Source organism: Streptomyces sp. NPDC025784 (assembly GCF_055558435.1).
Map to the genome: position 1 here is coordinate 56,995 of NZ_JBVHMN010000010.1, position 57,102 is coordinate 114,096.

A 57,102-nucleotide genomic window follows, 5' to 3' on the forward strand; every position below is an offset into this window, starting at 1 on the left:
GCCAGCTCGCGCGGCGCTGGGGCGCGACACGGCTGAGCACCGGAAAGGTCGTCTGGTTCGAGCAGCCGATCCCGCGGGACCAGCAGCCGGCCTCGCAGGACTAGCGGCGGCCGGGCGGGACCAGCGGTCGGCGAGGCGGGACCGGCCGCCCCGGACGCGCGCGGAACCGGTCTCACAGGTCACCGGTCGCCGGTGTGTGGTGCACGTAACCACCGATGATCAGCTCGTGTGACACCCGCGTAACGGGCATTTCGTACGGTCGACGGGACGAATCCGGTGACGAGAGGGATCGCCCGTGACCACGACCGCGACGCAGGTGCGCACGGTCTGCTCGTACTGCGGTGTCGGCTGCGGGATGGTGCTCGACATCGGCAGGGGACCCGACGGTCGGCGTACGGTCCTCAAGGCGTCCGGCGACAAGGCGCACCCCGCGAACTTCGGCCGTCTGTGCACCAAGGGCGCCACGACGGCGGAGATGCTCGCCGCCCCGGGCCGGCTGGACACCGCTCTCGTCCGGGAGCGGCGCGAGGAGGAGCCGGCGCCGACGGGCGTGCACACGGCGATCAAGGAGACGGCCCGTCGGCTGCGGTCGGTCGTCGACGAGCACGGCCCGGACGCGGTCGCCTTCTACGTCTCCGGGCAGATGGGGCTGGAGGCGCAGTACCTGGCGAACAAGCTGGCCAAGGGCTTCGTGCGGACCAATCAGATCGAGTCGAATTCGCGGCTGTGCATGGCCGGCGCGGGCGCCGGTTACAAGCTGTCGCTCGGTGCGGACGGCCCGCCCGGCTCGTACCAGGACTTCGACCACGCGGACGTCTTCCTCGTCATCGGCTCCAACATGGCCGACTGCCATCCCATCCTGTTCCTGCGGATGATGGAGCGGGTCAAGAAGTCGGGCGCCAAGGTGATCGTGGTGGACCCGCGGCGCACCGCCACCGCGGCCAAGGCGGACCTCTTCCTGCAGCTCAGGCCCGGAACCGACCTGGCGCTCCTGAACGGCCTGTTGCATCTCCTGCACGAGAACGGCCACACCGACGCGGAGTTCGTCGACGCCCACACCGAGGGCTGGGAGGCGATGCCGCGCTTCCTCGCCGACTACCCGCCGGCCGCGGTCAGCGAGATCACGGGCATCGCCGAGGAGGACCTGCGCACGGCGGCCCGGCTGATCGGCGAGGCCGGGGAGTGGATGAGCTGCTGGACGATGGGCCTGAACCAGTCCACTCACGGCACCTGGAACACCAATGCCCTGATCAACCTCCACCTGGCCACCGGGGCGATCTGCCGTCCCGGCAGCGGCCCGTTCTCGCTGACCGGGCAGCCCAACGCCATGGGCGGCCGGGAGATGGGCTACATGGGGCCCGGTCTGCCGGGCCAGCGCTCGGTCCTGGTGGACGAGGAGCGGGCGTTCACCGAGGAGTTGTGGGGGCTGCCGCCCGGCTCGATCCGCGAGGACGGGGCCGGCCGGGGCACGGTGGACATGTTCCGGCGGATGGCGGACGGCCACATCAAGGCCTGCTGGATCATCTGCACGAACCCGGTCGCGTCGGTCGCCAACCGCAAGACCGTCATCGAAGGGCTGGAGGCGGCCGAGTTCGTCGTCACCCAGGACGTCTTCGCCGACACCGAGACCAACGCGTACGCGGACGTGATCCTGCCCGGTGCGCTCTGGACCGAGTCCGAGGGCGTGCTGGTCAACAGCGAGCGCAACCTCACGCTCGCCCGGCCCGCGGTGGAGCCGCCCGGCGAGGCGATGGCGGACTGGCGCATCATCGCGGCCGTCGCGCGCGAGATGGGCTACGAGGAGGGATTCTCGTACGGCAGCGCGGAGGAGGTCTTCGAGGAGATCAGGCGCGCCTGGAACCCGAGGACCGGCTACGACCTGCGTGGCGTGTCCTACGAGAGGCTGCGCTCGACCCCCGTGCAGTGGCCGGCGGCAGCTGCCGACGGGCCGGACCGCAACCCGATCAGGTACCTGGGAGCCGACGGGCGGCCGTCCTTCCCGACCGCGAGCGGCCGGGGTGTCTTCCACGCCCGCCCGCACGTGGCGCCGGCCGAGATGCCCGACGACGACTACCCGTTCGTGCTGAACACGGGGCGCGTGCAGCACCAGTGGCACACCCTCACGAAGACGGGCAGGGTCGCCAAGCTCAACAAGCTGAACCCGGGGCCGTTCGTGGAGCTGCACCCGGACGACGCCCTGGCTCTGGACGTGCACGACGGGGACGCGGTGGAGGTCGCCTCGCGGCGCGGCCGGGCCGTGCTGCCCGCGGTGGTGACGGACCGGGTCCGGCCGGGGAACTGCTTCGCCCCGTTCCACTGGAACGACCTGTTCGGTGAGTACCTCAGCGTCAACGCCGTGACCAATGACGCCGTGGACCCGCTGTCCTTCCAGCCGGAGTTCAAGGTGTGCGCGGTGTCGCTGGCGAAGGTGACCGCGCCGGCTGCCGCACCGGCGGACGGGCCCGGACCGGGTGCGGAGGTGGCACACGTGCCCGGCGCCGCGGCTCCCGGGGCCGGTGCCGCGACAGCGCCCGAACCCGTCGGCCCGGCTCCGGTGGCGGCCCCGGTCGCACCGGGCACGGCAGCCGCGGGCCCCGCGGCTGCCGTCCTCGGTCTGGCGCCCGTCCCGCCGCCGCCCGTGCTGAGCGAGACCGAGCGCCGCTATCTCGTCGGCTTCCTCGCCGGTGTCGAAGCGGGCACCTCGGGTGTGCCGGTACTCCCGCCGACGGCGCCGTTCAGTGCCGAACACGCGCTGTGGGTCAACGGCGTACTGGCCGGGATGTACTCCAGGGCGGCCGTGCCCTCGCCGGTCCTCGCCGCGTCCGTGCCCGCGGGACGCGAGGTCGTCGTGCTGTGGGCGTCGCAGACCGGCAACGCGGAGGAGTTCGCGGCGGCCGCCACCGAACGGCTCTCCTCGGCCGGGCACAGCGCCCGCCTCGTCCCCATGGACGACGTCGACCTCTCCGCGCTCCCGCCCGCCGCCGGTCTGCTGCTGATCACCAGCACGTTCGGCGACGGTGACGCTCCGGACAACGGCTCCTCGTTCTGGGACCTGCTGGCCTCGTCCGACACGCCGGGCCTGGCGGGCCGACCGTACGCGGTCCTCGCCCTGGGCGACTCCTCCTACGACGACTTCTGCGGGTACGGCCGACGGCTGGACCAGCGGCTGGACGAACTCGGCGCGGTGCGTCTGGCACCGCGAACGGACTGCGAGCCGGACTACGAACCCTCCGCGACGGCCTGGCTGGACCAGGTCCTCACCGCCCTGACCGACGAGGCCGCCCCGGCCCCGGCCGCCGCCCCGGTGGCGCCCCCGAGCACCCGGAGACCCGCGCCGGCCACCGCACGTCTCGTCGGCAACCGGCTGCTCAGCGGCCCGGGGTCGGGCAAGGAGGTACGGCGCTTCACCTTCGACACCCGCGACAGTGCCGTACCGCTGACGTACGAGACGGGTGACGCGCTCGGCGTACGCCCCGTCAACGACCCGGAGCTGGTGGCGGAGTGGCTCGCCGTCACCGGTGTCGCCGCGAACGCCGAGGTGAGCGTGCCGGGCTTCGGCGGGACGACGTTCCGTCAAGCCCTGCACGAGCACTTCGACATCACCCGCGTCACCACCGACATGCTGCGTTTCCTCGGCGAACGCGTCCACGATCCGCGCGAGCTGAAGAAGCTGCTGCGCCCCGACAACAAGGACGAGCTCGCCAAGTGGTGCTGGGGCCGGCAGGCCGTCGACGTCGTCGCCGACCTGGCCGTACGGGCCAGTGCCCAGGAATGGGCCGACACGCTCAAGCGGCTGCAACCGCGGCTGTACTCCATCTCGTCCAGCCCGCTCACCGATCCCGCCCTGGTCTCGCTGACGGTCTCCGTGGTCCGCTGGGAGAACCTGCGTGGCCGCACCCGTCAGGGCGTGTGCTCGCCCTTCCTCGCCGACGCCGCGCCGGACAGCCCCGTGCCGGTCTTCGTCCAGCGGTCCCCGCACTTCCGGCCGCCCGCAGACCCCGCCACGCCGATGGTGATGGTGGGCCCCGGGACCGGGGTCGCACCGTTCATGGGCTTCCTCGACGAGCGTCGCGCGCTCGGACACCGGGCCCAGAACTGGCTGTTCTTCGGTGAACAGCACCGCGCCGGCGACCACTACTACGCGGACGAGCTCACCGCCCACCTGGACGCCGGCACCCTCGCCCGGCTGGACACCGCGTTCTCGCGCGACCAGCGCACCAAGGTGTACGTACAGGACCGCATGCGCGAGCACGGTCCCCAGCTGTGGTCCTGGCTCCAGGACGGCGCCCACTTCTACGTCTGCGGCGACGCCTCCCGGATGGCCAAGGACGTCGACCGGGCGCTGCGCGAGATCGCCGTCGTGCACGGCGGCCTCGACGAGGACGGCGCCGCCGCCTTCGTCAAACAACTCTCCGCCGACAAGCGCTATGTCCGCGACGTGTACTGACACATCGGTGACGTGCGTGTGCGGGGCGCGGCCGGCCGGATTCGTCGGTCCCACGATGTGGGACCGGCTCGACTCACCGCCGAAGACGCATAGGCTCTGAGTGGCCTCCGCGGCGGCCGGAATTCCAGGGACGGGAACAGAGGGCAACTTCCATGGTGACAGCGCGCCGGTTCCCCCTCGGCTCCGCGACCACGCTCACGGAACTGGAGGACGATCCCCACCCCCGGCTGGCCCTGCTGCGCGCCCGCGAACCGGTGTCGTGGGTCCCCGTGCTGGGAGGCTGGCTCGTGACCCGGCGTGATCTCGCACTGCGCGTGATGCGTGACGCGGCGACCTTCACGGTGGACGACCCCCGCTTCTCCACCGCCCAGGTGGTCGGTCCGAGCATGCTCTCCCTGGAGGGCGCCGAGCACAAGCGGCACCGTGCCCCCTTCACCGACCCGTTCCGCACGCACGACGTGCACGACCGGTTCGCCGGGTTCGTGGAACAGGAAGCCGCCCGGCTCGTGGAGGGCATCCGGCCGCGTGGCGGCGCCGAACTGCGCCGGGCGGTGGCCGGGCCTCTGGCCGTCGCCGTCGTCGCCGAGTCGCTGGGCCTGGTCGACGCGGACGCCGAGGCGGTGCTGTCCTGGTACGACGCCATCGTGGGCGCGGTCTCCGACATCACCGCCGGGCAGCCGGCGAACCCCGACGGGGCGGCGGCGTTCGACCGGTTGCGGGGAAGCGTCGAGGCGACGGTCGCGGCAGGAACCGATGCGTCAGTGCTGGTCGCGGCGGCCGAGAGTGAACGTCTGAAACTGCCGGAGGTGGTCGCCAACGCCGCCGTGCTGATGTTCGGCGGCATCGAGACCACCGAGGGCATGATCGCCAACGCGGTTCTGCACCTGTTGGCGCACCCCGATCAACTCGCCCTCGTGCATGCCGATCCGGGCCTGGTCGACGCGGCGATCGAGGAATCGCTCCGCCTGGAACCCGCCGCTGCCGTCGTGGACCGCTACACCACCGCCGACGTGACGATCGGCGGGGCCGACGTGCGGCGTGGTGATCTCGTGGTCGTGTCGCTCGCCGGCGCGAACCGCGACCCCGAGGTCTTCGAGGACCCCGACAGCTTCGACCTTCGGCGGAGCAACTCCCGCCTCCAGCTGGCCTTCGCGCACGGTCCGCACTTCTGTCTGGGTGCCCACCTCGCCCGACTGGAGACCCGCGTCTGCCTCCTCGCACTTCTCGACCGCCTCCCCGGCCTGCGGCTCGACCCGGCCTCGCCCACCGCGCCCAGGGGCCTGGTCTTCCGGAAGCCCCCGGCGCTGCGCGTGCGCTGGGACGTGCCCGCGCAGCGCTGACTCGACGCCGGGTCACTCCTGCCTCGCCACCGGGCCGGCGCAGGCCCGCCGTGTGCGGCATCGCCGAGCGGTGACCGGCCGGCGCGGTTCCTTCAGTCGTGGAACGTAAATGCGTCGACAACGCCCCACCGGGCCCGGCACAGTGGCCGCCCGTGACGAGCAGTGAGCCATGGACCCGTGCGACCGCCGACCGCTACGACGCCGAGGAGGCCGAGCTGTCCTCGGCCGCCGTACTCGGACCGACTCTCGCCTTCCTCGCCGAACTCGCCGGAGACGGCCGGGCACTGGAGTTCGCCATCGGAACCGGACGCGTGGGCGTCCCGCTCCGGGAACGCGGCGTGCCCGTGGCGGGCATCGAACTGTCCGAGCACATGGCGGCGGTCCTGCGGCGCAAGATCGACGAGCGCACTCTTCCGGTCGCCATCGGGGACATGGCCACAACCGTCGTCCCCGGCGAGTTCACCCTGGTCTATCTGGTCTACAACACCATCACGAACCTGCTCACGCAGGACGAGCAGGTCGAGTGCTTCCGCAACGCCGCGCGTCACCTGTCGCCCGGCGGCCGGTTCGTCATCGAACTGGGCGTACCGCCGCTGCGGTTCCTGCCGCCCGGGCAGGTCGCCGTGCCGTTCGACGTCTCCGAGCGGCACCTCGGCTTCGACACGTTCGACCTGGTCGAGCAGATCCTCGTCTCGCACCACTTCACCCGCGACGGCGACGACGGCCGCTACCGCAGGGACAACTCCCGGCACAGGTACGCGTGGCCGGCCGAGCTCGACCTGATGGCACGGATCGCGGGACTCGAGCTGGAACGACGCGTCGCGGACTGGGACGGGAGCCGGTTCGACCAGGACTCCGCGAAGCACATCTCCGTGTGGCGCAAGCCGGTTCATCCCCAGTGAGGATGTGACCGCTCCCTGAAGCCGCCGGTCCAACCCGGGCGTACGCGGTGCCGAAACTCGACGCACTCGCGGAGAAGGCGGAGAGCAGGCACAAGAGCGGCGGCCGTCAGCCGCCTGAGCCACGACGGACCCGGGCGGCCTTGCGGGCCTCGGCGATCCGGCGGGCCTCGGCGGACCGGCGGGACTCGCCGCCGCCGTCCCGCCCCGGGCGCGTGCCCAGGCCCCGGAACGGGGCACCGCCGCGCTTCGGGCGCTCGACCGGTGCGCTGCCGCCGACGGGGACACCGGAGGGAGCCTGGGCGCCGGTGATGCGGCTCAGCTCGGCCTCGCCGGAGCGGACCTGCGTGATCCGAGCCCTGATGCCCGCGTCGGACAGGAGACGGGCCATGTCACGGCGTTGGCCCGGCAGGACCAGCGTGACGACACTGCCGGACTCTCCCGCGCGGGCGGTGCGGCCGCCACGGTGCAGGTAGTCCTTGTGGTCGCTGGGCGGATCGACGTTGACGACGAGATCGAGGTCGTCGACGTGGATGCCCCGGGCCGCGACATTGGTGGCCACCAACGTCGTGACATCACCTGTCTTGAACCGGTCCAGGGTGTGGGTGCGCTGGGGCTGCGACTTGCCGCCGTGCAGCGCCGCGGCCTTCACGCCGCTGCTCAGCAGGTGTCTGGTGAACTGGTCGACCGCGTGCTTGGTGTCCAGGAACATGATCACGCGTCCGTCGCGGGCGGCGATCTCGGTGGCGGTGGCGTACTTGTCGGCGCCGTGCACCTGCAGTACGTGATGCTCCATCGTGGTGACCGCTCCCGCCGACGGGTCGACCGAATGAACCACCGGGTCTTGGAGGTAACGGCGGACCAGAAGATCGACGTCGCGGTCCAGTGTGGCCGAGAACAGCATGCGCTGGCCGTCGGGACGTACCTGGTCGAGCAGTTCGGTGACCTGCGGCATGAAGCCCATGTCCGCCATCTGGTCGGCCTCGTCCAGGACGGTGATCTTCACTCGGTCCAGACGGCAGTCCTTGCGTTCGACCAGGTCCGTGAGGCGGCCGGGCGTCGCGACGACCACCTCGGCCCCGTCACGCAGTGCGCCGGCCTGGCGGCCGATCGACATGCCGCCGACCACCGTGGCCAGCCGCACCTTCAGCGGCCGGGCGTACGGGGCGAGCGCGTCGGTGACCTGCTGGGCCAGCTCGCGTGTGGGGACGAGGATCAGGGACAGCGGCTTCCGCGGCTCCGCACGCTGCCCGGCCGTGCGCGCGAGGAGCGCCAGGCCGAAGGCGAGCGTCTTGCCCGATCCGGTACGCCCGCGGCCCAGGACGTCGCGGCCCGCGAGGGAGTCCGGCAAGGTGGCGGCCTGGATCGGGAACGGCTCGTTCAGGCCGCGAGCGGTGAGCGTCTCCAGCAACGCCACGGGCATGTCCAGTTCACCGAAGGTCGCAGCGGCGGGGAGCGCCGGAGTGACGGTGACCGGCAGCGCCAACTCCCCCTCCGGTGGGGCGGAACGGCGCTCGGTGTCGCCCGGACCGGTGTCGGCGCGGCCCTGACCCCGTGACTGAAGACGGTCGTTCGTGCGGACTGAACGGCTCATGGAGAACCTTCCTCAACAGGCACGCATCGAGGAATTCCCGACAAGAATGAGCCGGACAAATTGCAAGAACGAGCCGAATGTGAATATCGAATAATTCCAGCGGAATGCGAAAAGCAGTGAGCTGGGGCCCCGCCACAAGGCGGGGCCCCAGTCATCTCGTCCGCTCGGACGTCAGGCGGGAGTGATGTTCTCCGCCTGCGGGCCCTTCTGGCCCTGCGTGATGTCGAAGTTCACCCGCTGGCCTTCCTGGAGCTCACGGAAGCCCTGGGCGGCGATGTTCGAGTAGTGGGCGAACACGTCCGGACCGCCACCGTCCTGCTCGATGAAGCCGAAACCCTTTTCCGAGTTGAACCACTTGACGGTGCCAGTAGCCATGTCACATCTCCTTGGGGGCAGTACCCGGGGACCCACGGCGTGAGAACCCCTTCGTTGTCACAATGCGCCCCGTCCGGACAAACACCGGAGATACAAGAAATGCCCGACGCTATACAGGCACCAAGACACTTGAAGTTTCGGGAACCACAACTGCAACTGTGGTCAAGTTTAGCACGGTTCACACATCCGCCCCATTTTCGCCCATGCCGCACGACAGCGGCCCGGCGGGAGCACAGCAGCGGGTCGACCGACGTGAAGCCGACCGAATGAAGAAGGTTAATTTTCGAATTATACAAAGTGTGATCGAGGAAAACTCGCCTCTTCAGCGACGAGCGCCTGGCCTCCACGATCGACGAGGGCGAGCCGGCTCGCCGGGAGCGGCAGGCCGTCCGGCCCACGGTCGTCGCACCGCGCCGTCTCAACCCAGGAACGACAGGCGGACGTTCCGGTTCGGATTGTCCTTGTTCGTGTCCACCAGACACACCGACTGCCAGGTCCCCAGCTCCAGCCTGCCGCCCAGGACCGGCAGCGTCGCGTGGGGCGGGACGATCGCCGGGAGGACGTGGTCACGGCCGTGGCCGGGGCTGCCGTGACGGTGCTGCCAGCGGTCGTCCGCGGGAAGCAGGGAGTGCAGGGCGGCGAGGAGGTCGTCGTCGCTGCCGGCACCGGTCTCGATGATCGCGATCCCGGCGGTGGCGTGCGGCACGAAGAGGTTCAGGAGGCCGTCACGGCCTGCCGCGACCTCACGCAGGAACGCCTCGCAGGCGTGAGTGAGATCGACGACCATCTCGGACGAACCGGTGGCGACGTTCAGGACCCGGGTGCTGAAGGCATCGGACATGACTCAATCCTCGCCCATGCTCCGGATTCCGTGCCCGAGCCGGATGTCGCGCCATGGCCGATCGCTGGTCGCTCGCTGGTCGCTCGCTTCCCGTGGCCCCATCGGGAAGATCCACGGCCCCGGCCGAGTTGGTGGAAACGTGAACGATTCCGGGATGAGTGTGCGTGAGGTCGCCGTGGTGGTGATCGGCGCCGGGCAGGCGGGCCTGTCCAGCGCCTTTCATCTGCGGCGCACCGGCTTCGAGCCCGGGCGGGACTTCGTGGTCCTCGACCACGCCCCCCGTCCGGGCGGCGCCTGGCAGTTCCGTTGGCCGTCGCTGACGTACGGCAAGGTGCACGGGATGCACTCGCTGCCCGGCATAGAACTGACGGACGCGGACCCCGCACGCCGGTCCTCCGAGGTCATCGCGGAGTACTTCGACACCTACGAGCGGACCTTCGACCTGCGGGTGCGGCGGCCGGTCGACGTCAAGGCCGTCCGGGAGGGCTCCGACGGACGGCTGCTCGTCGAGACCGACGACGGGGTGTGGTCGACCCGGGCGCTGATCAACGCGACGGGCACCTGGGACCGGCCGTTCTGGCCGCGCTACCAGGGCCAGGAGACCTTCCGTGGGCGCCAGCTGCACACCGCGCAGTACCCCGGCCCGGAGGCTTTCGCCGGCCAGCGCGTGATCGTGGTGGGCGGCGGCGCGTCCGGCACGCAGCACCTGATGGAGATCGCCCCGTACGCGGCCGCCACCACCTGGGTGACCCGACGGCCGCCGGTGTTCCGCGAAGGCCCCTTCACGGAGGAGTACGGCCGGGCCGCCGTCGCCCTGGTGGAGGAGCGGGTCCGCCGGGGGCTGCCGCCGCGGAGCGTCGTCTCGGTGACGGGACTTCCGCTGAACGAGGCGATCCGGCAGGCGCTGGCCGACGGCGTGCTGGACCGGCAGCCGATGTTCGACCGGATCACCCCCGACGGTGTCGCCTGGGACGACGGCCGTCGCGTCGACGCCGACGTCATCCTGTGGGCGACGGGCTTCCGGGCCGCCATCGACCATCTGGCGCCGCTGCGGCTGCGCGAGCCGGGCGGCGGCATCCGCGTCGAGGGGACCCGCGTCGTCGCCGACCCACGGATCCATCTCGTCGGATACGGGCCCTCGGCGAGCACCATCGGTGCCAACCGTGCCGGACGCGCAGCGGTACGGGACATCAGGCGGCTGCTGGCGGACGAGCCGGTCGCCGCCTGACGCCCCGCCGGGCGGCTCACTCGCTGGACGTGGCGGCGTCCGCGTCGGAGGAGTCGCCCATGGCGTCGCCCGCGGAGGCACCCTCGGAGACATCCGAGGAGTCGCCCGCGGAGGCACCCTCGGAGACATCCGACGGGTCGCCCGCAGAGGCACCCTCGGGGGCACCCGAGGAGGCGCTCGTGGAGGCCCCGGGGGACGCGCCCGCGGAGGCCGACGGCGATGCGGGGGCTCCGGAGGACGCCGAGGGCGCGGCGGGGGACGCGGGGACCGCGCTCCTGCGATAGGCGTTGAACTCCGCGACGTTCTTCAGGTGTTCCTCGTAGTCCGCCGTGAAGCGCGTGTCGCCCGGCTTGACCGTCACGAAGTACAGCCAGTCGCCCGCGGGCGGACTGACGGTGGCGTGCATCGCCTCCTCGCCCGGGTTGGCGATCGGCGTGGGCGGCAGGCCCATGCGCTGGTAGGAGTTGTAGGGGTTGTCGACCGCGGTGTCGTTCTGCGTGGTGTTCAGGGTGGAACGGTTCAGCCCGTAGTTGATCGTCGAGTCCATCTGCAGCGGCATGCCGCGCTCCAGGCGGTTGAAGACGACCCTGGCCACCTTGCCCATGTCCGCCTTGGTCGCCGCCTCGGCCTGAACGATGCTCGCGATGGTGATGGCCTGATAGAGGTTCATGGCGTTGCGCTGCGCCCCGGCGGCGATCGGCGCCTTGTTGAACTTCTTGTTCGCCGTGTCGACCATGTACTTCAGCAGCGACTCCGGGGTCGCCTTGTCGCCGATCGGGTACGTCGCCGGGAACAGGTACCCCTCGGGGTTGCCCTCGGCGTCGTTCGGCAGCTTGAGCTTGGCCTTCCCGATGGCCTTCTTCGTGGTGCCGGAGGGCACCTTGAGGGCCTTGTCGACGGCCTCGTAGACCTGGCCGGCACGCCAGCCCTCCGGGATGACGAGGGTCCTCGGCTTCTCGTGACTGCCTGCACCCAGGGTCAGCAGCGGCACCGCCACGGCGGTGGCCGCCACGACGGTTCCCGTCGCGATGAGGGCGGCCCGGCCCCGGCGCGTCAGTCGGATCGTGCTCCGTGGCGGAGTGTTCGTCTCCATGCGGGCACGTTAACCCGCAGATCACCACAAACCCGGCATATCGTCATTTTGTCGGCTCTCGTCAGGTTGTCGGCTCCAGTTGGGCGTCCCTTCGGACAAGGGCGGCGTACCGGCCGTCCAGGCCGAGGAGTTCCTCGTGCGTGCCGCGCTCCACCGTGCGCCCGGCGTCGAGGACCACGATCTGGTCGGCGCCCCGGACGGTCGACAACCGGTGCGCGATGGTGAGCGTGGTGCGGTTCGCCGACAGGGCGTCGATGGCCTCCTGGACGGCGTGCTCGGTGCGGGTGTCCAGGGCGCTCGTCGCCTCGTCGAGGATGAGCACGGGCGGGTCGCGCAGGATCGTGCGGGCGATGGCCAGACGCTGCTTCTCCCCACCGGAGAACCGGTGGCCGCGCTCGCCGACGATCGTGTCGTACCCCTCGGGGAGGGACGCGATGTGCTCGTGTATCTGGGCCGCACGCGCCGCCGCGTACAACTCCTCGTCGGTCGCGTCCGGCTTGGCGAAGCGAAGGTTCTCGGCGACCGAGGCGTGGAAGAGGTACGTCTCCTGGGAGACGACACCGACCGCGCGCGCGAGCGTGTCGAAGTCCAGGTCGCACACGTCGACGCCGTCGAGGGTCACGCGTCCGCCCGACACGTCGTACAGCCGGGGCACCAGGTGGCTGAGCGTGGACTTGCCCGAGCCGGTCGGACCGACGACGGCGAGGCTCCCGCCGGCGGGGACGGTGATGTCGATGCCGTCGAGGATCGGTCCGCTCTTGCCGTCGTAGCGGAACACGACGTCCTCGAAGCGGATCTCGCCCTTGACCTGGTCGAGGTGGACCGGACGCTCGGGTTCGGTGATGTCGATCGGCAGGTCGAGGTACTCGAAGATCCGCTGGAAGAGGGCGAGCGAGGTCTGGATCTGCACGCCGGTGGAGAGCAGGCTCACCGTCGGCCGGAACAGGCCCTGCTGGAGCGAGACGAAGGCGACGAGCGTGCCGATCGATATGGACGGGCCGCCCATCTGGAGGGCGATGCCCGCCGTCCAGTAGATGACGGCCGGCATGGCGGCCATCACGATGCCGATGACGGACATGCGCCAGCGCCCCGCCATGTTCGACCGCACTTCGAGATCGACCAGGCGCTCCGACTCGTCCGCGAAGGAACGGGTGAGCGAGTCCGCGCGGCCCATGGTGCGGCCCAGCAGGATGCCGCTGACCGAGAGCGACTCGGTGACGGTGGCGGCCATCACGGCCATCTGCTTCTGGCGCTGCGTGGTGATCTTCTTGCGTTCGTTGCCGACGCGTCGGCTGATCCAGACGAACACCGGCAGCAGGAGCAGCGAGACGACGGTCAGGCGCCAGTCCAGGGCGACCATCGCGACGATGGTGGCGACAACACTCGTCAGGTTGGAGACGAGCGACGTGGCGGTGGAGGTGACGGTCGCCTGCATGCCGCCGATGTCGTTGGCGATGCGCGACTGGACCTCGCCCGTGCGGGTCCGCGTGAAGAAGGCGAGCGACATGCGCTGGAGCCGGCCGTACACGGCGGTGCGCAGGTCGTGCATGACGCGCTGGCCGACCGTCGTGGAGATGAGGGTCTGCAGCACGCCGAAGACGCTGGTCAGGACCGCGCTGAGGATCATGCCGAGCGCGAGCAGGCTGAGCAGGCCGGTGCGGCCCTCGGGGATCGCGACGTCGAGGATCTCCTTCAGCAGGAACGGCGTCGCGACGGAGACGAGTGACGCCGCCCCGACGAGCAGGCCGACGATCAGGAGCCGGCCTCGGTAGGGCCGGAAGAGTCTCAGGATGCGGCGCACCTGCCGTGGCTGTTCCGTGTCGGCAGGTGCGGGGGTCCAGGTGGGTTGGTCGGGATGCATGGGCTCCTACGGGAGGTGAGAGGTCGATGACGAACGGAGCGTAGCTCATTGTTACCTATACTCACAATGAACGGCATCCTGATATTGTTCCCTCATGACCACCCCCGATGCCGACGGCCTGCTCGCCGAGCAGTTGCTGCGGCTGACGCGCCGCGTGCACCGCATCCAGAAGCGCCATCTGGAGCAGCGGGAGCTGGGCATCACTCCGGCCCAGTCCAGGCTGCTACGCACCCTCGCCCACTACAGCGGGCCACCCCGCATGGCCGATCTGGCCGAGCGCCTGGAGGTGGTGCCGCGCGCGGTCACCACCCTGGTCGACGGCCTGGAGGCGAGCGGCAAGGTGCGCCGCGTACCCGACCCCACCAACCGCCGCGTGATCCGCATCGAGGTGACCGACGAGGGACGCAAGGCGCTGCGGGAGCTGCGCGCCGCGCGCCGTTCGGCCGCGGAGGAGATCCTGGCCCCGTTGACGGACGAACAGCGCGACGTGCTCGGCGGCCTGCTGAACACCCTGGTGGACGGCGTGCCGCACACGGAGCACCGCTGCTGAACCAGCTCGTGAGGAGTGGTGCGCGATGCCCCTGCTGGAGCCCCGGAACGACACACTGCGCCCCGTCGCGCGCCCCGAGACACCCGCGCCGGACCGGGTCCCGGAGGACCGCGCCGGGGGCACGCCCGAGCCGCTCCGGGGCGAACTGACCGCGCTGCTCGGCGCCGAGAAGGTGCTCACCGGGATCTCCGACCTCGTGCGTTACGCCTCCGATGCCAGCCCCTACCGCTTCGTGCCCCGGGTCGTCGTGATCGCCGAGGACATCGACGACGTATCCACCGTGCTGTCGTACGCGCACGGCAAGAACCGCGAGGTGGTGTTCCGCGCGGCCGGGACGTCGCTCAACGGGCAGGCGCAGGGCGAGGACATCCTCGTCGACGTCCGCAGGCACTGGACGGGAGTGGAGGTCCTCGACGGCGGCGCCCGGGCCCGCATCGCGCCCGGCACGACCGTCGCCCGCGCCAATGCCGCGCTCGCCCGTCACGGACGCGTGCTGGGCCCCGACCCGGCGAGCGCGATCGCCTGCACCGTCGGCGGGGTCGTCGCGAACAACGCATCCGGCATGACGGCCGGCACCACCCGCAACGCGTACCGCACCCTCGCCTCGCTCACCTTCGTGCTGCCGAGCGGCACGGTCGTCGACACGGCCGACCCGCAGGCCGACGACCTGCTGGCGCACGCCGAACCCGCGCTGTGCGCCGGTCTGCTGGAGCTCAAGGAGGAGATCGCGTCCGACCCCGCGCTGGTCGCCCGCATCCGCGCCAAGTACACGATCAAGAACACCAACGGCTACCGCCTCGACGCGTTCCTCGACGGTGAGACCCCCGTCGAGATCCTGCGGGGCCTGATGGTCGGCTCCGAAGGCACCCTGGGTTTCATCTCCGAGACCGTCTTCGACACGCTGCCCCTGGACCGGCGGGTCACCGCCGGGCTGTTCTTCTTCCCCTCGCTCCCGGAGGCCGCGGCCGCCGTGCCGCTGTTCACCCGAGCCGGCGCGTCGGCCGTCGAACTGATGGACGGCAACACCCTGCGCGCCTCCGTGAGCGTCGCGGGCGTGCCCGCGGACTGGGCCGAACTGCCCGGCCCGACCACGGCCCTTCTCGTGGAGTTCCGCACCCCGGACGAGGCCCGGCAGGAGGCCTGCGAAGAGGCCGCCCGCGAGGTCCTGGCAGGGCTCTCCCTGGTCTCCCCCGTGGCGTCGGCGACGAACGTCCTCACCCGCGTCCCGGGGGCCATCGCGGGCCACTGGAAGGCCCGCAAGGCGTTCGTCACGGCCGTCGGGGGCGCCCGTCCGTCCGGATCCACCCTGATCACCGAGGACTTCGCGGTCCCCCCGGAGCGGCTGGCCGAGGCCTGCGAGGCGCTGCTCGAACTGCAGACCCGGCACGGCTTCGACGCGGCGGTGGCCGGTCACGCCGCGCACGGCAACCTGCACTTCCTCCTCGCCTTCGACGCGTCCCACCCGGCGGACGTCCGGCGCTACGAGGCCTTCATGGACGACTTCTGCCGGCTGACGGTCGAACGTTTCGACGGCTCCCTCAAGGCCGAGCACGCCACCGGTCGGAACATCGCGCCGTTCCTGGAGCTCGAATGGGGGCCTCGGGCCACGGAGTTGATGTGGCGCATCAAGCGGCTCGTCGATCCTGACGGGGTGCTGGCCCCGCGCATCATGCTCGACCGTGATCCACGCGCCCATCTGCGCGGCCTGAAGACCATCCCCCGGATCGAGCCGGTCGCCGACCCGTGCATCGAGTGCGGCTTCTGCGAACCGACCTGTCCCAGCCAGGATCTGACGACCACACCGCGCCAACGGATCGTGCTGCGCCGCGAGATGATGCGCCAGCCCGAGGGTTCCCGTGTCGAGGACGGTCTTCTGGAGGCCTACGGCCACGACGCCGTGGACACCTGCGCGGGCGACTCGACGTGCAGACTCGCCTGCCCTGTCGGCATCGACACGGGCGCGATGATGCGTGACTTCCGGCACGCGCGGCACTCCCCGCGCGAGGAGCGGGCGGCGGCCCTGGCCGCACGCCACTTCCGGTCGGTCGAGACGGCGGCACGCCTGGCCGTGGCCGTCGCGGACCGGATCGACGACAAGTGGGTGACCGGGGCGACACGCGCCGCGCGCAGGGCCGTACGACCGGATCTCGTGCCCGAGTGGCTGCCGGGAATGCCGGGAGCGGCCCCCGCGAACCTGCCGCGCACCGCGCGCGTGGGGGCCGCCGCCGTCTACTACCCGGCGTGCGTCAACCGCATCTTCGCCGGACCGGGAGACCTCTCCCTGGCCGAGGCCGTCGTCGCCGTCTCGGCACGCGCCGGAAAGCCGGTGTGGATTCCGGACGATGTCGCCGGGACCTGCTGCGCGACCATCTGGCACTCCAAGGGGTACGACTCGGGCAACAGGGTCATGGCCAACGGCATCGTCGAGGCCGCCTGGGGCTGGACCGCGGGCGGCGCGCTGCCGCTCGTCGTGGACGCCTCCTCCTGCACGCTCGGCATCGCCCACGAGGTCGTGCCGTATCTGACTCCCGAGAACCGCGCCCTGCACGCCGAACTCACCGTCGTCGACTCGGTGGTCTGGGCGGCGCGGGATCTCCTCCCCCACCTCACCGTGCGTCGCACCGTCGGCTCGGCCGTGCTCCATCCCACCTGCTCCATGAGGCACTTGGGGGACGAGGAGCAGCTGCGGACCGTCGCGGAGGCCTGCGCCGACGAGGTGGTCGTCCCCGCCGACGCCGGCTGCTGCGCCTTCGCGGGCGACCGCGGCATGCTCTACAAGGAGCTCACCGAATCGGCCACCCGCAAGGAGGCCGAGTTCGTGCGCTCGCGTCCCTTCGACGCGCATCTGTCGGCGAACCGCATGTGCGAGGTGGGGATGGACCACGCGACGGGCCGCGGCTACTGCTCCGTAATGCTGGAGCTGGAGCGCGCGACCCGGCCGACGGCAGAGGACGCCTGACCGCCACCGCGCCTCCACCGGACACGGGGCGCGTGTGTCGACGCCCCCGGGGCCCGCTGATCAACGGGCCCCGGGGAACGGCGGATTCGCGGGGGCCACGGTTCGGCGGGCCCTGCAGACCGGCGGAGCCCACGTGTCGGCGGGCCCCAGGTATGGGCGGGCCCGACGGAACGGCGATGCCGGAGCAGCCGCCGAGGATCAGCAGCGTCTGCGGTCCTGCGTGAGCACGCCCTGCACCGTGACCAGGTCGCGGTCGTAGCACCCCGCCGAGCCCACCAGCCGGTAGCGCTCGTGTGTCGTGCCGACCGCATGACGCTGATCGCGCGGCACGTTCGCCGTGTACGTCGCGTCGCCGGTGTAGGTGTCGTCGAGCCGGGACCACGCGGTGCGCTCTCCCGCCCGCGTCTCACCGACGGCCGCCCGGTCGCCGAGCGTCAGGACCGTCCGCAGCCGTTCGTCCGCGCCGAGCGTCGTCGTACCGTCCATCGTGTACGTGCGCCGGGTGTGCGTGGCCCGCGCCGGCCCACGCCCGTCCACGGTGACCGTCTCGTCGTCGGTCCACGTCGCTTCCAGCGCGTCGGTGTTCTCGCCGTCCGTCCAGCGGTGCACGGAGGTGTTCGCGAGCGAGCGGGTGACGGTGGTGCGTACCCGGCCGTGCGAGGTGTCCAGGTACCCGGAGACGGTCAGCCGGTGGTTTCCCCGGGTGTCGAGCCGGTGCTCCGCCCCGGGCGTGTACGTCGAGGAGGCGGCCAGGCCGTCGTCCGAGGTCTCGGTCAGCGCCCCGCTCACCCGCTCTCGTCCGGCGTCCTGCCACACGAGGACGTTGACCGGCGTGCTCCAGCCGGTCTGTCCCTCGGGGACGCCGACGACGGAGACGTCGACCCGGTGTGCCCGCCCGTCGTTCAGGAGCCCCGCGAAGGGGGTCAGGTCGTACTCGACGGGTTTGACGTCGAAGGCGCGCGGGCCCGGAATCACGTACCAGAGGAAGGGGTTGGACCATCCGCCGGTCCACACGGTCGGGAACGGCTCGGCGATGCCCGCGAGCCGGCCGTCGACCCTGATCTGCACCTCGCGGTAGGGGCCGTCGTCCGCACGGCAGGAGTACGGCGCGGGGTCCGGCACGGTGAGGTACCAGTACTCCTCGCAGCCGCCGCCGGACCCGGTCGCATAGACCTCGGCGACGACGCGCTCGCTATTGCGCGGTGTGGTCAGCGTGCCGTCCCGGAGCGTGAGCACGCGGTCGGGTGCGGCTGCCGGCCTGCCCCCGTAGAACGTCAGGGTGACCTTGACGTCGATGACGCCCGTGTACGTGTCGTCGACGACGTTCCCGATGAGCATCTCGATGTCCTGGCTGCGCCGAAGGGTGTCGCTGTAGCGCGTGACGTCCTTCTCGACGGACCACGCGATGCCGTCGGGCGACGGTTCGGGCGTCGACGTGCGAAGGATCTCCACGCCGCCGACATGCACGTAGCCGAGCCGGTCGAACTGCCGCCCCTTGACCTTGCCGTCGAGTCTCAGCACGACCTTGCTCCAGCGGTCTCCGCACCCGGCCGGCGGCGCATACGTGCCGTGATACGGCGTGAAGTCGCGGAACTGCGCCTCGGCCAGCGTCACTTCACAGGACCGCCCGGCGGGCCTGCCGACCGGCGGGGCCGCCGTCAGGGGGTCGTGCCAGTCCGTCCCGAACTCGGCCGGCGGTTGCGGGGACGGGGCGGCCGACACCGGGTCCGCCCCGAACAGCGTGCTCGCCACGAGGATCACTCCCGCGAGCATGGACATGACCATCCGTCTTCTCATGTGCGGTGTTCTACGGGGCAGTCGGGCCACCCGCAATGGGGCCCGCCCACCGCGCGCACCGCCGAACGCGCCCCTCTCCTCGCGGGGCTGCCCGCCCCACCAGGACGACTAGGCCTTCAAGTCGGCCTCGTCCCCCATCACCACGACAGGATGCCTATGCGGATCGAGCGTGCGCAGCAAGTACTCCATGGCCGGCCGGGACACGCTCACGCATGCCGACGTACCGCTGCCGTGGTCCATGTGCAGCCAGATGCCGCCCCCCTTGGACTGACCCTCGGGTCGGGTCGGGTCGTTCGGTGCGGTGCCCTTGACGCGGTTGTAGTCGATGGCGATGACGTAGTCGAAGTCGTGCCAGTGGGACTTCGCCCAGTAGCGCGGCGCGGCGAACGACGGAGACCGGGTGTACGGCAGTCGGGCGCCGGGGTCGGCGAGCACGCCCCCCGCGTCGCTGAGCGTGAACACACCGACGGGGCTGCGGTTGTCGCCCTCGTGGTGGTCGACGGTCCAGCCCTTCTTGCCGTTGTGCGCGGGCCAACTGCGGGTCTTCTCCCACGTCGAGCCCGACTTCGTGTACAGCGTGACCGTGGAGTCCGCGGAGTCCACGCCTTCGCCGTGGACCGCGACGACCTGGCGTGCGTCCGACGGGATGCGCGCCCTCATCGCGTCACCGATGCCGGGGATGCGCTTCAGGTCCGCGCTGTGGCTCGGGGCGTCCGACCTGGCGGGCCCGCCGTCGCCCTCGGACCGGCGACCGGAGTCCGAGCCGCCGCACGCCGACAGGGAGGCGGCGAGCACCCCACAGGCCACCGCGACGACTCCCGCACTCCTGACTCCGACCGATCGCATGCCGACCATGGTGACACCCCGACGAGACGCGGAACGCAGCCGGTCACGGTAACGCCCCTCACCTCACCTTTCGTCCCTCTTGAGACGATTTCGCACGAACTCCTCCGGCGCGACGCTCGACGCCGCCGGGCCTGCCGCGCGTCACGCGCCACGGGCCGAATCCGTGCCGCGGGGCGATAAATCGTTTGCTTCCGACCACGCTGCGACGCGAACCTTTCACGGTTTGTTGCCGGCCTTCAGGGCCGGCCGGATGCCGAGAACGCGGCTCCCTCCACCCCTGACACGAGCCACTGGGACGTCATGCAGATTCAAGACCTTCCGTATCCCGACCCGGGTGTGCCGGACGCACGCTCAGGTCCCCGATTCCTGTGGTGGCTCGGCCGGAATCAGCTCGGCGGGCAGTTCAAGGCCCTCGCCTGGGGTCTCCTGCACTTCGTGGCCGTCTCCGGGCTGCCGTTCTGCGTCGGCCTCGCCGTCCAGGCCGTCGTGGACCCCTCCGGAGCCCGGCTCGCCCTGGCGGGCGGACTGATCGCGCTGTGCGGCGTGGGTATCGCGCTGGGCGACGCCATGCTGCACCGCGCCGCCGTCACCAACTGGATCACCGCGGCCGCGCGCGTCCAGCAGCTCCTCGCCCGCAGGACCGCCGAGCTCGGCTCCGCGCTGACCCGGCGCGTCGCTGCCGGCGAGGTCGTCGCCGTCTCCACCGGCGACGTCGAGAAGATCGGCTGGTTCGTGGAGGCGGTGTCGCGCTTCACGGCAGCCGCCCTCACCGTGGTGCTGGTCTGTGTCGGCCTGGTCGTCTACCAGCCCGCGCTCGGCGTCATCGTCGCGGTGGGCATGCCCGTCCTCGCGCTCGCCGTGCTTCCGCTGCTGCCCCGCGCGACACGGCGTGCCGACTTCCAGCGGGAGAAGGCCGGACGCGCCACCGAACTGGCCTCGGACACCGTCGCCGGTCTGCGGGTGCTGCGTGGCATCGGCGGTGAGGAACTGTTCCTCGACCGCTACCGCAGCGCCTCCCAGGAGGTCCGCCGGGCCGCCGTGCGCAGCGCCCGCATGTGGTCGCTGATCTCGGCGATCCAGGTGCTCCTGCCGGGTCTGCTGATGATCGCGGTCGTCTGGCGCGGCGTCGGGCCGGCCCGCGACGGCAGCATCACCGTGGGCGAACTGGTCACCGTGTACAGCGCGGTCATGCTGCTGACCTACCCGCTCAGGCACTTCGAAGAGATCGCGATGGCCTACTCCTTCTCCAGGCCGTCCGCCCGGCGCGCCGCCCGTGTGCTGTCCCTCCAGCGCACCGTGGACAGCGGCGGGACGCTGACGGAACGGACGCCGGGCGGGGATCTGTACGATCCCGCGACCGGGCTGCTCGCGCCCGCGGGACGCCTCACCGCCGTGGTGTGCGGAGACCCGGACGCCGCCGGTCTGCTCGCCGAGCGGCTGGGCGGACACCCGTCCGAGGAAGGCACCTCGGTGCTCCTCGGCGGCGTACCGCTGGACGAACTCCCGCTCGACACCGCTCGCACCGCCGTCCTCGTCCAGGACAAGGATCCGGTGCTGCTGTCCGGCTCGCTGAGCGAACTGCTCGACGTGCCGTCCTCCGGCGAGGTGAGCGCGGCCCAGGCGCTGGCGGCCGCGCAGTGCGGCGACGTCCTGGAGGCGCTCACCCAGGGCTCCCTGGACGCCCAGGACCCGATGGACGCCCACATCACCGAGCGCGGACGGTCCTTGTCGGGCGGCCAGCGCCAGCGGCTCGCGCTGGCCCGGTCCCTGATCACGGACCCCGAGGTGCTCGTCCTGGACGAGCCGACGTCGGCCGTCGACTCGCACACGGAGGCCCGGATCGGCGACGGCGTGCGCTCCCTGCGTGCCGGGCGGACGACCGTGGTCTTCACCTCCTCACCGCTGCTGCTCGACCACGCGGACCGGGTCCTGCTGGTCCACGAGGGCGACGTGGTCGCCGTCGGCGTCCACCGGGAGCTGGTGCACAGCGAACCGCGGTACCGGGCCGTGGTGACCCGGGAGACCGAGGACGAGGCCGCCACCGCGCCGAACGGCGGGCACCCGAAGGGCGAGGCCGCTCCCGGCCGCGCCCGCGAAGACGAGGAAGCCGTCCTGAACGGCGTCCTGGAAGACGACGCGACCCCCCTGGGCGGCGTCCTGGAAGAAATCGAGGAGACCGCATGATCGGCGTGGCGCCCCCGGCGTACGACCCGGCCGCCCCGACGACGGCGAGCACCCTGCCCGTCGGCGCCCCCGAGACCGTACGCGCCTACGTGATCGAGCTCTTCCGGAGGCACCGCACCGCCTTCCTCCTCCTGATCGCCGTCAACACGGTCGCCGTCGTGGCCTCGATGGCCGGGCCCTATCTGCTCGGCTCGGTCGTCGAGCGGGTCTCGGACCGAACACGGGATCTCCACCTGGAGCTCACCGCCGGACTGTTCGTCGCCGCGCTCCTCGTCCAGGCCGTCTTCGTGCGCGAGGTGCGGCTGCGCGGTGCCGTCCTCGGCGAACGCATGCTCGCCGACCTGCGTGAGGACTTCCTCGTGCGGTCGGTGGGCCTGCCGCCCGGTGTCCTGGAGCGGGCCGGCACGGGCGACCTGCTCTCGCGCATCACCACGGACATCGACCGGCTGGCCAACGCCATGCGCGAGGCCGTGCCCCAGCTCGCCATCGGTGTGGTGTGGGCAGCGCTGCTGCTCGGCGGCCTCGCCGTCACCGCGCCGGCGCTGGCCCCCGCCGTGCTCGTCGCCGTGCCCCTGCTGGTGGTCGGCTGCCGCTGGTACTTCAAGCGCGCACCGTCCGCATACCGCTCGGAGGCCGCCGGTTACGCGGCCGTCGCCGCCGTCCTCGCCGAGACGGTCGACGCCGGTCGCACCGTGGAGGCACACCGCCTGGGCACGCGCCGCATCGAACTGTCCGACCGCCGGGTCGAGGAGTGGACCGCGTGGGAGCGGTACACGCTCTGGCTGCGGTCGGTCCTCTTCCCCGTCGTGAGCCTCACTCACGTGACGGTGCTCTGCTCGGTCCTCATGATCGGCGGGACGTTCGTCCTGCACGGGTGGATCAGCGTGGGGCAGCTGACGACGGGCGCGCTCATCGCCCAGATGCTCGTCGACCCGGTGGGCCTGATCCTCCGCTGGTACGACGAGCTCCAGGTCGCCCAGGTGTCCCTGGCCCGCCTCGTCGGCGTCCGGGACATCGAGCCGGACGCGGGCGACCCGTCGGTGGCCCCGGACGGACGGGACGTCCACGCGGACCAGGTCCGCTTCGGCTACCGCGCCGGCGTGGACGTGCTGCGCAAGGTGTCCCTGGAGGTCGCCCCCGGCACCCGGCTGGCCCTCGTCGGCCCGTCCGGCGCGGGCAAGTCCACGCTGGGCAGGCTGCTCGCCGGCATCTACGCGCCCCGGGACGGCCGGATCACGCTCGGCGGCGCCGAACTGTCCCGGATGCCCGCGGAGGAGGTCCGCTCCCACGTGGCCCTGGTCAACCAGGAGCACCACGTCTTCGTCGGATCCCTGCGCGACAACCTGCTGCTCGCCCGGACCGGCGCGGTCGACGCCGAGCTGTGGGCGGCTCTCGGCGCCGTCGACGCGGACGGCTGGGCACGGGCGCTCGACGACGGCCTGGACACCGAGGTCGGCTCGGGCGGACTCGCGCTCACCCCGGCCCAGGCCCAGCAGATCGCGCTGGCCCGCCTGATCCTGGCCGACCCGCACACGCTGGTCCTGGACGAGGCGACCTCGCTCCTCGACCCGCGTGCGGCCCGCCACCTCGAACGTTCGCTCGCACGCGTCCTCGACGGCCGCACGGTGGTGGCCATCGCGCACCGCCTGCACACCGCGCACGACGCCGACGTCATCGCCGTCGTCGAGAGCGGCCGCATCAGCGAACTCGGCAGCCAAGACCAGCTCGTCGCGGCCGACGGCGCCTACGCGGCGCTGTGGCGGTCCTGGCACGGATGACCCCGGCCCCTGCCGTCGCACCGGTGTCACGGCCCGTCGGCAAGGGTGCGGCCGCCTCCGAAGCGCCGTTTCGCACGTGCTCCGGTTCCATGGCCGGAGCACGTGCCGTTGCGCGGTGCCGAAGGGGGGTGGAAGGCTGGATGTGGGCACCGGCTCGGGGTACTCCCCCGGAACCACCCGGTTCGCGTGGGGCGGCGCCTGTGTCCAGCGGCCCGAGCGCCGACCGTCGAGTGCGGCGGCACCGAGCCCCGCCCGCACCCTCTGGAGGTACCCGTGGACAGCGCCGACGGATGGGGGGACGACGTCTACCAGCCCGACGGATCCGAGGTACAGGACGACGCGGGACTGCTCGACGCCGAGGACACTCTGCTCGCCGACGGCGTCGGCGACCCCCTGGACCGTGGCTGGTCCCCTCCGGAACGGCCGTGGGCCGTTGAGCACGCCGGGGTGACCGCCGCGGAGGGCCACGAGGGCGAGAGCCTGGAGCAGCGGCTCGCCGAGGAGCTGCCGGACATCGTGGAACCCGCCGGAGACGGTATCGGCGACTGCCAGGGAACGGACGGTGAGCTCCTCGACAACGAGGTGGGCGATCTGCGCTCCGGCCGTCTCGTCGCCCCCGACGAGGGCGCGCACGAGGACGAGGAGAGCGGGCTCATCGCCACGGACGTGGGCATCGACGGTGCCGCGGCCTCGGCCGAGGAGGCGGCGATGCACATCGTCGACGAGGACTTCCTGTCCGGCTGACCATCCCCTCAAGGAGCATCCATGCAGCAGGACAAGCAGCCCGACTACCACCCGGTCGTCTTCCGCGACCGGTCCGCCGGCTACGCGTTCCTCACCCGCTCCACGGCGACGAGCGACCGGACCATCGAATGGGACGACGGCGAGACCTACCCGGTCGTGGACGTGGAGATCTCCTCGGAGAGCCATCCCTTCTACACCGGCAAGGCCCGGACCGTGGACTCGGAGGGACGCGTCGCACAGTTCGAGCGGCGCTACGGCGCGCAGGACGCCGGGGGCGACGGCGCCGCCTGATCGCAGCGTCGCAGGCGAGGTCCGGTAACCGGCCCCGCCCGGCGACGACCGCCTCAGATGACGTTGAGCGCCGCGGCGCAGCCCACTCCGCCGAGCAGCATGAACACCGGCATCAGCACCTTGAGCTCCACCCAGCTGCCGGCCCTGAAGCGCATCGCCTTGGGCGGACCGATCGGGTACCAGCGCTTGCGGCCGACCGGGATCGGCCACAGGATCGGGCAGCCGGACACCGTCAGGGCGTCCCCGATGTCGTGGACCAGGGCCCCGAGGACGATCGGGAGTCCGAGCCACAGGTACTCCTGGCCCGGCGCGGTGAACAGCCAGTCCGATCCGTTGCCCGGCTTGTCCAGGACTCCGGCGAGGATCCAGGCGCTCGTCGCGGCCAGCAGCCAGACCAGGACGTCGCTGCTGGAGCCGCGGGCGGCTCGCCACAGCAGCCCTTCGATGGCGAGCACCATGTGCACGAACAGGATGGCCAGGACCGCCCAGCGGCCTCCCGTGATGGCCAGGACCGATGTGCCCGCGCCGATCAGCACCGCCCACAGCCAGGTGTGCGTCAACGTGCGGTGACCGCCCGACCGCCGGGGATCGCCCTGCTTCTTCGTCCCCTTGTAGGCGGCGTACGAGAGCTTGTCGACGATCTCGCACAGACCCCGCGACAGGGGGCCGAAGGCCCGTGAGATCGTGGCCGCCTTGTGGTCCAGGTCGGGGGCGAGCGCGGCACCGGCGCAGATCAGGGCGCCGACCAGGAGGACCGGCCAGGGCATGGCATGTCCCGCGGCGGCGGCAGCCGCTCCGACCCCGAGCCAGGCAGCGGCTCCCGACAGTGAGTGTGCTGGTCCCATCATGGCCGCTCCCCGCCCCATTCCTCTTGTGCCGCTGTCCAGTTGCCCGTGCGCACTGATGCTCCGTCGGCGCCACAGCGTAGCGTTCGTGATCTTCTGACCAGCATCCGATTCCCCCATCGGGCGGGTCGACAGGCAAGATGGGGGCGTGACCCTTATCGATCAGCTCCCGCAGACCGCAGATCCCGACGCCCTCTACGAAGCCTTCGAGTCGTGGGCCGGGGAACGCGGTCTCACCCTCTATCCCCACCAGGAGGAGGCGCTGATCGAGGTGGTCTCGGGTGCGAACGTGATCGTTTCGACGCCCACGGGCTCCGGGAAGAGCATGATCGCCGCCGGCGCCCACTTCGCGGCGCTCGCCCGTGACGAGGTCACCTTCTACACGGCGCCGATCAAGGCCCTCGTCTCGGAGAAGTTCTTCGAGCTGTGCAAGATCTTCGGCACCGAGAACGTCGGCATGCTCACCGGCGATGCCTCGGTGAACGCCGACGCCCCGGTGATCTGCTGCACGGCCGAGGTGCTGGCCTCCATCGCGCTGCGGGACGGCAAGCACGCCGACGTGGGCCAGGTCGTGATGGACGAGTTCCACTTCTACGCGGAGGCCGACCGCGGCTGGGCGTGGCAGATCCCGATCCTGGAGCTGCCCCAGGCGCAGTTCATCCTCATGTCGGCGACGCTCGGTGACGTCTCGATGTTCGAGAAGGACCTCACCCGGCGCACCGGACGGCCCACTGCGGTCGTCCGCTCGGCGACCCGTCCCGTCCCGCTGTCCTACGAGTACATGCTCACTCCGCTCACGGAGACGCTCACCGAGCTGCTCGCCACCAAGCAGGCGCCGGTCTACATCGTGCACTTCACGCAGGCCCAGGCCGTCGAGCGGGCGCAGGCGCTGATGAGCATCAACATGTGCACGCGTGAGGAGAAGGACCAGATCGCGGAGCTGATCGGCAACTTCCGCTTCACCACCAAGTTCGGCCGCAACCTCTCCCGCTACGTGCGTCACGGGATCGGTGTGCATCACGCGGGCATGCTGCCCAAGTACCGGCGCCTGGTGGAGAAACTGGCCCAGGCCGGCCTGCTGAAGGTCATCTGCGGCACGGACACCCTCGGTGTCGGGGTCAACGTCCCCATCCGTACCGTGCTGTTCACGGCACTCACCAAGTACGACGGCAACCGCGTCCGCACGCTGCGCGCCCGAGAGTTCCACCAGATCGCGGGCCGCGCCGGTCGTGCGGGCTTCGACACGGCGGGTTTCGTGGTGGCTCAGGCGCCCGAGCACGTCATCGAGAACGAGAAGGCCCTCGCCAAGGCCGGCGACGACCCGAAGAAGCGCCGCAAGGTGGTGCGGAAGAAGGCACCCGAGGGCTTCGTCGGCTGGACGGAGAACACCTTCGAGAAGCTCATCGCCTCTGAACCCGAGCCCCTGACCTCGCGCTTCCGCGTGACGCACACCATGCTGCTGTCGGTGATCGCCCGGCCGGGCAACGCCTTCGAGGCGATGCGGCATCTGCTGGAGGACAACCACGAGCCGCGCAAGCAGCAGCTGCGGCACATCCGGCGGGCGATCGCCATCTACCGCTCGCTCCTCGACGGCGGCATCGTCGAGAAGCTCGACGAGCCCGACGCGACCGGCCGCATCGTGCGGCTCACCGTCGATCTCCAGCAGGACTTCGCGCTCAACCAGCCGCTGTCGACCTTCGCGCTCGCCGCGTTCGACCTGCTGGACCCCGAATCCCCCTCGTACGCCCTGGACATGGTGTCCGTCGTCGAGTCGACGCTGGACGATCCACGGCAGATCCTCGCGGCGCAGCAGAACAAGGCGCGCGGTGAGGCCGTCGCCGCGATGAAGGCGGACGGCGTCGAGTACGAGGAGCGCATGGAGCGGCTCCAGGACGTGTCGTACCCCAAGCCGATGGAGGAGATCCTCTTCCACGCGTACAACACGTACCGCAAGAGCCACCCGTGGGTCGGCGACCATCCGCTGTCCCCGAAGTCCGTGATCCGCGACATGTACGAACGGGCGCTGACCTTCACGGAGTTCGTCTCCTTCTACGAGCTCGCCCGCACCGAGGGCATCGTCCTGCGCTACCTGGCCAGTGCCTACAAGGCCCTCGAGCACACCGTCCCGGACGACCTGAAGTCCGAGGACCTGGAGGATCTGATCGCCTGGCTGGGCGAGATGGTGCGCCAGGTCGACTCCAGCCTCCTCGACGAGTGGGAGCAGCTCGCCAACCCGGAGGAGATGACGGCCGAGGAGGCCCAGGAGAAGGCCGACCAGGTCAAGCCGGTCACGTCGAACGCCCGCGCCTTCCGGGTCCTCGTCCGCAACGCCATGTTCCGCCGTGTCGAGCTCGCCGCTCTCGACAACGTCGACGAACTGGGCGAGATGGACGGCGACTCCGGCTGGGACGCCGATGCCTGGGGCGAGGCCATGGACAAGTACTGGGACGAGTACGAGGACCTCGGCACCGGACCGGACGCCCGTGGGCCCAAGCTCCTCCTCATCGAGGAGGAGCCGGAGAACGGCCTGTGGCGGGTGCGTCAGACCTTCGCCGACCCGAATGGTGATCACGACTGGGGCATCAGTGCGGAGGTGGACCTGACGGCCTCCGACGCGGAGGGACGTGCCGTCGTCCGCGTCACCGATGTCGGCCAGCTGTGAGCTCAGGAGAATCCCACACATGACGAACCCGGCCGAGAGGCTCGTCGACCTGCTCGACCTGGAGCAGATCGAGGTCAACATCTTCCGGGGCCGCAGCCCGCAGGAGTCCCTGCAGCGGGTCTTCGGTGGCCAGGTGGCCGGCCAGGCGCTGGTCGCCGCCGGCCGTACCACCGAGCGCGACCGGCCCGTGCACTCGCTGCACGCGTACTTCCTGCGGCCGGGCCGGCCGGGCGTGCCCATCGTGTACCAGGTCGAACGGGTCCGGGACGGAAGGTCGTTCACCACCCGTCGTGTCACCGCCGTGCAGCAGGGACGCACGATCTTCAATCTGACCGCCTCCTTTCACAAGCCTGAGGAAGGGAGCTTCGAACACCAGCTGCCGCCGGCCCGCGAGGTTCCGGACCCGGAGTCGCTTCCGACGGTGACGCAAGAGATCGAGGAGCATCTGGGCGCGCTCCCCGAGGCGTTGGAGCGCATGGCACGGCGCCAGCCGTTCGACATCCGTTACGCGGACCGGCTTCGCTGGACCCCGGAGGAGATCAAGGACGCCGAGCCGCGCAGCGCGGTGTGGATGCGGGCGGTCGGGCCGCTGGGCGACGATCCGCTCGTGCACACCTGTGCCCTCACGTACGCCAGCGACATGACGCTGCTCGACGCCGTCCGCATCCCGGTGGAGCCGCTGTGGGGCAGGCGGGGCTTCGACATGGCCTCGTTGGACCACGCCATGTGGTTCCACCGCCCGTTCCGCGCGGACGAGTGGTTCCTGTACGACCAGGAATCCCCGATCGCGACGGGCGGGCGTGGTCTGGCGCGCGGACGCATCTACGACCTTCAGGGACGTCTGCTCGTCTCAGTGGTGCAGGAGGGGCTCTTCCGGGCGCTGTGAGGGTGCGCCCTGTGTCCGACCGTCCGTGAAGGGCGCCTCCGGCATCGGGGAGAAGCGCCCCTTCAGGGGTTTCTGCGACGCAGCCACCCGAGCAGTCCTCGTGGCCGCTCGGGCCCCTCGCTGCCGGCTCGGTCGTACGTCCCCTTGAGTTCGCTCCCGGAGAGGTCTTCCGTGCCTTCGCTCCCGGGCTGATCTTCCGTCCCCTCTGCCGCCTCGATCGGTAGCGGGTGCGGCGCGGGGCACAGCGCCCTGGCCTCGACCATCGCCTGGCACAGGTCGGCCTTGAGCCAGCCGATCTCGTCGGGCGCGTCGGCCTTCGTGATGCGAGCGGCGACGAGCGCTGCGGGAGAGCCCGGTGCCCCCTGGGAGGGATGCTCGGGCCTGAGACTGTTCAGATGGGCCCGCTCGTACGGGTCGACGACGACCTCCGCCACATGCGTGGGGTCGAGCAGCGATGCCACGACCGCGGCCCGCGCCCAGGGATCCTCGGTCTGTCGCAGCAGGAAGCCCATGTGACGTCCTCGCCAGTTGCGGGGCCGGAGGTCGACTCCTTCGTCGAGCTGGTCACGGAGCCTCTCGGGCGTACGGCCGCGGAGCAGCGGCGCGTTCTGCTCGTCGGTCGCGAACCGGCGCAGTTCCTCGGCGAGATACAGCCAGACCACGGCCCGATAGCGGTTCAGGTAGAACCTGACCGGGACGATCAGGCCCAGGCGGGCCAGGCGGGTGAACCGGGCGGTGGTCACGCCCATGAGGGCGGCACCTTCCGTCGTACCGACTGCCTTGACCCGCTCGCGCAGCGCTTCGGGAAAGCCGTCCGCGGTGCGCAGGCGGTCGATCTCGCCGCGAGTGACACGACGTCCCCCTCCGCCCTCGTCCGGGACGGAGCGGATGCAGCCGAGGTGCAGGGCGAGATCGAACTCGCCACGCCTGAGCTCCAGCTCTCGTGCGGCACGGCTGAACGACGAGGTGGTGGACTGCGCGATGGTGCGGCCGGACATGACGGTCTCCCCCGTGGAGTCGATTGCTCGCGCCGGTGTGCGCTCGCTTCGGGAAAAACCGTATCCGGCTCGGCGGACATCGCGCGGAGCCTGTGGACAACCTCGACCGCAACCACATTTGCGCAGGTCAGAGATCTACGATGGGCGATCCTTCGCGTTGCCGCGCGTCCACTCCGAGGTGCTCGCCGACGCGGTTCACGAGCAGCGTCATCTCGTAGGCGACCTGGCCGATGTCAGCCTCCGCGGCGCTGAGGACGCACAGACAGCTGCCGTCCCCGGCGGCGGTGACGAAGAGCACCGCGTCGTCGAACTCCACCATCGTCTGGCGCACGTGTCCGGCGCCGAAGTGACGGCCTGAGCCCTTGGCCAGACTGTGCAGGCCCGAGGAGACGGCCGCGAGATGCTCGGCGTCCTCGCGCCTCAGCCCCGTGCTCGCCCCCGTCACCAGTCCGTCGTTGGACAGCACCAAGGCATGCCGTACGTGTTCGACGCGCTGCGTGAGGTCGTCCAGCAGCCAGCCGAGTCCCGTGTTCTGCGCCATGATCCGGTCTTCCCCCTGAAGTCCTTCCCCCTGGCCGGAGGATCTGACCAGCCAGCCTTCCCCACACCCGTCGTCCGAGCAAGGAGGATGGACGGCATGGCAGAGAAGATGACCGACGAGCAATGGCGCGCGTTCGTTTCACAGGGCACGCGCACCGGAAAACTCTCCACCGTCCGGGCCGACGGAGGCCCGCACGTCGCGCCGATCTGGTTCGTGCTGGACGGTGACGAGCTGGTCTTCAACACCGGGAAGGAGACCGTCAAGGGAAGGAACCTCGCACGGGACGGCCGGATCGCCCTGTGCGTGGACGACGATCGGCCGCCTTTCGACTTCGTCGTGCTGGAAGGACGGGCAACGCTCTCTGAGGAGTCCGACGAACTGCTCCACTGGGCGACCAGGATCGCCGCCCGTTACATGGGCGAGGAGCGCGCCGAGGAGTTCGGCAAACGCAACGGTGTTCCGGGTGAACTCCTCGTCCGGGTGCGGATCGAGAAGGTCGTGGCCTACGCATCGGTGGCCGCCTGAGCCACTCGGTGCGTGCGCGAACGGCCGCCCCTTGCCGAGCGGCCGTTCGCCGTGTCAGCCGACCGAGTCGAGCAGCCGGGCGGTGTGCACCCGCCCGGCGTACTCGACGAGACGAATCAGCACCTCCTTCCCGGAGTCGCGGTCGCGCGCGTCGCAGAGCACCACTGGCGTGCCGCGGTCGAGGTCGAGGGCGCGGGAGACGTCCTGCGCACCGTAGGCGCGGGCACCCGCGAAGCAGTTGACGGCCACGACGAACGGGATGTGCCGGTGCTCGAAGTAGTCCACGGCGGGGAAGCAGTCTTCGAGCCGCCGGGTGTCGGCGAGGACGACGGCGCCGAGCGCCCCCTGTGACAGTTCGTCCCACAGGAACCAGAACCGGTCCTGCCCCGGGGTTCCGAAGAGGTAGAGCGAGAGGCCGGACCTGATGGTGATCCGCCCGAAGTCCATGGCGACGGTGGTGGTGACCTTCTGGTCCACGCCGTCCGTGTCGTCCACCGACTGACCTGCCTCACTCAGCAGTTCCTCGGTCCGCAGCGGCCTGATCTCACTGACCGCGCCCACCAGGGTCGTCTTGCCGACGCCGAATCCGCCGGCGACCAGAATCTTCAGGGCCAGAGCGGCGGCCGTCTCGCCACTCGGGGCGTCGGGGTTCTCGGAGACCATCGATCACTTCTCTCGGGAGTGCCGACAAGGGTCGACGTCGGTACGGCGGTGCGGAGTGCTCGTGGGGACTGGTTCGGGCGGGCGCGGAATCAGCGAATTCAGCATCATGACAACTGCGTTCCTGCTTCGAGGGACAGGACCGCAAGCTGACCGTTGTGACCGGCTCACGTCTGTTCGGTGTCGGATCGGAAGCGCAAAAAGCGCGTAGGGAATGCCGATGCTGTTCATCTAGAGCGCCCTCAGACCGTCGATCACCTCGCGGAGAATGCGCTCGTCGGGCAGTTGGGCGGGCGGCACCGGGCGGCTGACCGTGACACAGCCGAGCTCCAGGAGGTCGCCGAGGAGCACCCGGACCACTCCGACCGGGAGGTCGGCATCCGCGGCGAGTTCGGCGACCGACTGCGTCTCGACGCGGCACAGCTCGATCAGCACCCGGTGTTCCGGACCGAGTGAGGTGTCGTCGTCCGCGCCAGGTGCGCCGGTGTCGAGGGTGACCAGGGCTATCAGGTCGAACCGGACGCCGGTGGGGCCGGGCTTCGTGCGGCCGCCCGTCATGGCGTAGGGACGGACGAGCGGTCCGGCCTCGTTGTCGAACCACTGGCTGCCCGGCATGTCCTCGGTCATCTGCGCCGCCCGTCCTCGGTCACCTGGCCGCGGGCGGCTGCGCGCCGACGCGAGGCGGCGTGTAGAGGTGCTCGCCCACGCGCTTGACCAGCAGCGCCATCTCGTAGGCGACCAGGCCGATGTCGGCCGTGACGGCGGTCAGCACGGCGAGACAGGAACCGTCTCCCGCGGCGGCGACGAACAGGAATCCGTCGTCCATCTCCACCATCGTCTGGCGCACGCCGCCGGCATCGAAGTGGCGTCCCGCGCCCTTGGCCAGGCTGTGGAATCCCGAGGCGACCGCCGCGAGATGTTCGGCGTCCTCGCGGCGCAGGCCGTTCGACGCGCCGACCGCGAGGCCGTCGTTCGACAGCACCACGGCGTGCCGTACGGCGGCCACGCGCAGCACCAAGTCGTCCAGCAGCCAGTCGAGTTCACCGGACCGCTGGCCCTTCGTACTCGGGTCCTGGATCATGCGGGGTCTCCTTCCCTGCTGTCGCTGCCCGCTGCCGGGCCGGAGGTGGCTCCGCGGCCGGGCGATCTGCCACCGCCGCGCACCCAGCCGTCGCGGTAGGCCGCCATGCGGTCACGTACGAGTTCGGGTGTGCGCTCACCGTCGTGGTGGGAATCAGCTGCTCTTTCCGCGGTCTCCTCGGAACGCTGAGCTCGCAGTTGGGGGGCCAGGTTCGCCTGCCGCACCCGCTTGGGGAGGTCGTCGGAGCTGTCTGAGTCGTCCGGCGGACGGTGCAGCCGGAGGGTGCCGACCGGGGGTGTCGGGTTGTCCGGCGGGCTGGGCTCAGGGGCTTCCGGGCCGGTCTGTACCGGCGGCACCAGCGCGGGCCTCTCGGTGATGGCCGGCACGGATTCCTGTTCCGGGACCGCGGACACCCGTGCGTACTCGCGTACTTCGGGTCTCTCGGTGTCCGTCCGGCGGGTGGAACGTTCCGCCGGACCGCTTTGGAGCAGAGTCGTGGGCAGCAGGACGACCGCCGTGGTGCCCCCGTAGGGCGAGGTCCGCAGGTGCACTTTGATGTCGTGCCGGGCCGCGAGCCTGCTCACCACGAAGAGGCCGAGCCGGTCGCTGTCGAACAGGTCGAGTGCCTCGGACTGCTCGATGCGCCGGTTGGCATCGGCAAGCCGCTCCTTGCCCATGCCCAGCCCCCGGTCCTCGACCTCGATCACATAGCCGTTGCCGACCGGCTCGCCGGTGATCCGCACCCTGGTGTGCGGCGGTGAGAACTGTGCGGCGTTCTCGACGATCTCCGCCAGGAGGTGCGTGAGGTCGGCCACCGCGGAGCCGACGACGGACGCCTCGGGGAGTTGCCGTACCTCCACGCGCGCGTAGTCCTCGACCTCGGAGACGGCCGCGCGGACCACGTTGGTCAGGGAGACCGGCATGCGCCAGGCGCGGCCCGGTGCGGCCCCGGACAGGATGATCAGGCTCTCCGCGTGGCGTCGCATGCGTGTGGTGAGATGGTCGAGGCGGAACAGGTCGCTCAGTTCGTTCGGGTCCTCGGACCTGCGCTCCATGCTGTCCAGCAGGTTGAGTTGGCGGTGCACGAGCACCTGGCTGCGGCGGGCGAGGTTGACGAAGACGCCGGAGATTCCGCTGGCGAGTTCCGCGCGTTCGACGGCGGCGCGCAGGGCGGCACGGTGCACGGTGCCGAGGGCCTCCGCGACCTGTCCCGTCTCGTCCTCGGCGGACGGTCCGGGCGGAGCCTCGGCCCGCACGTCGATCTCCTCCCCCGCTCGCAGTCTGCTCATCGCGTGCGGGAGCTTGCGCCGTGCGATCTCCAGGGCGGTGTTGCGCAGGCTCACCAATTCGACGACGAGGGCCCGTCCGATGCGTACGGAGATGACGAGTGACGACACGACGGCGACGAGTCCGAAGAGGACGGCGGCACCGGCGGGAGTGAGCAGACCGCGGGTGACGGGGTCGGCGCGGTCCGCGACGTCCCGGCCCGCGTTCGCCTCGATGGTGCGCATGCCGTGCTGCACCCGCGCGTGAGCCGCGGTCCAGTCGGCCTCCGGTGCGGCGCCGAGCGCCTTGGCGCCCGGCGGGGAGACGAGCACCTTGTCCTCGACGGCGCGCACGTCGGTGTACGCGCTCCCCTCCACGAGGTCCTGCCAGGCGGCTCGTTCGGTTCCGCGCAGGTCCCCCACCGCGGAGTCCGTCAGGGTCCGGCGGGTGGCCACGGCACCGGTGAACAGCCGTAGCCGCTCGCCGTCGAGGCGCCCGGCGAGCCGTGCGCCGGCCAGCACCGCGTCCTCCTGGGCGAGCGCTTCACCTGCGCGGGAGAATTCGAGCAGCACGCGCGCGTCGGAGCCGAGGTCGTCGTCCGGGACGCCGGTGAGCGCGCCGCCCACGCCGAAGGCTGTCGAGATCGTCCGGGTGTACCGCCGGTAGGCCTCGTTCCAGTCGGCGCGTCGCTCCAGTACGGCGGTGCGCAGGGACGCGAGTCCGTCGGCGGCGGTGACGAACGCGTCCAGGCGTCCGGCAACTCCTGCGGGAAGGTCCGCGCCGTCCGCGACGGTGTTGTTGTCGCCCATCCGGAGCTTCGCCACCGCCCGGTCGGTGCGCCGTGCCGACTCCTTGAGATCGCCGGGCCCGTCGACGGCACGGTCGGTCGCGTAGCGCACGGCGGCGGTGCGCTCGGCCTGGAGGGCCGCGACGGCGTCGGCGACCGGGCTGCGGACCGTGGAGTCCACACGCTGCAGCTGCCGCAGCCGGGCGACGTCCTGAGCGGTGCTCACCGTGGCGTAGGCCCACAGGGCGAGCAGCGACATGACCGGCACCATCAAGAGACAGACGATCTTGGCTCGTACGGTGCGCGGTCGGATGTGCCACCGCCCCGCGCGCGTGGTCGCCGCCCGCGGTGGTGCGGCGAGGGTGTCATCGGCGTCCGCACGCTCGTCGGCCGGCGGTCCGGCGTGCGCGCGGCGGCCGCGTGCGGGTGGCTGGGGCGGCGGCTCGGCGCCGGACGTCGGGGTCCTACGGGGTGTACGCATGGCCTCCTCGCTCGGAGAGGTTCGGGGCGCGCTCCCGGCCGCCGTGGCTCCGGGCCCGCGCCGTCAGCGGGCGACGCTCTCGACCGGCCGCTGGGCCGACGCCGACGCTTCACGCTCTTCGGACGTCGGGGACAGGGCGACGAAGGCCGACGTCAGGAAGAGGTAGGACCCGAGGCCGACGGCGAGGGGGAAGATGAACTGCATCGCCGTGGCCCCGGGGAGTGTCCCGGCGGAGGGGCTGACCCGCACGCCCACCGCCATCATCCCGGTGTAGTGCATGCTGCTCACCGCCCCGCCCATGACGAGGGACGCCAGGGCGACCGCCACCGGTGACTTGATGTTGAGCGCCGCCCACAGAGCCGCGGTCGCCGCGACGACGGCGATCGCGACGGAGAGGGCGACGAGCGTCGGGTCGTAGTGCACTTGGCCGTGCAACCTCAGCGCGGCCATGCCCAGGTAGTGCATGCTCGCGACGCCGAGCCCGGTGGTGAGGCCGCCCAGGACGAGCGCGCGGCCCCGATCACGGCCGTAGCCGACGGCGAAGACGCCGGCACCGACGACGACCATGGCGACGATCAGGCTGAGCACGGTCAGCGGCACGTCGTAGCGCATTTCGGTGCCGCTGACGCTGAAGCCGAGCATCGCCACGAAGTGCATCGTCCAGATGCCGGTGCCGATCGCGGAGGCCGCGGTGAGCAGCCAGTTGCGGCGGGAACGTCCGGTCGCGGCGAGCGCGCGGACGGTGCAGCGCAGCCCTAGGGCGGCGCCTATGCAGGCCATCACGTACGACAGTACGGGGGTCAGCCAGCCGAATGCGGCGTGGTCCAGGTGTCCCATGGCCCAGGGACGCTAGTCCCGGCAGGGGCGCACAACGGGGGCGCATTTCGAAAGCTGTTGGAATATGACGAAGAGGTGTACTTGGACGATCGCGTCGCGGCCGAACGTGTGCGCTATGACGTCCATCGTGTCGGTGAGGGATCATGCGGAACATGAGCGACGACCACACACATGTCCAGGAGTTCTTCGCGGCTCGCGCGGCCGGCTGGGACGCGCGCTTTCCCGACGACGGGCCGGCCTACGCTGCCGCGGTCGCCGCGATGGGCCTGCGTGACGGCGACCACGTGCTCGACGCGGGCTGCGGCACCGGGAGGGCCCTGCCGCCCCTGCGCGCGGCCGTGGGGGCCGCGGGAGTGGTCATCGGTGCCGATCTGACCGCGGCCATGCTGGAGGCCGCCGTGCGGGCAGGACGCGACCGCGACGGCCGGTTGCTGCTGACCGACGTCGCCGCGCTGCCTCTGCGCACGGAGTCGCTGGACGCGGTGTTCGGAGCGGGTCTCGTCTCGCATCTGCCCGAGCCGGCCGAGAATCTGCGGGAGTTGGCTCGGGTGGTGCGACCGGGCGGAACGCTGGCGCTGTTCCATCCGGTCGGCCGGGCCGCGCTCGCGGCCCGGCAGGGCAGGCGGATCACCCCGGACGACCTGCGCGCCGAGGCCAATCTGCGTCCCTTGCTGGCGGACGCCGGGTGGGAGATGACGTCGTACGTCGATGAGGACACCCGCTTCCTCGCACTGGCCGTGCGACGCGGCTGACACGCCCCTGTTGGACGTGCCCCGCGGCACGAACGTCCGCGCCGCCGGCACGGCGCGACCGACGCCTCAGAGAGTGCCCGCGACCGCAGCCGCGAAGGCGTCGGGGTTGTCGAACATGATGTTGTGCCCGGCGCCCGGCACCGTCACCACACGCACTCCGGCGTCCTCCAGGGCTTCCCTGCCGGGCAGTTCACCGCTGCACTCGCCCTGGAGGTAGACCCGCTCCACCGTCAGGGCTTCGAGCAGGCGGCGCATCGTGGGGTTCGTGCCGCGCTTCAGACCGGTCGCCGTGCGGTGCAGGGCGCGGGGGTCCGCGAATCGCATGGTGGCCGCCCACAGGGGGCCGACCTTCTCCAGCACGCGCGTGTGGCCGCCGTTCTCGACGAAGTCGACCTCCTCGTAGGAGGCGATGCCGCTGCTGCCCGTGGTGCCCGGAGGATACGGATCGAGGTTGGCCTCCACCAGGACCAGCCGTGAGGCGAGATCGGGCCGCCGGTGGGCGAGCACGATGGCGACCGCACCACCCATGCTGTGGGCGACGAGTTCCGCCCCGGAGACCCCGGCGGCGTCCAGAGCGGCCGCCAGTGCGTCCGCGTGGTCCTCCAGGGTGTACCCGAAGTCCGCGGGCCGGTCGCTGATGCCGTGGCCGGGCAGGTCGACGAACAGGGTGCGGCGGCCCGCCAGTTCGGGGCGTGCGGCGATGTGCGCGTGATAGACGGTCGAGGCCGCCCCCAGACCGTGCACGTACACCCGCGCCGGGTCCGTGCCCGCTGTCTCGGTCCAGCGGACGCAGCTTCCCTTGTCGTCGAACGCGGCCTGCTTCATCTCTGTCTCCCCTGCCCTCACGGTTCCTCGTACCCTCAGAGCATACATCGAAGTCGAGGTATAGCGGATAGGGAGTATTAAGAAGTCGATGTACAGCGGGAGTGCGGCACAATGAGGCCATGCTTGAGTTGGCCATCCTCGGTTTTCTGTACGACGCCCCGCTGCACGGCTATGAGCTGCGCAAGCGCATCACCGCGCTGACCGGGCATGTGAAGCCCGTGGCCGAGAGCACGCTGTATCCGGCCATCAAGCGGCTGGAGAAGGCGGAGCTGCTGGAGCGGGCGACCCGCCCCGGATCGGTCGCCGCTCCGCGCCATGAACTGACCCTCACCGAGGAGGGCCGTCGCGAACTGCGGCGACGACTCGCGGAACCGTCGCGGAGCGACATCACCGACGAGAACCGCTGGTTCACCGTGCTCGCGTTCCTCCGGCACCTGGAGGACCCCGGGGCGCAGGCCACCGTGCTGCGCCGTCGGCTCGCCTTCCTGGAGGAGCCCGCGAGCTTCTTCTACGAGGGCGACCGGCCGCTGCGCGCCGAGGAGTTCGACGACCCCTTCCGGCGCGGCATCCTCACGATCGCCCGCGCCACGAGTGAGGCCGAGCTGGCTTGGCTGCGGGAGACCATCGCCTCACTCGGCGCCGGCAGCGGGTGATCGGCGCAACGTCACGGCCGTTCCCCCCTTCTGCCGCCGGGACTTCAACTCTACGTTGAACAGCAGCAGATGAGCAGTCGACGATGGCAACCGCACTGGGGGAAGGTGGCCCGATGTCCGGCATGTTCGGCAGACTCCGCAAGACCTGGGGCAAGAAGACGGCCGAGCGGAACGGAGAGTCCAGGCCCACGGCGCCCGCCGCCGAGAGGCGCGCGCACAATCTCTTCGAAGCGGCCGCGGCATACGTGTCGGCGTGCGCGGAGGACGACCAGGACCGGATCGACGAGGCGGCGGGATGGGTGTCTCCGGAGGCGCTGTCGTTCGGGGTGAACGAATTGGCGTGCCGTGCCGTGATCGCCTTGGCTCGGGAGCGCGACGAATCGCCGCGGACGGTCGCCCGTACGCTCCTCGGGCTGCCCGCGGTGTGACCCGCGGTTACCCGGACGGCCGTTTCGCCCCTGTCCAGCCGGAAAACTGCAGCTCCGCGTGTGTCGGGGACCCGTGACAAGCGGGTTCCGGTCGCATTAGGGTGCGCCGACGGACGTAGCGATCGGGAGGCTGGGATGGCCGGGACGGACGACGAAGCCGTCGCCACCGGGGACGACGACGCACTGTATGTGCTGACGGCGGTGTTGCTGACACCGGCGAAGTTCCCCAGCGTGCTGGGCGACGACTACCCGGAGGCCTGCGCCGCGCTCGATCTCGCGCCGCTCGCCGACGGATACGGTCTGGTGCTCGGCCAGGACGGTGAGGGCGCCAGGTGGACGGTCGTCGTCGACGACGTGTCGCTGGTCGCCGTCGCCATCGCCGCCTGGGACTGCGGCATGGAGCAGGAACTCTCCCCTGACGAACGCACGGTCGTCGCCGCCCTGCCGGGCTGGCCGCTCGACGTGGCGGTGGCGGCCCCCGGGGTGCCCGCTCCGCACGATCCGTCGCCTGAGCTCACGGACCTGCCTCCCCTGGCTCCGCCGGACACGGCGACGTGGGGGCCGGCGCAGCGGCGTCTCGGTGCCGACGAGATCGCCCTCCAGTGGGCGACCTGGCGCGAGCAGATCGACGACGGCGACTTCGTGCAGCCCGGAGACGAGGCGTCGAAGGACGCAGGCGCACCCTCGGAGACCTCCGAGGGTGCGGCCTCCGAGAGGGAAGCCGGGACCACCTCGAAGGAGGACGGCGCCGGTTCCGGAGAGCCGCGCAGTGGTGTCCGGCGGGTCCTCGCCGAGGCCCGCGCCTACGTGGACACACCGCCGCCGCTCGGCCGGGTCCGCTCGTCCTTCGCCACGGGCGACGCCCGCACCCTGCGAGCCGACGGCCCCGGCTGGTCGCTGGTCGCCAGGACCGACGACATCGCGTTCGTCCTCCTCGACGAGGAGCCGGGCGAGGTCCTGCCCGTCGGTCGCGGTCCGGAGCTGCCCGGGCTCCTGGAGGCGCTCGACAAGATGGCCGTACGCCCCAGCTGAGCAGCCACGCCCCGGACGAGTACCGCCGGGTTGCCGCGCGCCGGGCCACACCCCGTGACGCACGGCCTCGCCCGGCGGCGCTGCCCTCAGCGGTACTCGTCCGGGTCCACGAGGAGCGCGCTCACGGCCGTCTCGCGGTCCTCATGGGCGCGCAGGGCGTCGAGCTCGGCCCGCCAGGGTTCACTCCAGCGAGATCCCCGGCCTCCCATGCCGACCAGCGCGAGCGCGAGCGGTCCGCACGAGGGCCTCCGGCGAGCTCGGACGGTCCGCACGGCCGCGAGCAGCGCCGCGTTCACACGGGGACGGCCGACGTCCATGGACAGGTGCTCCATGGACCCCAGGCGCTCGGGCCGTTCCTCGTACAGTCGCAACAGGCGTTCCCACCGGTGTTCCTCGTAGTCGCCCTGTCGCAAGCAGGTCATGGCCGCGTGCCAGCTGAGGCGCGCGGCATCCGCGTGGAGCCCCACGGCTTCGAGGGTGTCCGCGAGCGTGTCGGCGACGGCGAAGGTCTGTGCCGCGCCGCGACCCGGCTGCAGGACGTCGGAGCACTCGTGCAGCCGTCTCAGGGCATCGGCACGGCCCCCGGGATCCAGGGACCGGGCACGTTCCCTCAGGACGTCGAAGGCGTCGCACAGCAGGCCTTCGATCGTCGGCCCCGGGGTGAGCAACGCCAACTGCCGAGCGGCTGTTTCCCACACCCTGCGGGGCCTTTCCGGGGCGGTGAAGGCGTCGAGGAGCACTTTCATGGCGTCGCGGGCATCTGGTGGCAGCCACACGGGCAGCGCACGGCACGCGGCGACGACCGTCTCCTCGTCACCCGTCTCGACGAGTCGCGCCAGAAGGGCCGCGTACGCCTCACGGCTAGCGACGCGCACGACGCCCACGCGCGCGTGCACGACGGCGTCCCGCACGGCGGCCTTGCCCGCCGCCTCGACGAGGCGGCGGGCCACATCCGGCCGGTCGACCCTCGTGAGGAGGCCGCGGGCCAGCACGGCGCGGACGTCGGGATGCTGCCCCGGCACGTCCCATGCCGCCACCAGCGCTTCGAAAGCGTCCTCCCCAGGGAGAGTGCCCAGCACCCGGGCGGCCTCCTTGCGGGTCCCTACCGGGGCACCGGTCGCGGCCGCCACCGGTGCGAGCAGGGGCACGGTCTCGCGGTCGGGAAGCCGTCCCAGGAGCCGCCGGAGCGAGGCCATCGCGGCCCGTCCTCGGACACCGCCGGCCGCCGCGTGCCGCAGAAGGACGTCGCGGAGGTCCTCGCTCGACTCGATGCCGGGTCCCTCGGCCAGCGCCGCGAGGGCCGCGGCCGCCACCGGTTGCGGGGCGTTCTCGGCCAGCGCCGTGAGCCGTCCGTGGTCGCGGAGCAGGGCTGCCGCGTCGGCCCTGGAGCGCAGCGCTGCGGCCTCGTCCGCGGCCACGCGCGCGTGGTGCTCTTCCCACTGTTCCCGCTGGCGGGGGAGCCACCGGCCGACGACTCCGGCGCGCAGACCGGGCGCCCAGGCCGTGGCACGGGGGCGCGCCCGGCCGGAGAACCGTCCGAGAGCGGCGGTGAGGACGGGATCGAGCAGATCGGTGCGGCGCGCCGCGATGGTGCCCAGGACGACCGGCACGGTCGCGAACGTCGCGTCCGCCGCGATCAGTTCGCCGCACCGCTGCTCCCTCGTGCGTGGTGATCGCACCCAGGCGGCAGCGGCGCGGGCCGCGAGTGCCGGATCGTCCGCTTCGAGCGCGGTCCGGTGCACCTGTGCTTCGAGGCCGGGCAGCGCGGCGAGGTGGTGCCCGAGGAGTTCCGCCAGCACGGTGCTCAGTTCGGCACGGTGCGCAACGGTCGGAGACACGGCGGACCACAGGGTCCGGGCGGCTTCTTCGTCGATGTGGAGGGGCGCCACAGATCCCGTGTACCGGTCCGCGGAGACGACCTGGCCGAGCAGTTCGACCGCGGACGCGGCCCGTTCGTGACGGCCTGTGGCGGCGGCGCGCTCAGCGACGCGCCGCGCCAGCCGTGCGGCCGCGGACAGCGAGGCGCTCGTGGAGTCGCGGGACTGCACCGTGGTCAGGACGGCGTCGCGCAGGACCTGTTCGGGCAGAGCGGTGAGCAGGTGGGGCGCTGCTCCGGCGAGTTGCTGGAGGGCCGCGCGGCGCACCTCGTCCTGGTCGTGCCAGGCCCGTTCACAGTCACGCGCGATCCGCGCGAACCGGTCCGCGTCGCCTTCGAGTTCGGCACAGGCCAACAGGGCCGGCCAGGCCAGGGCACGATGGTGGGCCACGTGGTCGGCGGCGAGCTCGCGCAGGAGCGGTTCGCCCTGGGCGAGGGGCAGGACGGCCACCAGGCGAGCTGCTTGCCAGGGAGATCTCGGCTGACGCCGCAGCCAGGGGGTGAGCAGGTCCGCGCGGTCGCCGGGGGCGAGGGCCGCCAGCGTGGTGAGCGCTGCCCCGCGCAGTCGGCCGCGCGCCACCGTGCGGCTCTCCACGATGCGCAACCGCTCGGCGGGCGCCAGGAGTTGCAGCAGTCCATCGGCCGCCACTTCGCGGCGGCCCGGTGCTCGCTCACGACTGCCGGTGGCCGGCAGGTGTTCGGCCAGCGTGACGAGGTCGTCGACGGCCAGGTCCTTCAGGGCCCTGAGTTGAGACGGCGGCAGCGGCCCGGCGGGAATCGGGTATTCCCGGGGCTGTCCGTCGGTCCGTGGCCGGGCCGCGCGCAGCACCGCGAGCGCGTCGGCGGGGCGGAGGAGGGCCGCGACGACGGCCGGTGGGGTGAGGAGGTCGGGTGCCCGCTCCAGAAGGGTCAGGGCCGCGGACGGATCTCGTCCGGCGGCGACGGAGGCGACCGCCCGATGCCGGAGCGCAATGGTCCCGGCTTCGCGGGGTGTTCCGCGTTCCCAGCGTCCGGCGAGGTGTTCCGCCACGGCTCCGGGCGCCGTGCGGGCCAGTGAATTGAGAGCCCCGATCGGTGCGTCGAGCCGGGGCAGCCACGCGAACACGGTCGCGGCCGGGCAGGCGGGCAGCAGGAGGGCCGCCTCGGGGTCACCGTGGCGCTCATGCACCCGGGGCAGCAGCCGCGCGGCGAGCGAATGTCGGCGGCTGAGCCTGAGGAGCCGGTAGGTGTCGTGGCGGATCGCCCTGATGTCGCTCAGGGCGAGGCGTTCCAGAGCGTGTTCGGGAACGGGCAGCCGAAGCGCGGCCGAGCGTGCACGACGTCCCAGCAGCGGATCCATGAGGGCGTCGGTCACCCGGTCGAGGTCCCGACGTGCTACGGCGAGGAAGAGACCGGTGTGCCGTTCGCCGGGGTCTCCGGCGTCGAGAGCCTGCTGGAGCGATGCGTACGCGTGCGGAGCCAGCGTGCGGGCGTAGCGCGCGAGGGCGCCCATACGTGCCGGGAAGGGCAGGGGGTCGAAGTGAGCCCTCAGCCAGGCGGGCGTCAGCGGCGCCGGCGGCGTGTGGGGCATGTTGGACGGGGACTGCGGCGTCTGGGACGCCTCGTGTTCGGCCATCAGCGCTCACCCTGGAGCCGCTGGGCCTCCTTTCCATGCTTCATGCCGGTCATCGTCGGGGACGAGTGATCAAGTGCGCAACGGGTTTTCGTGGATCTGTGCCCTGGTCACCGAGGCGTCCCGCGTCGCTACCACGTGGGCGGGCCCGAGCCGCTGTCGAATCCCGGTCGACACGGCGGCGTTTCAGCGCCGACGGCCACGCCTACTCGGCGGCGCACCGGCTTCCCGGGTCATGACGGTTGCCGGGCTCCGCCCACCCGGTCGGAGCCCGGCCGTGCCCGTCGCACGGATCACTGTCCGTCAGGTAATCGGTGTCACGCGGGCGATGCGAAGACCTGCACCGCGTACTTGCCGCTGACGGCGACGCCGGTGTCGACGTAGCTGCAATTGACCATGTTGCCGTGGTGGCCGGGGCTCTTGATCCAGCCGTCGACGATGGTCTTGGCGTCGGTGGAGCTGCCCCAAGCCATGTTCTCGCCGACACCGATGGACTCGTTCACCTTGTAGCCCGTGTCCTTGACCCGCTGCGAGGCGCTGGAGCCGTCGGAACCGGTGTGGTTCGTCAGGTTGTTCTTCGCCGCGTCGTCCGCGAAGACCTGGGCGGCCTTGGTGAGATCGCCGTTCTCCTTGAGGGCGGGGCAGTTTGCCTTCGCACGTTCGGCGTTGACCAGACCGAGGATCTCGCTGGGCGTGGCCTGGAGGACGTTCGGTGTGTTCGCCGGCACGGTGGCCGTGGCGGCACCGGCGCCGGCTGCTCCGGCGAGCACCAGAAGGGGTGCCGCGCAGGTGGCGGCGCAGAGACGACGTATTCGTGTGGTGGTGCGCATGGGTGTGGCCTTCGGTCGGAAGGGTGATTCCCTCGGGGGCCCGGATGCGGCGCGGGACCGCAGTCCTGCATGCCCACACTGTGCGGCCGGCTGCGTGCGACGCCGGCCGGTTCGGCCCGGCCGAGGGAGCGCGGGGTGGACGCGAGCACGGCATGCGACCGTCCGGAGGACCTTGGCCACCGGCGGCCCCCACCAGGTGCCCTGCGCCTGCGCTCGTACAACTCCACGTTACGCCCGGTGCGGCCGGGCCACGAATCCAGCCCGAAGGGTGGCCCGGACGCGAGGGGTCGTTGACGGCCCTGTCGGAGGAACGCTGTCCGGAGCAAGCACTTCGCCGCTTCACACGCCTGGCCCCACGTGTGGGTACAACCGTCGGCTGCTGCCCACAGGAGCCCTCGCAGTGCCCCTGGGTGACACTTCATCAGCGGTAACAGGTCGCGCTTCCAACGGGTGAATCCGGCCGCTCGGCACGTGGCGCTCCCGCCCCAGCGGGAAGCCCACTCTGCGTATCGGACCGTCGACGGACAGGAAGCGTCCCCATGCCGAAGTTCCTCATTCAGGCCACCTACACGCCCGAGGGCACGAAGGGTCTGCTCGACGAAGGCGCGAGCGGCCGCCGCGCCGCCGTGGACCAGGTGGTGACCGGTCTCGGCGGGACGGTCGAGGCCATGTATTTCGCCTTCGGGCAGGACGACATCGTGATCATCGTCGACTTCCCCGACCCGGTCTCCATGGCCGCCGCGAGCCTCACCGTCAAGGCCAGCGGCGCCCTCCACACCCGGGCCACTCCCCTCCTCACGCTGGACGAGATCGACGAGGCCGCCCGTCGACAGGTGCCCTTCCGCGCCCCCGGTCGGTAGCCCAACGGGCTTTCGGACCGGCCTATTTCTCCATATGCGGCGTCCGTTCCATGTGGTCCGACCCCATGGTCGAGCCGGGGACTGTTCCGCACCATGAGGCAGCGCTTCGCTCCCCTTCAGCTCTCGCGCCCTGTCTCGGAGGCCGGTCATGCATGTGTCTCGTGGTGTCCCCCTGTTCGCCGCAGCTCTGATGGTGTTGACCGTGCCCGGTTCCGCATCGGCCGACGGCGGCGCGGGGCACTGTGCGCGGCAGGAGAGGGCCACGGTGCCCGGTGCGGCCCATCAGCAGAGTGCGTGCCTGGCCGACCTGACCACCTCGGGCCTCGCCGGGACCCCGTACACGGACATGGCCGATCAGGCGGGACTGACGGCCAAGGGCACGCGCAATCCGTCCGGGGTGCCCGGCGTGCAGATCGACGGGTACTTCCCCGACAGTTCGCACTTCAACGCCACGCACGGCTGGCAGCACGACGCGCAGTTCGTGATCCGGCTGCCCGACCACTGGAACGGCGGTCTGGTGGTCACCGGCGCGCCCGGCACACGCAAGCAGTACGCGACCGACACGGCCATATCCGACCAGGTGCTCGCCCAGGGATACGCGTACGCCGCCACCGACAAGGGCAACAACGGAGCCGACTTCTACCGCGACGGGAAGCGGCCCGGTGACGCCGTCGCCGAATGGAACGCGCGGACGACACAGCTCACCCGCGCCGCCCGGAAGGTCGTCACTCAACGCTACGGCCACGCACCCCGACGCACGTACATGACGGGCATCTCCAACGGCGGCTACCTCACCCGGTGGCAGCTCGAGAACCACCCGGAGCTGTACGACGGCGGCGTCGACTGGGAGGGCGCGCTGTGGACCGCGCACGGGCCGAACCTGCTCACCTCGCTGCCGGCCGCTGTGGCGCGGACGCTCGGCTCGGCGGGCGACGAGGCCCTGTACGACGCGGGGTTCGCCCACGGCTCCGAGTTCCTGTGGCCGTACCACGAGAAGGCCTACTGGGGGGTGACACAGAAGATCTACCGGGCCGAGTTCGACCCTTCGTACGACGTCGACTGCCCGGGCGTCTCGGCCGGGTCCTCCGCCGAACAGATCCTGGCGCCGTGCGCCTCCGACGCCGCGTACGACTTCGCCGCACGGCCGGCGTCCGTCCACCGCGCCGTGGCCCGGGTCGCCCTGTCCGGACGGATCGGCAAGCCCATGATCACGCTGCACGGCGACCTGGACGCACTGCTGCCCGAGGCGGCCGACTCCGACGTGTACGCGCGGATGATCGACGAGCAGGGCCGGGGAAGGCTGCACCGCTACTACGTGATCGAGGGCGGCACGCATGTCGACGGGCTGTACGACACCTACCCGGACCGGCTGCGGCCGATCCTGCCCTGCTACCGGTCCTCGTTCGACGCGCTGACCGCCTGGGTGGAGCGGGGCGTCCGGCCGCCCGCGGACCGTACCGTCGGCAGGCCCGCGGGCGCGGACGTGGTCGGCTCCTGCGCGCTGGAGGGCGACGCACGGCGTCGGTGACGTCTCAGCGGCCGAGCTCCTTGCGCGTGACGCGGCGCAGCCTGCGCCGCTGCGAGGGGTCCAGCGCAAGGTACGCGGCGGCGGGGACGCCCAGCACTATCAGGAAGGCGACCCACCAGGGCACCCAGATCAGCAGGATCAGGCCGACCGCCACGCCTCCTGCGGCGATCTTCGCGTTCTTCGACATGTGTGTCGCCTCCTCCGCGGCTGCTGCCGCTCTCTGTTCTGAGAACGGGTCCCCGTGCCCGACGGTTCCGGACCGCGACCCTGATACGTCCCTGAGGTGTGCCCCTTACTCGACCCTGAGGGGCTCACCCACCTCGTGCATGTGGCGCAGGGCCTGCCGGTAGGAGTCGACGAGCCCGGTCTCCGCGTAGGGGATACCCAACTCCCCCTGGTGCGCGCGCACCAGGGGCTGGACGAGACGGAGATGGGGGCGCGGCATGCTGGGGAACAGGTGGTGCTAGATCTGGTAGTTCAGGCCGCCGAGGAACCAGTCCGTCAGGGCGCCGCCCCGGACATTGCGTGAGGTCAGTACCTGGCGACGCAGATGCCCCCAGCGTTCACCGTCGGGGTCGGGCATCTCCTTGCCCTTGTGGTTGGGCGCGAAGGACAGGCCCAGGTGGAGGCCGAACAGTGCCTGGTGGACGGCGGCGAAGGCGAGAGCCTTGCCCGGGGACATGGAGGTCAGCAGCAAGGTGGCACAGGCGACGACGTGGGCGGCCAGGAGCAGGGCCTCCACGGCCCGCTCGGCCGGCGGCTGGCGACGCAGGTCCCGGAACCCGTGCAGCCAGGCGAAAGTGCGCTCGGCCACCCGGCGGACCTCGCCCAGGCCGGAACCGTGGGCGATGCCACGGCGGGCGATCATCGACTTGATGCCGCGCTTCCACAACAGACGGTGGTACTTGCCGAAGTCGTAGCCGCGGTCGGCGTACAACCGTCGAGGCCTGCGTCGGGGGCGCCCACTCAGGCCCCGGATCGATGAACCGCGGCCAGCAGGCGGGCCCAGACGCCGGCTTCAACCCAGTCCCGCAGCCGGTGCCAGGCTGTCACCCCGAAGCAGCCCACGGTCTCTGCGGGAACGCGACGCCAGGCGGCACCAGTCCGCAGGACGTACATGATGCCTGCGAGCGCAGTCCGATCCGGCACACACAAGCGTCCGTAATGACGGTGGCGCCGCTCGGGTGCCGGTGGCAACACCTTGATGAATGTAGCCCTTTGGCTGAGGTCTCGGGGGTGCGCGCGGTGTGGCTGGAGCGGGACGGATGCCCTTGATGAGATCGAGGTGCAGGCCTGTCCCTGGCACCCATGCTTCAACTGTGGCATCTGCCCGCAGATGGATACGGCCGTACAAATCGGCCCGACCGGCAAGAAGTTGTTGCCTCTGACGGTCAAGAAACGCTGGTTCGACGCCGGCCGCGAGCGGTCACTCTCACTGGTGTGAGCGGGGCACTCGATCGGGTGATCGAGGCGCTGGCGGGGGCGAGCGAGGACGAGGGGACGGCCGCACTGTCCGCGGTCGGCGTCTTGCCCAGTCGCCCGTCGGCGCTGCCATCACCCCTCCGGGCGCCCTTGCCGTGCCCAGAGGGTTCGCTCCACATCGTGTACGAGGTGGAGCGGGTCTGAGGCCCGGCTCGGTTTCTGCGTGACCTGTACGACCCTGCGAGCCTCCTTTCCTGAGCGGGAAGGAGGCTCGCAGGGGTTCGTCGCCGAGTGCGTCCTGGGCTCGACGGTGGGATGTGCTCCACGTGGCTGAAACATGAGTTGTTCTACGCCCTCAGGCCCCGGCCCGATGGGTGGAGAGGGACCCGTGTGGCACCAGCCCGCAGCATTTGGCAGGCCTCAACTGAGGCGCCACTTGAGATAACCCCTGCCCGGGTATCGGCCGAGCGGGATCGTACGCGGTCGGCGCGCAAGGAAGGGAAACCGCTGTGGGCGGTGGGCAGGCAGGCGTAACCCGTGTGCTCGCGGTATGCGCGGTCCTGTTCGGCCTCTTCCTCATGCATGGTGCTCCGGCCACCGCCGCCGGCGGCTGCCACGGGGCGATGCCTGCGATGCCCTCGCCGATGCCCGGTGGCCATGACGTCGCCGCGACGGCTGGCCGACCTCTGAATGCGGAGTTTCTTCAATTCTGCACGCCAGACAGTTGCTCCGGCAACGAAAGCATTTTCCTCTATCGGTGCAGAAATGACAAAGACCCGTTTCCTCTTACGTATTAGGTATGACCTCCTACTGCGGCTGACACAAAATCACACCCCCCGAGGCGCACCGTGCGCCAGATAGATCCGGTACTGGCTGACCTCGATAGCCCGCTAGAATAACGGTCGGGTAACGGATCCGATCCTTGGGATTAGAACTCTTCGGCCGCTGGCTTGAGTCATCGTCTCTCTGGCGAATGGGCGCACCATTTGCCGGAGCCGCCGAGATGCAATCTGAACCCAAATCTACCGAGCTTCGCATCCCTGATTACCCGACTGACTAGGACTTGAGGTCATGACATCCACCCAGCGCATCCGCACCCCCTTCGGAGAAGAGTCGACGGCCGCCGAGGTCGTTGAAGGTGTCGACCTTTCCGGCAAGCGCGCAGTCGTCACCGGCGCCGCTTCGGGTCTCGGTACCGAGACCGCGCGCGCTCTCGCCGGCGCCGGCGCGTCGGTCACCCTCGCGGTCCGCGACACGGACGCCGGCGAGCGGGCCGCGGCCGACATACGCAGAGCCACCGGCAACGACGCTGTCCATGTCGGCCGGCTCGACCTCGTGGACAAGGCGTCGATCGCCGCCTTCACAAGCACCTGGACGGGGCCCCTGCACATCCTCGTCAACAACGCCGGTGTGATGCAGCTGCCCACACTCGATCGCACACCGGATGGCTGGGAGCTGCAGTTCGCGTCCAACCATCTCGGCCACTTCGCGCTCGCCGTCGGCCTGCACGACGCGCTCGCGGCGGCCGGCAACGCGCGCATCGTGTCGCTGAGCTCCCGCGGCCACCATGCCTCACCTGTCGAGTTCGACGACATCAACTTCACCTCCCGCCCCTACGACCCGCGACTCGGTTACGGGCAGTCCAAGACCGCCAACATCCTCTTCGCGGTCGGGGCGACCAACCGCTGGGCAGCCGACGGGATCACCGCCAACGCCGTCCACCCCGGCGTGATCCTGGGGACGAACCTGACTCGCCACATGGAGCCGGAACAACTCACACAGCTGCGCGAAGCCGCGGCGGCCGGGGAATTCGGCACTTTCCAGGGCGCGCCGTTCCGGTTCAAGTCGGTCGCTCAGGGCTCCGCGACGAGCATCCTGGTCGCGACCTCACCCCAGCTGGAAGGAATCGGCGGCCGCTACTTCGAGGACAACAATGAGGGGGAGAAGCTGTCGGCCGAGGCCGTAGGGAAGTCCCCCGGCGGCGTAGCCCCGTACGCGGTCGACCCGGACGCCGCCGAGCGTCTGTGGGAACTGTCTCTCGCCGCAACGGCCGTGTAAGCAGAATCTTCGCGAGAGCGGCACTGAAAACGTGACGATTTCAGTGCCATTTGAGCCTGGCGTCCCATCCGGTCGTCGTGGCGGATGGGATCCAGCCTCGCTTCACACCCGGGTGGGGGGCCGAGTTCTGCGCGCGTACGGTTCCGGGCCCGACTGAGGGCCCACGTGCTGCCGCTTCTCGATTGCTCTGTTCCACCCGGCCGCCGGATCGGCGTAGCCGTGACCAGGTCTCGCGCCATTCGGCTGTCGGCAACCTCTAAATTCCAGGGAATCTCAGATGACTACCATCACAACGGCCTATGCCGCGCTCGCTCCCAAGTCTCGGCTGGAGCGCACCACCATCGAACGCCGTGCAGTGGGCGAGTTCGACATTCAGATCGATATCAAGTATGTCGGCATCTGTCACTCCGACATCCACCAGGTCGACGAGGGCTGGGGCAAGTCCATCTTCCCGATGGTGCCGGGCCACGAGATCGCAGGCATCGTCTCCGAAGTCGGCCCCGGCGTCACCAAGTTCCGGGTGGGCGACCGTGTGGGCGTCGGCTGCATGGTCGACTCCTGCCGCACCTGCGAAAACTGCAAGGCCGGCAACGAGCAGTACTGCACGCGTGGCGGGATGGTCGGCACGTACAACGCGATCGGCAAGGACGGCCGACCCACCTACGGCGGCTACTCCCGGGTCATTGTCGTCGACGAGAACTACGTGGTCCGCATACCCGACGCACTCCCCCTCGACGTCGCCGCGCCGCTGCTGTGCGCCGGTATCACCACCTACTCACCACTTCGGCACTTCGGAGCCGGCCCCGGCGTGAAGGTGGCAGTCCTGGGCATGGGAGGCCTTGGCCACCTGGCCGTGAAAATCGCCCATTTCCTCGGCGCCGAAGTGACAGTCCTCTCGCAGTCCCTGCGCAAGCAGGACGACGGCCTGAAGCTGGGAGCGGACCACTACCGCGCCACCAGCGACCCGCAGACCTTCGAGGATCTGAAGGGCACCTTCGACCTTGTCCTCTCCACTGTCTCGGCGCCACTCGACTTCGCCGCCTACCTGTCCCTGCTGAAGACCGACGGCGTTCTGGTGAACGTAGGCATTCCCGAGGAGCCGATCTCTCTCAACCTCTTCTCCGTGATCATCGGCCGAAAGTCCCTCGCCGGTTCATCGATCGGCGGCATCGCGGAGACTCAGGAGATGCTGGACTTCTGCGCCAAGCACGGATTCGGTGCTGAGATCGAGCTGATCCGTGCCGAGCGGATCAACGAGGCGTACAAACGACTGCTGGAAGGCGACGTGCGTTACCGCTTCGTGATCGACGCGGACACGATCTGACATACAGGCCCTTGTAGCAGTGCTGCCGACGGCGGAGGCCGTCGGCAGCACTGCCCCTCAAGGATGGTGAACGCCGCGAGGCCCCGGCATGGAGGAGTTGCAGGGCAGGCATGTCGCTGTCGTTATGCCCGGCCGGGCCGGAGTCGCGACAGCAGTGAGCGCTGACGCTCTTCGACGAGTCCTCACGCACCGTGTTCGCCACGCGCACCATGGTGAGCGGCTGCCTCCAGGACTGGGGGTTCGGCCACATGGTCGACGATGCCCGGCTCGTCGTCTCGGAGCTGGTCGGCAACGTCGTGCACCACGCGGTGCCGGACGGCTGCCTGATACAGCCTGGTGCCGCGCGTCGGATCGACGTGCCGGTCAGGGCATGGCCCGGATGGCTGTTCATCGGTGTCGCCGATGAGGACTCCACCCCACCTGATCTGCCGGTGGGCGAGTTCGTATCCTCAGGGGGCTGGCAACATCCCCGAGCCCGGTGGTCCACGTCATGACCGCGCCGTCAGCGCCGTGAGCGTCGCCAGCCACTCGCCACCAGCCACCTCGCCCGCCGCACCCCGCACCCCGCACCCCGCACCCCGCACCCCGGAGTGCTGTACCCTCGGCGACCCGACCCGGTAGTCAAATTTGAGGAATGCGTCATCGTCGAGCACAGGATTCCCGCGGCGACTCCCGCCGAGATCGCCGAACTGGCCCGCTGTTGTGCCGTGTTCGTGCCGGCCGATCCGCCCCGGACCAGCCGCGTCGCGTTCTGGTGCCCGGAGGGCGACTCCCCTCCCGCCGTGGCGTCCGGCTCCCCCGAGGACCTGACGGTCGTGCTGCTGGGCGAGGAGAGCGTCGAGCGTGTGACCGTGCCCGCCGTGCTGCTGCCGGTGCGGGCCGCTCTGCCGGTGCTCACGCGCGCGCGTGCCGTCGCCGGGGCGCACCGGTCCGCCTCTTTCTGGAGCGCCGCGGCCGTGCTCGCCCTCCAGTTCGCCGCACGCGGACTGCTGCTGCCCGGCCTGACTCCCGGCGACCACGACGCGTGGCGCGCGGGTCCGCTGCGCGCCCAGGACATGGAGCGCGTCCGCGAGTTTGCCGCCGCCATGCCGCCCGTGGCGCACGCGATCCCCCTGGACGACGTCGAACCGTGGCGGCTGCCCGATCCGGAACGTCTGTTGCGCGCGTTCCTGGACGCGGTCGCCGATGGGCTGCCCCGCTCGGCGGCGGCGCCGCTCGCCGCGGGCGGACCGGCCTTCGCGGCGCCGCAGCCGCAGCGCGTGCCCCAACACCGTGCCTGGCTCGACGACGTCACAGCCGTGCACGACTCGGACGTACGCATCTCTCTGCGCGTCGAGGTGCCGGGGCTGGAGCCGGACGCTCCCGAGGACGCGCGGCTGGTGTTCCGTGCCGTCCTGCAGTTGCACGGCGTGAGCGATCCGGCTCTCGTCGCGGACGCCGCCGACGTGTGGTCGGGGTCCACCGGATTCGGCCCGCGCGCGCGGATGGACGCCCTGCTCGGGCTGCGTCGCGCCGCCCGCGTCTGGACACCGCTGGCTCCGCTGCTCTCGGCGGCCGTGCCGGACGCCGTGGAACTCGCCGATGAGGAGATCACCGAGCTCCTCGGCGAAGGCTCCCGCGGCCTGGCGTCGGCGGGTGTCGAAGTGCACTGGCCGAAGGGACTGTCACGAAAGCTGACGACCGGCGCGGTCATCGGCCCGCCGGACGACGCGGACGGTGCCGGCGACACCGCCCGGAACACGGGCGGCGGCCCCGGGAAGGCAGGGTCGGACACTCCCTCGTTCCTGTCCGCCGACGCCATGCTCGCCTTCGACTGGTGGTTCGCGCTGGGCGATCAGCAGCTCACCCGCGCGGAACTGGACCGACTGGCCGAGGCGAACCGGCCCGTCGTGCGACTGCGCGACCAGTGGGTCCTCGTGGATCCCCAGGAGGTGCGACGCGCCCGGGCCCGGCAGGACCGGAAGGTCACGCCCATCGACGCGCTGAGCGCGGCACTGACGGGCTCCACGGAGGTCGACGGGCGCAGGGTCGACGTACGCCCGACGGGATGGCTGGCGGCTCTGCGGGTGCGGCTGGCGGACCCCGAGGGCCAGGAGCCGGTCGGGCAGCCCGCCGCGCTGGACGCGACGCTGCGCGACTATCAGGCACGGGGGCTCAACTGGCTCGCCCGGATGACCTCCCTGGGCCTGGGCGGCTGTCTCGCCGACGACATGGGCCTGGGCAAGACCATCACGCTGATCGCCCTTCACCTTCACCGGCAGACGGCCGAGTCGACCGCGGGACCCTCACTGGTGGTCTGCCCCGCCTCCTTGATGGGCAACTGGCAGCGCGAGATCGAGAAGTTCGCTCCTGGCACCCCCGTACGCCGCTTCCACGGTTCCAGGCGCTCCCTGGAAGGCCTGTCCGACGGCGAGTTCGTCCTCACGACGTACGGCACGATGCGGCTCGACGCACCGCGTATGGCCGAGGTGCCGTGGGGGATGGTGGTCGCGGACGAGGCCCAGCACGTGAAGAACCCCTACTCGGCCACGGCGCGAGCGCTGCGCACGATCGGCGCACGCGCGCGCGTGGCGCTCACCGGCACTCCCGTGGAGAACAACCTCTCGGAACTGTGGGCGATCCTCGACTGGACGACACCCGGCCTGCTCGGGCCGCTCGGCGCCTTCCGCACGCGGTACGCGCAGGCGGTCGAGGGCGGTCTGGACCCCGCGGCGGCCGAGCGGCTCGCCCGCCTCGTGGGACCGTTCCTGCTGCGTCGCCGCAAGTCGGACCCGGGCATCGCGCCCGAGCTGCCGCCGAAGACGGAGACGGACCGCGCCGTGGCACTGACCAAGGAGCAGGCCGGCCTGTACGAGGCCGTGGTGCGCGAGACCCTCGCGGAGATCTCGGAGGCGGACGGCGTCGCACGGCGCGGTCTGGTCATGAAGCTGCTCACGGGGCTGAAGCAGATCTGCAACCATCCGGCGCAGTTCCTCAAGGAAGCACAGCCCAGGATTCCCGGCAGGTCGGGGAAGCTGGAGTTGCTGGACGAGCTGCTCGACACGATCCTCTCCGAGGATGCGAGCGTCCTGGTCTTCACCCAGTACGTGCAGATGGCCCGCCTGATCGAGCGTCATCTGGCGACGCGCGGTGTGCCGACGCTGTTCCTGCACGGGGGAACACCCGTGACCGAGCGCGAAGTGATGGTGGAGCGCTTCCAGGAAGGTGAGATCCCGGTCTTCCTGCTGTCGTTGAAGGCCGCCGGCACGGGGTTGAACCTCACGCGGGCCGAACACGTCGTGCACTACGACCGCTGGTGGAACCCAGCCGTGGAAGCCCAGGCCACGGACCGCGCGTACCGCATCGGGCAGAGCCGCCCCGTCCAGGTGCACCGGCTCATCACCGAGGGGACCGTGGAGGACCGGATCGCCGACATGCTGCGGCACAAACAGCAACTGGCCGACGCCGTCCTGGGCTCCGGTGAGGCCGCGCTCACGGAACTGACGGACGCGGAACTGGCCGACCTGGTGGAACTGCGAGGGGGCGCACGATGAAGGACCGTGACGAGGAACGCACGTTCGCCGCGCTGCCGCCCGCGCACGGGCGGGGCTTCGCGCGGACGTGGTGGGGCCTGGCATGGCTCAAGGCCCTGGAGGACGCGGCGTTGGACGCGGGGCAGGTGAAGACGGGCCGCAGGCTGGCACGTGCGGGTGCCGTGGGTGCCGTGTCGGTCCGCCCCGGGCGCATCACGGCCGTGGTCCAGGACCGCGACCGCACCGCCCGTCGCGCGGACGTGCTGCTCCAGGAACTGTCCGACGAACAGTGGGACCGCTTCCTGGACATGGCCGCGGAGCGTGCCGGGCACGTTGCCGCGCTGCTCGACCGCGACATGCCGCCGCATCTCGTGGAGGACGCGGCGGCTGCCGGGATCGAACTACTGCCGGGGCTCGGCGACCTGGAGGCGGAGTGCGACTGCGACGCCTGGGACCACTGCGGACACACGGCCGCCCTCTGCTACCAGATGGCGAGGCTGCTCGACCAGGACCCCTTCGTCCTGCTGCTGATGCGGGGGCGTTCCGAGCACGTCCTGCTGGACGAGCTCCAGGAGCGTGGCAGCGCGCGGCAGCGGGAGCCGTCGGATGCAGACCACGCGCGCGTTGAGGGCGTGGACGCGGCCGAGGCGTACGCCGCCGGGGACATCCTGCCGTCGCTGGCATCTGTCGCCGACCTGCCGGCCGAGGCCGGGCCGCCGCCCGCCTTGGACGCCGAGACCGCCGCCGCGCCCGGGCTCGACCCGTCCGCGCTCGAGTTCCTCGCGGCCGCCGCGGCGGGCGAGGCGTACCGGCTTCTCCGCGAGGCGCTCGCGGACCGGCACGGGCAGCAGGCGGTCGGGCAGGGGTTGTCGCTCGCCCAGGACGCGGTGCGGCTGGCCGCCGCGGACCCGGACCAGGCTGTCCTCCAGCGCCTGGCCGAGGGTTCGGGGCGCGACGCCGAGGCTCTGCGGCTCGCCGTACGTGCCTGGCGTCTCGGGGGTGCGGCGGCGCTGTCGGTCCTTGAGGACGTGTGGGCCGTGGAGGGCGAATCGCTGGCACGCGCGCGTGACGCCCTGGAGTCGGCCTGGGACGAGGACGAGCGACCGCGGCTCGTCTCGGCCGACAACCGCTGGACGGTCGTCGGCATCGGCGGCAGTGGCATCCAGTTGCGTCTGGGCCGGGACGGCAGGTGGTGGCCGTACCGCGAGGAGCGGGGCCGCTGGGCCCCCGCCGGGCCGGCGGTACGGGACCCGGCGACGGCCCTCGCCGCGGCCGGAGGAGACCCGATGACTGGTTGACGCGCGGCGTTCATCCCAAGGTCGCCCGGTGTTGGGGGTCGAGGCCAAATCTGGCCGCTGACACTGAACTTGTGCTCCAGGAGGCCTGATGTCCCCGCACGCCGTCGGCCGGCGCCGCGTCCACCGTTCCGTCGCAGCGGGCCTGCCGCTCGCCGTGCTGGCCGCCCTCGCGGTGGCCGGCTCCGCGAGCGCGGCCGGCGGCCCGGCGCACCCGGAGGTGACGCGCACCGCCACGCTCGGCGACGTCCCGCTCGGCGCGTTCAGCAACTCACTGCTGCCGGGCACGGTGGACGACGACCGGGGTGTGGACCTGGGCGGCATCGGGAGCGACATCTACCCGGCGGGACGCAAGGGCGAGTTCTGGACGGTCACCGACCGCGGCCCCAACGGCCAGATCAAGGTGGACGGCAAGAAGCGCCGGACCTTCCCCGTACCGGGGTTCGACCCGGCGATCGTGAAGATCCGCGTGACCGGTGACGACGTGAAGCTGATCGACGCGATCCCGATCACCACGTCTTCCGGGAAGCCCGTCACCGGTCTGTCCAACCAGGCGGGACGCGACGAGGCACCGTACTCCTACGACGCGCAGACCCCCCTCACGTCCGACCCGAACGGTGTGGACACCGAGGGGATCGTGCGCGCCGCGGACGGCACCTTCTGGCTCGTCGACGAGTACGGGCCGTCGCTGATCCACGT

At 71.1% G+C, this 57,102-nt stretch carries 45 protein-coding genes and 2 pseudogenes (2 of these 47 cut by a window edge); 26 read left to right on the forward strand and 21 right to left on the reverse strand.

Features of this window, described 5'->3' with window-relative positions:
- The 4 genes from ACZ4IF_RS22745 to ACZ4IF_RS22760 form a co-directional block, all read left to right on the forward strand.
- On the forward strand, window positions 1–104 hold the 3' end of the coding sequence (locus tag ACZ4IF_RS22745; RefSeq protein WP_467565436.1) for a SpoIIE family protein phosphatase. It extends 1,951 nt beyond the left edge of the window; 104 of the gene's 2,055 nt are visible here — the last part of the coding sequence; its start codon lies off the left edge, out of view; the stop codon is at window positions 102–104.
- Window positions 105–295: 191 nt separating this feature from the next.
- Window positions 296–4,447: a molybdopterin-dependent oxidoreductase gene (locus ACZ4IF_RS22750; RefSeq protein WP_467565438.1), complete on the forward strand. Its 4,152-nt coding sequence runs from the start codon at window positions 296–298 to the stop codon at window positions 4,445–4,447.
- 152 nt (window positions 4,448–4,599) lie between these two features.
- Window positions 4,600–5,787 carry a cytochrome P450 gene (locus ACZ4IF_RS22755; protein ID WP_467565440.1) on the forward strand — a complete coding sequence of 396 codons (1,188 nt, stop codon included), beginning with the start codon at window positions 4,600–4,602 and terminating at the stop codon, window positions 5,785–5,787.
- 152 nt (window positions 5,788–5,939) lie between these two features.
- Window positions 5,940–6,689 (forward strand): class I SAM-dependent DNA methyltransferase, encoded by a 750-nt coding sequence (locus ACZ4IF_RS22760; protein WP_467565442.1) that lies wholly within the window; start codon window positions 5,940–5,942, stop codon window positions 6,687–6,689.
- Window positions 6,690–6,795: 106 nt separating this feature from the next.
- Here ACZ4IF_RS22760 and ACZ4IF_RS22765 read toward each other — a convergent pair whose 3' ends face one another.
- The 3 genes from ACZ4IF_RS22765 to ACZ4IF_RS22775 all read right to left on the reverse strand — a co-directional run bounded on the left by ACZ4IF_RS22765 (window position 6,796) and on the right by ACZ4IF_RS22775 (window position 9,496).
- Complete coding sequence (locus ACZ4IF_RS22765; protein ID WP_467565444.1) at window positions 6,796–8,280, reverse strand: DEAD/DEAH box helicase; 1,485 nt, start codon at window positions 8,278–8,280, stop codon at window positions 6,796–6,798.
- 171 nt (window positions 8,281–8,451) lie between these two features.
- On the reverse strand, window positions 8,452–8,655 hold the full coding sequence (locus tag ACZ4IF_RS22770; RefSeq protein WP_028800280.1) for a cold-shock protein: 204 nt from the start codon (window positions 8,653–8,655) through the stop codon (window positions 8,452–8,454).
- Between the two features lie 418 nt (window positions 8,656–9,073).
- A complete protein-coding gene (locus ACZ4IF_RS22775) occupies window positions 9,074–9,496 on the reverse strand; it encodes a YjbQ family protein (RefSeq protein WP_359490090.1) in 423 nt (140 codons plus the stop codon).
- A gap of 154 nt (window positions 9,497–9,650) precedes the next feature.
- Between ACZ4IF_RS22775 and ACZ4IF_RS22780 the strand changes: the two genes are divergently transcribed.
- Window positions 9,651–10,724, forward strand: coding sequence for an NAD(P)-binding domain-containing protein (locus tag ACZ4IF_RS22780; RefSeq protein WP_467565447.1), 1,074 nt, complete (start codon window positions 9,651–9,653; stop codon window positions 10,722–10,724).
- Between the two features lie 241 nt (window positions 10,725–10,965).
- Here the strand turns inward: ACZ4IF_RS22780 and mltG are convergent.
- Both mltG and ACZ4IF_RS22790 read right to left on the reverse strand, forming a co-directional pair.
- Window positions 10,966–11,817, reverse strand: a pseudogene (gene mltG / locus ACZ4IF_RS22785) (endolytic transglycosylase MltG); the annotation flags it as partial.
- A 61-nt stretch (window positions 11,818–11,878) separates the two neighbouring features.
- Window positions 11,879–13,678 carry an ABC transporter ATP-binding protein gene (locus ACZ4IF_RS22790; protein WP_467565449.1) on the reverse strand — a complete coding sequence of 600 codons (1,800 nt, stop codon included), beginning with the start codon at window positions 13,676–13,678 and terminating at the stop codon, window positions 11,879–11,881.
- Between the two features lie 94 nt (window positions 13,679–13,772).
- Here ACZ4IF_RS22790 and ACZ4IF_RS22795 point away from each other — a divergent pair, with 94 nt between their 5' ends.
- Together ACZ4IF_RS22795 and ACZ4IF_RS22800 are read left to right on the forward strand one after the other, a co-directional pair.
- Window positions 13,773–14,228: a MarR family winged helix-turn-helix transcriptional regulator gene (locus ACZ4IF_RS22795; protein ID WP_095932678.1), complete on the forward strand. Its 456-nt coding sequence runs from the start codon at window positions 13,773–13,775 to the stop codon at window positions 14,226–14,228.
- A gap of 25 nt (window positions 14,229–14,253) precedes the next feature.
- A complete protein-coding gene (locus ACZ4IF_RS22800; protein ID WP_467565451.1) occupies window positions 14,254–17,187 on the forward strand; it encodes an FAD-binding and (Fe-S)-binding domain-containing protein in 2,934 nt (977 codons plus the stop codon).
- Between the two features lie 198 nt (window positions 17,188–17,385).
- Here the strand turns inward: ACZ4IF_RS22800 and ACZ4IF_RS22805 are convergent, their stop codons facing one another.
- Window positions 17,386–18,984, reverse strand: a complete 1,599-nt coding sequence (locus ACZ4IF_RS22805; protein ID WP_467565453.1) for a peptide-N4-asparagine amidase — start codon at window positions 18,982–18,984, stop codon at window positions 17,386–17,388.
- A 108-nt stretch (window positions 18,985–19,092) separates the two neighbouring features.
- Complete coding sequence (locus ACZ4IF_RS22810; RefSeq protein ID WP_359490080.1) at window positions 19,093–19,830, reverse strand: L,D-transpeptidase family protein; 738 nt, start codon at window positions 19,828–19,830, stop codon at window positions 19,093–19,095.
- 300 nt (window positions 19,831–20,130) lie between these two features.
- On the opposite strand from ACZ4IF_RS22810, the gene ACZ4IF_RS22815 reads away from it, so the two are divergent.
- The 4 genes from ACZ4IF_RS22815 to ACZ4IF_RS22830 all read left to right on the forward strand — a co-directional run bounded on the left by ACZ4IF_RS22815 (window position 20,131) and on the right by ACZ4IF_RS22830 (window position 24,827).
- Window positions 20,131–22,014, forward strand: coding sequence for an ABC transporter transmembrane domain-containing protein (locus ACZ4IF_RS22815; RefSeq protein ID WP_467565456.1), 1,884 nt, complete (start codon window positions 20,131–20,133; stop codon window positions 22,012–22,014).
- Window positions 22,011–23,792, forward strand: coding sequence for an ABC transporter ATP-binding protein (locus ACZ4IF_RS22820; protein ID WP_467565458.1), 1,782 nt, complete (start codon window positions 22,011–22,013; stop codon window positions 23,790–23,792). Before ACZ4IF_RS22815 ends, ACZ4IF_RS22820 begins: the two co-directional genes overlap by 4 nt.
- A 273-nt stretch (window positions 23,793–24,065) precedes the next feature.
- Complete coding sequence (locus tag ACZ4IF_RS22825) at window positions 24,066–24,536, forward strand: DUF5709 domain-containing protein (RefSeq protein WP_359490074.1); 471 nt, start codon at window positions 24,066–24,068, stop codon at window positions 24,534–24,536.
- Window positions 24,537–24,557: 21 nt separating this feature from the next.
- Complete coding sequence (locus ACZ4IF_RS22830) at window positions 24,558–24,827, forward strand: type B 50S ribosomal protein L31 (RefSeq protein ID WP_359490072.1); 270 nt, start codon at window positions 24,558–24,560, stop codon at window positions 24,825–24,827.
- Between the two features lie 53 nt (window positions 24,828–24,880).
- On the opposite strand, the gene ACZ4IF_RS22835 is transcribed toward ACZ4IF_RS22830, so the two are convergent.
- Entirely contained in the window at window positions 24,881–25,675 is a 795-nt protein-coding gene (locus tag ACZ4IF_RS22835) for a metal-dependent hydrolase (protein ID WP_467565461.1), read from the reverse strand.
- A 145-nt stretch (window positions 25,676–25,820) separates the two neighbouring features.
- Here ACZ4IF_RS22835 and ACZ4IF_RS22840 point away from each other — a divergent pair, with 145 nt between their 5' ends.
- Both ACZ4IF_RS22840 and ACZ4IF_RS22845 read left to right on the forward strand, forming a co-directional pair.
- Window positions 25,821–28,334, forward strand: coding sequence for a DEAD/DEAH box helicase (locus ACZ4IF_RS22840; RefSeq protein ID WP_467565463.1), 2,514 nt, complete (start codon window positions 25,821–25,823; stop codon window positions 28,332–28,334).
- A 19-nt stretch (window positions 28,335–28,353) separates the two neighbouring features.
- Window positions 28,354–29,220 carry an acyl-CoA thioesterase gene (locus tag ACZ4IF_RS22845; RefSeq protein ID WP_359490067.1) on the forward strand — a complete coding sequence of 289 codons (867 nt, stop codon included), beginning with the start codon at window positions 28,354–28,356 and terminating at the stop codon, window positions 29,218–29,220.
- A gap of 62 nt (window positions 29,221–29,282) precedes the next feature.
- On the opposite strand, the gene ACZ4IF_RS22850 is transcribed toward ACZ4IF_RS22845, so the two are convergent.
- Window positions 29,283–30,218 carry a DUF6397 family protein gene (locus tag ACZ4IF_RS22850; RefSeq protein ID WP_467565465.1) on the reverse strand — a complete coding sequence of 312 codons (936 nt, stop codon included), beginning with the start codon at window positions 30,216–30,218 and terminating at the stop codon, window positions 29,283–29,285.
- Window positions 30,219–30,345: 127 nt separating this feature from the next.
- The gene (locus tag ACZ4IF_RS22855) at window positions 30,346–30,759 is read right to left on the reverse strand and encodes a roadblock/LC7 domain-containing protein (RefSeq protein ID WP_095932688.1); all 414 of its coding nucleotides are present in this window, start codon (window positions 30,757–30,759) and stop codon (window positions 30,346–30,348) included.
- A gap of 96 nt (window positions 30,760–30,855) precedes the next feature.
- On the opposite strand from ACZ4IF_RS22855, the gene ACZ4IF_RS22860 reads away from it, so the two are divergent.
- Window positions 30,856–31,284, forward strand: a complete 429-nt coding sequence (locus tag ACZ4IF_RS22860) for a PPOX class F420-dependent oxidoreductase (protein ID WP_359490062.1) — start codon at window positions 30,856–30,858, stop codon at window positions 31,282–31,284.
- 54 nt (window positions 31,285–31,338) lie between these two features.
- Here ACZ4IF_RS22860 and ACZ4IF_RS22865 read toward each other — a convergent pair whose 3' ends face one another.
- From ACZ4IF_RS22865 to ACZ4IF_RS22885, 5 genes are all read right to left on the reverse strand, one after another.
- The gene (locus ACZ4IF_RS22865; RefSeq protein ID WP_467565468.1) at window positions 31,339–31,947 is read right to left on the reverse strand and encodes a GTP-binding protein; all 609 of its coding nucleotides are present in this window, start codon (window positions 31,945–31,947) and stop codon (window positions 31,339–31,341) included.
- 228 nt (window positions 31,948–32,175) lie between these two features.
- Window positions 32,176–32,571: a DUF742 domain-containing protein gene (locus tag ACZ4IF_RS22870; RefSeq protein WP_467565470.1), complete on the reverse strand. Its 396-nt coding sequence runs from the start codon at window positions 32,569–32,571 to the stop codon at window positions 32,176–32,178.
- Window positions 32,572–32,590: 19 nt separating this feature from the next.
- Window positions 32,591–33,025: a roadblock/LC7 domain-containing protein gene (locus ACZ4IF_RS22875; protein ID WP_359490059.1), complete on the reverse strand. Its 435-nt coding sequence runs from the start codon at window positions 33,023–33,025 to the stop codon at window positions 32,591–32,593.
- A complete protein-coding gene (locus ACZ4IF_RS22880) occupies window positions 33,022–35,559 on the reverse strand; it encodes a sensor histidine kinase (protein ID WP_467565472.1) in 2,538 nt (845 codons plus the stop codon). The genes ACZ4IF_RS22875 and ACZ4IF_RS22880 overlap by 4 nt, the downstream gene beginning before the upstream one ends.
- Window positions 35,560–35,622: 63 nt before the next feature.
- Window positions 35,623–36,396, reverse strand: coding sequence for an MHYT domain-containing protein (locus ACZ4IF_RS22885; protein ID WP_359490055.1), 774 nt, complete (start codon window positions 36,394–36,396; stop codon window positions 35,623–35,625).
- 152 nt (window positions 36,397–36,548) lie between these two features.
- On the opposite strand from ACZ4IF_RS22885, the gene ACZ4IF_RS22890 reads away from it, so the two are divergent.
- Window positions 36,549–37,148 (forward strand): class I SAM-dependent methyltransferase, encoded by a 600-nt coding sequence (locus ACZ4IF_RS22890; RefSeq protein WP_467565475.1) that lies wholly within the window; start codon window positions 36,549–36,551, stop codon window positions 37,146–37,148.
- 66 nt (window positions 37,149–37,214) lie between these two features.
- Here ACZ4IF_RS22890 and ACZ4IF_RS22895 read toward each other — a convergent pair whose 3' ends face one another.
- Window positions 37,215–37,973 carry an alpha/beta fold hydrolase gene (locus ACZ4IF_RS22895; RefSeq protein WP_467565477.1) on the reverse strand — a complete coding sequence of 253 codons (759 nt, stop codon included), beginning with the start codon at window positions 37,971–37,973 and terminating at the stop codon, window positions 37,215–37,217.
- Between the two features lie 119 nt (window positions 37,974–38,092).
- Between ACZ4IF_RS22895 and ACZ4IF_RS22900 the strand changes: the two genes are divergently transcribed.
- From ACZ4IF_RS22900 to ACZ4IF_RS22910, 3 genes are all read left to right on the forward strand, one after another.
- Window positions 38,093–38,626 carry a PadR family transcriptional regulator gene (locus ACZ4IF_RS22900; RefSeq protein WP_467565479.1) on the forward strand — a complete coding sequence of 178 codons (534 nt, stop codon included), beginning with the start codon at window positions 38,093–38,095 and terminating at the stop codon, window positions 38,624–38,626.
- A gap of 122 nt (window positions 38,627–38,748) precedes the next feature.
- Complete coding sequence (locus tag ACZ4IF_RS22905) at window positions 38,749–39,054, forward strand: hypothetical protein (RefSeq protein WP_467566023.1); 306 nt, start codon at window positions 38,749–38,751, stop codon at window positions 39,052–39,054.
- Window positions 39,055–39,189: 135 nt separating this feature from the next.
- A complete protein-coding gene (locus tag ACZ4IF_RS22910; RefSeq protein ID WP_467565481.1) occupies window positions 39,190–40,086 on the forward strand; it encodes a hypothetical protein in 897 nt (298 codons plus the stop codon).
- An 86-nt stretch (window positions 40,087–40,172) separates the two neighbouring features.
- Here ACZ4IF_RS22910 and ACZ4IF_RS22915 read toward each other — a convergent pair whose 3' ends face one another.
- On the reverse strand, window positions 40,173–43,577 hold the full coding sequence (locus ACZ4IF_RS22915) for a hypothetical protein (protein WP_467565483.1): 3,405 nt from the start codon (window positions 43,575–43,577) through the stop codon (window positions 40,173–40,175).
- Window positions 43,578–43,891: 314 nt separating this feature from the next.
- Window positions 43,892–44,404, reverse strand: a complete 513-nt coding sequence (locus ACZ4IF_RS22920; protein WP_467565485.1) for a CAP domain-containing protein — start codon at window positions 44,402–44,404, stop codon at window positions 43,892–43,894.
- 539 nt (window positions 44,405–44,943) lie between these two features.
- Between ACZ4IF_RS22920 and ACZ4IF_RS22925 the strand changes: the two genes are divergently transcribed.
- Both ACZ4IF_RS22925 and ACZ4IF_RS22930 read left to right on the forward strand, forming a co-directional pair.
- Complete coding sequence (locus ACZ4IF_RS22925) at window positions 44,944–45,264, forward strand: GYD domain-containing protein (protein ID WP_095932699.1); 321 nt, start codon at window positions 44,944–44,946, stop codon at window positions 45,262–45,264.
- Between the two features lie 148 nt (window positions 45,265–45,412).
- Window positions 45,413–46,792 carry a tannase/feruloyl esterase family alpha/beta hydrolase gene (locus ACZ4IF_RS22930; protein ID WP_467565488.1) on the forward strand — a complete coding sequence of 460 codons (1,380 nt, stop codon included), beginning with the start codon at window positions 45,413–45,415 and terminating at the stop codon, window positions 46,790–46,792.
- A 4-nt stretch (window positions 46,793–46,796) separates the two neighbouring features.
- On the opposite strand, the gene ACZ4IF_RS22935 is transcribed toward ACZ4IF_RS22930, so the two are convergent.
- From ACZ4IF_RS22935 to ACZ4IF_RS22945, 3 genes and pseudogenes are all read right to left on the reverse strand, one after another.
- Window positions 46,797–46,979, reverse strand: a complete 183-nt coding sequence (locus tag ACZ4IF_RS22935; RefSeq protein ID WP_028800308.1) for a hypothetical protein — start codon at window positions 46,977–46,979, stop codon at window positions 46,797–46,799.
- Window positions 46,980–47,084: 105 nt separating this feature from the next.
- Window positions 47,085–47,237 (reverse strand): hypothetical protein, encoded by a 153-nt coding sequence (locus ACZ4IF_RS22940; protein WP_467565490.1) that lies wholly within the window; start codon window positions 47,235–47,237, stop codon window positions 47,085–47,087.
- Window positions 47,238–47,255: 18 nt separating this feature from the next.
- Window positions 47,256–47,998: pseudogene (locus ACZ4IF_RS22945) on the reverse strand (transposase).
- 1,287 nt (window positions 47,999–49,285) lie between these two features.
- On the opposite strand from ACZ4IF_RS22945, the gene ACZ4IF_RS22950 reads away from it, so the two are divergent.
- From ACZ4IF_RS22950 to ACZ4IF_RS22975, 6 genes are all read left to right on the forward strand, one after another.
- Window positions 49,286–50,272 (forward strand): SDR family NAD(P)-dependent oxidoreductase, encoded by a 987-nt coding sequence (locus tag ACZ4IF_RS22950; RefSeq protein WP_467565492.1) that lies wholly within the window; start codon window positions 49,286–49,288, stop codon window positions 50,270–50,272.
- 277 nt (window positions 50,273–50,549) lie between these two features.
- Window positions 50,550–51,596 (forward strand): NAD(P)-dependent alcohol dehydrogenase, encoded by a 1,047-nt coding sequence (locus ACZ4IF_RS22955; RefSeq protein WP_467565494.1) that lies wholly within the window; start codon window positions 50,550–50,552, stop codon window positions 51,594–51,596.
- Between the two features lie 191 nt (window positions 51,597–51,787).
- The gene (locus ACZ4IF_RS22960; RefSeq protein ID WP_467565496.1) at window positions 51,788–52,090 is read left to right on the forward strand and encodes a hypothetical protein; all 303 of its coding nucleotides are present in this window, start codon (window positions 51,788–51,790) and stop codon (window positions 52,088–52,090) included.
- Between the two features lie 147 nt (window positions 52,091–52,237).
- A complete protein-coding gene (locus tag ACZ4IF_RS22965; RefSeq protein WP_467566026.1) occupies window positions 52,238–55,129 on the forward strand; it encodes a DEAD/DEAH box helicase in 2,892 nt (963 codons plus the stop codon).
- Entirely contained in the window at window positions 55,126–56,406 is a 1,281-nt protein-coding gene (locus tag ACZ4IF_RS22970; protein WP_467565498.1) for an SWF or SNF family helicase, read from the forward strand. Before ACZ4IF_RS22965 ends, ACZ4IF_RS22970 begins: the two co-directional genes overlap by 4 nt.
- Before the next feature lie 88 nt (window positions 56,407–56,494).
- On the forward strand, window positions 56,495–57,102 hold the 5' portion of the coding sequence (locus tag ACZ4IF_RS22975) for an esterase-like activity of phytase family protein (RefSeq protein WP_467565500.1). It continues 736 nt past the right edge of the window; the window shows 608 of its 1,344 coding nt (coding positions 1–608); its start codon is at window positions 56,495–56,497; its stop codon lies beyond the right edge, outside the window.

Excerpts from the sequence above, each read along its gene's own strand:
- ACZ4IF_RS22755 (WP_467565440.1), top strand. The coding sequence starts at position 4,600 with ATGGTGACAGCGCGCCGGTTCCCCCTCGGCTCCGCGACCACGCTCACG.
- ACZ4IF_RS22765 (WP_467565444.1), bottom strand. The coding sequence starts at position 8,280 with ATGAGCCGTTCAGTCCGCACGAACGACCGTCTTCAGTCACGGGGTCAG.
- ACZ4IF_RS22770 (WP_028800280.1), bottom strand. The coding sequence starts at position 8,655 with ATGGCTACTGGCACCGTCAAGTGGTTCAACTCGGAAAAGGGTTTCGGC.
- ACZ4IF_RS22775 (WP_359490090.1), bottom strand. The coding sequence starts at position 9,496 with ATGTCCGATGCCTTCAGCACCCGGGTCCTGAACGTCGCCACCGGTTCG.
- ACZ4IF_RS22780 (WP_467565447.1), top strand. The coding sequence starts at position 9,651 with ATGAGTGTGCGTGAGGTCGCCGTGGTGGTGATCGGCGCCGGGCAGGCG.
- ACZ4IF_RS22790 (WP_467565449.1), bottom strand. The coding sequence starts at position 13,678 with ATGCATCCCGACCAACCCACCTGGACCCCCGCACCTGCCGACACGGAA.
- ACZ4IF_RS22795 (WP_095932678.1), top strand. The coding sequence starts at position 13,773 with ATGACCACCCCCGATGCCGACGGCCTGCTCGCCGAGCAGTTGCTGCGG.
- ACZ4IF_RS22800 (WP_467565451.1), top strand. The coding sequence starts at position 14,254 with ATGCCCCTGCTGGAGCCCCGGAACGACACACTGCGCCCCGTCGCGCGC.
- ACZ4IF_RS22805 (WP_467565453.1), bottom strand. The coding sequence starts at position 18,984 with ATGAGAAGACGGATGGTCATGTCCATGCTCGCGGGAGTGATCCTCGTG.
- ACZ4IF_RS22810 (WP_359490080.1), bottom strand. The coding sequence starts at position 19,830 with ATGCGATCGGTCGGAGTCAGGAGTGCGGGAGTCGTCGCGGTGGCCTGT.
- ACZ4IF_RS22815 (WP_467565456.1), top strand. The coding sequence starts at position 20,131 with ATGCAGATTCAAGACCTTCCGTATCCCGACCCGGGTGTGCCGGACGCA.
- ACZ4IF_RS22820 (WP_467565458.1), top strand. The coding sequence starts at position 22,011 with ATGATCGGCGTGGCGCCCCCGGCGTACGACCCGGCCGCCCCGACGACG.
- ACZ4IF_RS22830 (WP_359490072.1), top strand. The coding sequence starts at position 24,558 with ATGCAGCAGGACAAGCAGCCCGACTACCACCCGGTCGTCTTCCGCGAC.
- ACZ4IF_RS22835 (WP_467565461.1), bottom strand. The coding sequence starts at position 25,675 with ATGATGGGACCAGCACACTCACTGTCGGGAGCCGCTGCCTGGCTCGGG.
- ACZ4IF_RS22845 (WP_359490067.1), top strand. The coding sequence starts at position 28,354 with ATGACGAACCCGGCCGAGAGGCTCGTCGACCTGCTCGACCTGGAGCAG.
- ACZ4IF_RS22850 (WP_467565465.1), bottom strand. The coding sequence starts at position 30,218 with ATGTCCGGCCGCACCATCGCGCAGTCCACCACCTCGTCGTTCAGCCGT.
- ACZ4IF_RS22855 (WP_095932688.1), bottom strand. The coding sequence starts at position 30,759 with ATGGCGCAGAACACGGGACTCGGCTGGCTGCTGGACGACCTCACGCAG.
- ACZ4IF_RS22860 (WP_359490062.1), top strand. The coding sequence starts at position 30,856 with ATGGCAGAGAAGATGACCGACGAGCAATGGCGCGCGTTCGTTTCACAG.
- ACZ4IF_RS22865 (WP_467565468.1), bottom strand. The coding sequence starts at position 31,947 with ATGGTCTCCGAGAACCCCGACGCCCCGAGTGGCGAGACGGCCGCCGCT.
- ACZ4IF_RS22870 (WP_467565470.1), bottom strand. The coding sequence starts at position 32,571 with ATGACCGAGGACATGCCGGGCAGCCAGTGGTTCGACAACGAGGCCGGA.
- ACZ4IF_RS22875 (WP_359490059.1), bottom strand. The coding sequence starts at position 33,025 with ATGATCCAGGACCCGAGTACGAAGGGCCAGCGGTCCGGTGAACTCGAC.
- ACZ4IF_RS22880 (WP_467565472.1), bottom strand. The coding sequence starts at position 35,559 with ATGCGTACACCCCGTAGGACCCCGACGTCCGGCGCCGAGCCGCCGCCC.
- ACZ4IF_RS22885 (WP_359490055.1), bottom strand. The coding sequence starts at position 36,396 with ATGGGACACCTGGACCACGCCGCATTCGGCTGGCTGACCCCCGTACTG.
- ACZ4IF_RS22890 (WP_467565475.1), top strand. The coding sequence starts at position 36,549 with ATGAGCGACGACCACACACATGTCCAGGAGTTCTTCGCGGCTCGCGCG.
- ACZ4IF_RS22895 (WP_467565477.1), bottom strand. The coding sequence starts at position 37,973 with ATGAAGCAGGCCGCGTTCGACGACAAGGGAAGCTGCGTCCGCTGGACC.
- ACZ4IF_RS22900 (WP_467565479.1), top strand. The coding sequence starts at position 38,093 with ATGCTTGAGTTGGCCATCCTCGGTTTTCTGTACGACGCCCCGCTGCAC.
- ACZ4IF_RS22905 (WP_467566023.1), top strand. The coding sequence starts at position 38,749 with ATGTTCGGCAGACTCCGCAAGACCTGGGGCAAGAAGACGGCCGAGCGG.
- ACZ4IF_RS22910 (WP_467565481.1), top strand. The coding sequence starts at position 39,190 with ATGGCCGGGACGGACGACGAAGCCGTCGCCACCGGGGACGACGACGCA.
- ACZ4IF_RS22915 (WP_467565483.1), bottom strand. The coding sequence starts at position 43,577 with ATGGCCGAACACGAGGCGTCCCAGACGCCGCAGTCCCCGTCCAACATG.
- ACZ4IF_RS22920 (WP_467565485.1), bottom strand. The coding sequence starts at position 44,404 with ATGCGCACCACCACACGAATACGTCGTCTCTGCGCCGCCACCTGCGCG.
- ACZ4IF_RS22925 (WP_095932699.1), top strand. The coding sequence starts at position 44,944 with ATGCCGAAGTTCCTCATTCAGGCCACCTACACGCCCGAGGGCACGAAG.
- ACZ4IF_RS22930 (WP_467565488.1), top strand. The coding sequence starts at position 45,413 with ATGCATGTGTCTCGTGGTGTCCCCCTGTTCGCCGCAGCTCTGATGGTG.
- ACZ4IF_RS22935 (WP_028800308.1), bottom strand. The coding sequence starts at position 46,979 with ATGTCGAAGAACGCGAAGATCGCCGCAGGAGGCGTGGCGGTCGGCCTG.
- ACZ4IF_RS22940 (WP_467565490.1), bottom strand. The coding sequence starts at position 47,237 with ATGCCGCGCCCCCATCTCCGTCTCGTCCAGCCCCTGGTGCGCGCGCAC.
- ACZ4IF_RS22950 (WP_467565492.1), top strand. The coding sequence starts at position 49,286 with ATGACATCCACCCAGCGCATCCGCACCCCCTTCGGAGAAGAGTCGACG.
- ACZ4IF_RS22955 (WP_467565494.1), top strand. The coding sequence starts at position 50,550 with ATGACTACCATCACAACGGCCTATGCCGCGCTCGCTCCCAAGTCTCGG.
- ACZ4IF_RS22970 (WP_467565498.1), top strand. The coding sequence starts at position 55,126 with ATGAAGGACCGTGACGAGGAACGCACGTTCGCCGCGCTGCCGCCCGCG.